Annotated in this window: 58 protein-coding genes and 1 tRNA gene (2 of these 59 cut by a window edge); 13 read left to right on the plus strand and 46 right to left on the minus strand. The window is 69.6% G+C overall.

What is annotated here, in order from left to right; translation table 11 throughout:
• From trpB to B7K24_RS07865, 17 genes are all read right to left on the minus strand, one after another.
• On the minus strand, positions 1–736 hold the 5' portion of the coding sequence (gene trpB, locus B7K24_RS07785) for a tryptophan synthase subunit beta (protein ID WP_084129772.1). Its footprint begins 473 nt before the window's first position; the window shows 736 of its 1,209 coding nt (coding positions 1–736); it begins with the start codon at positions 734–736; the stop codon falls past the left edge of the window.
• Positions 733–1,545 carry an indole-3-glycerol phosphate synthase TrpC gene (gene trpC, locus B7K24_RS07790; RefSeq protein ID WP_084129773.1) on the minus strand — a complete coding sequence of 271 codons (813 nt, stop codon included), beginning with the start codon at positions 1,543–1,545 and terminating at the stop codon, positions 733–735. Before trpC ends, trpB begins: the two co-directional genes overlap by 4 nt.
• Positions 1,546–1,615: 70 nt before the next feature.
• Positions 1,616–2,053: a DUF2752 domain-containing protein gene (locus B7K24_RS07795; RefSeq protein WP_084129774.1), complete on the minus strand. Its 438-nt coding sequence runs from the start codon at positions 2,051–2,053 to the stop codon at positions 1,616–1,618.
• 10 nt (positions 2,054–2,063) lie between these two features.
• Complete coding sequence (locus B7K24_RS07800; RefSeq protein ID WP_084129775.1) at positions 2,064–2,462, minus strand: DUF4190 domain-containing protein; 399 nt, start codon at positions 2,460–2,462, stop codon at positions 2,064–2,066.
• A gap of 42 nt (positions 2,463–2,504) precedes the next feature.
• A complete protein-coding gene (locus tag B7K24_RS07805; protein ID WP_084129776.1) occupies positions 2,505–2,741 on the minus strand; it encodes an HGxxPAAW family protein in 237 nt (78 codons plus the stop codon).
• A gap of 31 nt (positions 2,742–2,772) precedes the next feature.
• Positions 2,773–4,320, minus strand: coding sequence for an anthranilate synthase component I (locus tag B7K24_RS07810; RefSeq protein WP_084129777.1), 1,548 nt, complete (start codon positions 4,318–4,320; stop codon positions 2,773–2,775).
• Entirely contained in the window at positions 4,317–4,679 is a 363-nt protein-coding gene (hisI, locus tag B7K24_RS07815; RefSeq protein ID WP_084129841.1) for a phosphoribosyl-AMP cyclohydrolase, read from the minus strand. The genes B7K24_RS07810 and hisI overlap by 4 nt, the downstream gene beginning before the upstream one ends.
• Before the next feature lie 144 nt (positions 4,680–4,823).
• Positions 4,824–6,587 carry an ABC transporter ATP-binding protein gene (locus B7K24_RS07820; RefSeq protein WP_159449186.1) on the minus strand — a complete coding sequence of 588 codons (1,764 nt, stop codon included), beginning with the start codon at positions 6,585–6,587 and terminating at the stop codon, positions 4,824–4,826.
• Positions 6,588–6,598: 11 nt separating this feature from the next.
• Positions 6,599–8,467 (minus strand): ABC transporter ATP-binding protein, encoded by a 1,869-nt coding sequence (locus B7K24_RS07825; protein WP_084129779.1) that lies wholly within the window; start codon positions 8,465–8,467, stop codon positions 6,599–6,601.
• The gene (hisF, locus tag B7K24_RS07830) at positions 8,464–9,234 is read right to left on the minus strand and encodes an imidazole glycerol phosphate synthase subunit HisF (RefSeq protein ID WP_084129780.1); all 771 of its coding nucleotides are present in this window, start codon (positions 9,232–9,234) and stop codon (positions 8,464–8,466) included. The genes B7K24_RS07825 and hisF overlap by 4 nt, the downstream gene beginning before the upstream one ends.
• Positions 9,234–10,148, minus strand: coding sequence for an FKBP-type peptidyl-prolyl cis-trans isomerase (locus B7K24_RS07835; RefSeq protein WP_084129781.1), 915 nt, complete (start codon positions 10,146–10,148; stop codon positions 9,234–9,236). Before B7K24_RS07835 ends, hisF begins: the two co-directional genes overlap by 1 nt.
• 36 nt (positions 10,149–10,184) lie before the next feature.
• Entirely contained in the window at positions 10,185–11,567 is a 1,383-nt protein-coding gene (pafA, locus tag B7K24_RS07840; protein ID WP_084129782.1) for a Pup--protein ligase, read from the minus strand.
• A 47-nt stretch (positions 11,568–11,614) separates the two neighbouring features.
• Positions 11,615–11,794 carry a ubiquitin-like protein Pup gene (locus tag B7K24_RS07845; RefSeq protein WP_084129783.1) on the minus strand — a complete coding sequence of 60 codons (180 nt, stop codon included), beginning with the start codon at positions 11,792–11,794 and terminating at the stop codon, positions 11,615–11,617.
• Positions 11,795–11,841: 47 nt separating this feature from the next.
• The gene (gene dop / locus B7K24_RS07850) at positions 11,842–13,362 is read right to left on the minus strand and encodes a depupylase/deamidase Dop (RefSeq protein ID WP_159449187.1); all 1,521 of its coding nucleotides are present in this window, start codon (positions 13,360–13,362) and stop codon (positions 11,842–11,844) included.
• Positions 13,363–13,364: 2 nt separating this feature from the next.
• On the minus strand, positions 13,365–14,774 hold the full coding sequence (gene arc / locus B7K24_RS07855; protein ID WP_084129785.1) for a proteasome ATPase: 1,410 nt from the start codon (positions 14,772–14,774) through the stop codon (positions 13,365–13,367).
• The gene (locus B7K24_RS07860) at positions 14,774–15,754 is read right to left on the minus strand and encodes a tRNA (adenine-N1)-methyltransferase (protein ID WP_084129786.1); all 981 of its coding nucleotides are present in this window, start codon (positions 15,752–15,754) and stop codon (positions 14,774–14,776) included. Before B7K24_RS07860 ends, arc begins: the two co-directional genes overlap by 1 nt.
• Positions 15,755–15,775: 21 nt before the next feature.
• Positions 15,776–16,918, minus strand: a complete 1,143-nt coding sequence (locus B7K24_RS07865) for a site-2 protease family protein (RefSeq protein ID WP_084129787.1) — start codon at positions 16,916–16,918, stop codon at positions 15,776–15,778.
• 74 nt (positions 16,919–16,992) lie between these two features.
• Between B7K24_RS07865 and B7K24_RS07870 the strand changes: the two genes are divergently transcribed.
• Both B7K24_RS07870 and B7K24_RS07875 read left to right on the plus strand, forming a co-directional pair.
• A complete protein-coding gene (locus B7K24_RS07870; protein ID WP_084129788.1) occupies positions 16,993–17,826 on the plus strand; it encodes a PD-(D/E)XK nuclease family protein in 834 nt (277 codons plus the stop codon).
• Positions 17,827–17,853: 27 nt separating this feature from the next.
• Positions 17,854–18,948 carry a Gfo/Idh/MocA family protein gene (locus B7K24_RS07875; protein WP_084129789.1) on the plus strand — a complete coding sequence of 365 codons (1,095 nt, stop codon included), beginning with the start codon at positions 17,854–17,856 and terminating at the stop codon, positions 18,946–18,948.
• A 3-nt stretch (positions 18,949–18,951) separates the two neighbouring features.
• On the opposite strand, the gene B7K24_RS07880 is transcribed toward B7K24_RS07875, so the two are convergent.
• The gene (locus B7K24_RS07880) at positions 18,952–19,641 is read right to left on the minus strand and encodes an HAD family phosphatase (RefSeq protein ID WP_234986624.1); all 690 of its coding nucleotides are present in this window, start codon (positions 19,639–19,641) and stop codon (positions 18,952–18,954) included.
• Between the two features lie 24 nt (positions 19,642–19,665).
• On the opposite strand from B7K24_RS07880, the gene B7K24_RS07885 reads away from it, so the two are divergent.
• Complete coding sequence (locus tag B7K24_RS07885; protein WP_084129791.1) at positions 19,666–20,526, plus strand: PAC2 family protein; 861 nt, start codon at positions 19,666–19,668, stop codon at positions 20,524–20,526.
• 52 nt (positions 20,527–20,578) lie between these two features.
• Here B7K24_RS07885 and B7K24_RS07890 read toward each other — a convergent pair whose 3' ends face one another.
• A complete protein-coding gene (locus tag B7K24_RS07890) occupies positions 20,579–21,439 on the minus strand; it encodes an undecaprenyl-diphosphate phosphatase (protein WP_084129792.1) in 861 nt (286 codons plus the stop codon).
• Between the two features lie 67 nt (positions 21,440–21,506).
• Here B7K24_RS07890 and B7K24_RS07895 point away from each other — a divergent pair, with 67 nt between their 5' ends.
• On the plus strand, positions 21,507–22,469 hold the full coding sequence (locus B7K24_RS07895; protein ID WP_084129793.1) for an aldo/keto reductase: 963 nt from the start codon (positions 21,507–21,509) through the stop codon (positions 22,467–22,469).
• Positions 22,470–22,486: 17 nt separating this feature from the next.
• Here the strand turns inward: B7K24_RS07895 and B7K24_RS07900 are convergent, their stop codons facing one another.
• Positions 22,487–22,807: a hypothetical protein gene (locus B7K24_RS07900; RefSeq protein WP_084129794.1), complete on the minus strand. Its 321-nt coding sequence runs from the start codon at positions 22,805–22,807 to the stop codon at positions 22,487–22,489.
• Positions 22,808–22,849: 42 nt separating this feature from the next.
• Here B7K24_RS07900 and B7K24_RS07905 point away from each other — a divergent pair, with 42 nt between their 5' ends.
• Positions 22,850–23,107 carry a DUF5703 family protein gene (locus tag B7K24_RS07905; protein ID WP_307182180.1) on the plus strand — a complete coding sequence of 86 codons (258 nt, stop codon included), beginning with the start codon at positions 22,850–22,852 and terminating at the stop codon, positions 23,105–23,107.
• Positions 23,108–23,242: 135 nt separating this feature from the next.
• On the opposite strand, the gene B7K24_RS07910 is transcribed toward B7K24_RS07905, so the two are convergent.
• From B7K24_RS07910 to glgA, 13 genes are all read right to left on the minus strand, one after another.
• Positions 23,243–24,538: a M20/M25/M40 family metallo-hydrolase gene (locus B7K24_RS07910; protein WP_084129795.1), complete on the minus strand. Its 1,296-nt coding sequence runs from the start codon at positions 24,536–24,538 to the stop codon at positions 23,243–23,245.
• A gap of 113 nt (positions 24,539–24,651) precedes the next feature.
• The gene (locus B7K24_RS13555; protein ID WP_200808308.1) at positions 24,652–24,795 is read right to left on the minus strand and encodes a GPGG-motif small membrane protein; all 144 of its coding nucleotides are present in this window, start codon (positions 24,793–24,795) and stop codon (positions 24,652–24,654) included.
• Positions 24,796–24,946: 151 nt separating this feature from the next.
• A tRNA-Leu gene (locus B7K24_RS07915) sits at positions 24,947–25,035 on the minus strand.
• Between the two features lie 89 nt (positions 25,036–25,124).
• Positions 25,125–28,508 (minus strand): error-prone DNA polymerase, encoded by a 3,384-nt coding sequence (locus B7K24_RS07920; protein ID WP_084129796.1) that lies wholly within the window; start codon positions 28,506–28,508, stop codon positions 25,125–25,127.
• Positions 28,501–30,198 (minus strand): hypothetical protein, encoded by a 1,698-nt coding sequence (locus tag B7K24_RS07925; RefSeq protein WP_084129797.1) that lies wholly within the window; start codon positions 30,196–30,198, stop codon positions 28,501–28,503. Before B7K24_RS07925 ends, B7K24_RS07920 begins: the two co-directional genes overlap by 8 nt.
• Complete coding sequence (locus B7K24_RS07930) at positions 30,195–30,893, minus strand: hypothetical protein (protein WP_084129798.1); 699 nt, start codon at positions 30,891–30,893, stop codon at positions 30,195–30,197. The genes B7K24_RS07925 and B7K24_RS07930 overlap by 4 nt, the downstream gene beginning before the upstream one ends.
• Positions 30,894–31,033: 140 nt before the next feature.
• Entirely contained in the window at positions 31,034–31,804 is a 771-nt protein-coding gene (locus B7K24_RS07935; protein WP_234986625.1) for an RNA methyltransferase, read from the minus strand.
• A 102-nt stretch (positions 31,805–31,906) separates the two neighbouring features.
• Positions 31,907–32,980, minus strand: a complete 1,074-nt coding sequence (locus B7K24_RS07940; RefSeq protein ID WP_084102674.1) for an SPFH domain-containing protein — start codon at positions 32,978–32,980, stop codon at positions 31,907–31,909.
• 1 nt (position 32,981) lies between these two features.
• Positions 32,982–33,410: an NfeD family protein gene (locus B7K24_RS07945; protein WP_084129799.1), complete on the minus strand. Its 429-nt coding sequence runs from the start codon at positions 33,408–33,410 to the stop codon at positions 32,982–32,984.
• A gap of 129 nt (positions 33,411–33,539) precedes the next feature.
• Positions 33,540–34,445, minus strand: coding sequence for a sulfite exporter TauE/SafE family protein (locus B7K24_RS07950; RefSeq protein ID WP_084129800.1), 906 nt, complete (start codon positions 34,443–34,445; stop codon positions 33,540–33,542).
• Between the two features lie 113 nt (positions 34,446–34,558).
• Positions 34,559–35,017 carry an Rrf2 family transcriptional regulator gene (locus B7K24_RS07955; protein ID WP_084129801.1) on the minus strand — a complete coding sequence of 153 codons (459 nt, stop codon included), beginning with the start codon at positions 35,015–35,017 and terminating at the stop codon, positions 34,559–34,561.
• 4 nt (positions 35,018–35,021) lie between these two features.
• Entirely contained in the window at positions 35,022–35,804 is a 783-nt protein-coding gene (locus B7K24_RS07960) for an ABC transporter ATP-binding protein (protein WP_084129802.1), read from the minus strand.
• A gap of 12 nt (positions 35,805–35,816) precedes the next feature.
• Positions 35,817–37,019, minus strand: coding sequence for a glycogen synthase (glgA, locus tag B7K24_RS07965; RefSeq protein ID WP_084129844.1), 1,203 nt, complete (start codon positions 37,017–37,019; stop codon positions 35,817–35,819).
• A gap of 71 nt (positions 37,020–37,090) precedes the next feature.
• On the opposite strand from glgA, the gene glgC reads away from it, so the two are divergent.
• Entirely contained in the window at positions 37,091–38,332 is a 1,242-nt protein-coding gene (glgC, locus tag B7K24_RS07970) for a glucose-1-phosphate adenylyltransferase (protein WP_084129803.1), read from the plus strand.
• A complete protein-coding gene (serB, locus tag B7K24_RS07975) occupies positions 38,329–38,961 on the plus strand; it encodes a phosphoserine phosphatase SerB (protein ID WP_084129804.1) in 633 nt (210 codons plus the stop codon). The genes glgC and serB overlap by 4 nt, the downstream gene beginning before the upstream one ends.
• 68 nt (positions 38,962–39,029) lie before the next feature.
• Here the strand turns inward: serB and B7K24_RS07980 are convergent, their stop codons facing one another.
• Positions 39,030–39,536 (minus strand): histidine phosphatase family protein, encoded by a 507-nt coding sequence (locus tag B7K24_RS07980; protein ID WP_084129805.1) that lies wholly within the window; start codon positions 39,534–39,536, stop codon positions 39,030–39,032.
• Positions 39,537–39,538: 2 nt separating this feature from the next.
• On the minus strand, positions 39,539–40,306 hold the full coding sequence (fabI, locus tag B7K24_RS07985; RefSeq protein WP_084129806.1) for an enoyl-ACP reductase FabI: 768 nt from the start codon (positions 40,304–40,306) through the stop codon (positions 39,539–39,541).
• Between the two features lie 140 nt (positions 40,307–40,446).
• Between fabI and B7K24_RS07990 the strand changes: the two genes are divergently transcribed.
• Positions 40,447–41,748, plus strand: a complete 1,302-nt coding sequence (locus B7K24_RS07990; RefSeq protein ID WP_084129807.1) for a uracil-xanthine permease family protein — start codon at positions 40,447–40,449, stop codon at positions 41,746–41,748.
• A 102-nt stretch (positions 41,749–41,850) separates the two neighbouring features.
• On the opposite strand, the gene fabG is transcribed toward B7K24_RS07990, so the two are convergent.
• A complete protein-coding gene (gene fabG / locus B7K24_RS07995) occupies positions 41,851–42,555 on the minus strand; it encodes a 3-oxoacyl-ACP reductase FabG (RefSeq protein ID WP_084129808.1) in 705 nt (234 codons plus the stop codon).
• Between the two features lie 53 nt (positions 42,556–42,608).
• Between fabG and B7K24_RS08000 the strand changes: the two genes are divergently transcribed.
• Entirely contained in the window at positions 42,609–43,430 is an 822-nt protein-coding gene (locus tag B7K24_RS08000) for an SURF1 family protein (protein ID WP_144268206.1), read from the plus strand.
• Positions 43,431–43,439: 9 nt separating this feature from the next.
• Here B7K24_RS08000 and B7K24_RS08005 read toward each other — a convergent pair whose 3' ends face one another.
• On the minus strand, positions 43,440–45,014 hold the full coding sequence (locus tag B7K24_RS08005) for an ABC-F family ATP-binding cassette domain-containing protein (RefSeq protein WP_373994164.1): 1,575 nt from the start codon (positions 45,012–45,014) through the stop codon (positions 43,440–43,442).
• 166 nt (positions 45,015–45,180) lie between these two features.
• Here B7K24_RS08005 and B7K24_RS08010 point away from each other — a divergent pair, with 166 nt between their 5' ends.
• Genes B7K24_RS08010 through B7K24_RS08025 form a run of 4 tightly spaced genes read left to right on the plus strand, consistent with a single transcriptional unit; the run spans position 45,181 to position 48,667 of the window.
• On the plus strand, positions 45,181–45,795 hold the full coding sequence (locus B7K24_RS08010; protein WP_159449188.1) for a biotin transporter BioY: 615 nt from the start codon (positions 45,181–45,183) through the stop codon (positions 45,793–45,795).
• 10 nt (positions 45,796–45,805) lie between these two features.
• On the plus strand, positions 45,806–46,513 hold the full coding sequence (locus B7K24_RS08015; protein ID WP_084129812.1) for an energy-coupling factor ABC transporter ATP-binding protein: 708 nt from the start codon (positions 45,806–45,808) through the stop codon (positions 46,511–46,513).
• Positions 46,510–47,211: an energy-coupling factor transporter transmembrane protein EcfT gene (locus B7K24_RS08020; RefSeq protein ID WP_084129813.1), complete on the plus strand. Its 702-nt coding sequence runs from the start codon at positions 46,510–46,512 to the stop codon at positions 47,209–47,211. The genes B7K24_RS08015 and B7K24_RS08020 overlap by 4 nt, the downstream gene beginning before the upstream one ends.
• 13 nt (positions 47,212–47,224) lie before the next feature.
• Positions 47,225–48,667: a basic amino acid/polyamine antiporter gene (locus B7K24_RS08025; protein ID WP_084129845.1), complete on the plus strand. Its 1,443-nt coding sequence runs from the start codon at positions 47,225–47,227 to the stop codon at positions 48,665–48,667.
• 54 nt (positions 48,668–48,721) lie between these two features.
• Here the strand turns inward: B7K24_RS08025 and B7K24_RS08030 are convergent, their stop codons facing one another.
• The 9 genes from B7K24_RS08030 to B7K24_RS08070 all read right to left on the minus strand — a co-directional run.
• Positions 48,722–49,906, minus strand: a complete 1,185-nt coding sequence (locus B7K24_RS08030; RefSeq protein WP_373994165.1) for an IS30 family transposase — start codon at positions 49,904–49,906, stop codon at positions 48,722–48,724.
• Positions 49,907–50,113: 207 nt separating this feature from the next.
• Entirely contained in the window at positions 50,114–50,443 is a 330-nt protein-coding gene (locus B7K24_RS08035) for a metal-sulfur cluster assembly factor (RefSeq protein ID WP_084102657.1), read from the minus strand.
• Positions 50,440–50,901 carry a Fe-S cluster assembly sulfur transfer protein SufU gene (gene sufU / locus B7K24_RS08040; protein WP_084129815.1) on the minus strand — a complete coding sequence of 154 codons (462 nt, stop codon included), beginning with the start codon at positions 50,899–50,901 and terminating at the stop codon, positions 50,440–50,442. Before sufU ends, B7K24_RS08035 begins: the two co-directional genes overlap by 4 nt.
• Positions 50,898–52,172, minus strand: coding sequence for an aminotransferase class V-fold PLP-dependent enzyme (locus tag B7K24_RS08045; protein WP_084129816.1), 1,275 nt, complete (start codon positions 52,170–52,172; stop codon positions 50,898–50,900). Before B7K24_RS08045 ends, sufU begins: the two co-directional genes overlap by 4 nt.
• Before the next feature lie 9 nt (positions 52,173–52,181).
• Positions 52,182–52,937 carry a Fe-S cluster assembly ATPase SufC gene (sufC, locus tag B7K24_RS08050; RefSeq protein ID WP_084078517.1) on the minus strand — a complete coding sequence of 252 codons (756 nt, stop codon included), beginning with the start codon at positions 52,935–52,937 and terminating at the stop codon, positions 52,182–52,184.
• A 20-nt stretch (positions 52,938–52,957) separates the two neighbouring features.
• Positions 52,958–53,296 carry a non-heme iron oxygenase ferredoxin subunit gene (locus B7K24_RS08055; RefSeq protein WP_084129817.1) on the minus strand — a complete coding sequence of 113 codons (339 nt, stop codon included), beginning with the start codon at positions 53,294–53,296 and terminating at the stop codon, positions 52,958–52,960.
• Complete coding sequence (gene sufD, locus B7K24_RS08060) at positions 53,293–54,495, minus strand: Fe-S cluster assembly protein SufD (protein WP_234986627.1); 1,203 nt, start codon at positions 54,493–54,495, stop codon at positions 53,293–53,295. The genes B7K24_RS08055 and sufD overlap by 4 nt, the downstream gene beginning before the upstream one ends.
• Positions 54,492–55,928, minus strand: a complete 1,437-nt coding sequence (gene sufB, locus B7K24_RS08065; RefSeq protein WP_084102694.1) for a Fe-S cluster assembly protein SufB — start codon at positions 55,926–55,928, stop codon at positions 54,492–54,494. The genes sufD and sufB overlap by 4 nt, the downstream gene beginning before the upstream one ends.
• Before the next feature lie 2 nt (positions 55,929–55,930).
• Positions 55,931–56,319, minus strand: partial view of a metalloregulator ArsR/SmtB family transcription factor gene (locus B7K24_RS08070; RefSeq protein WP_084129818.1) — the 3' portion only. 262 nt of this gene lie beyond the right edge of the window; 389 of the gene's 651 nt are visible here — the last part of the coding sequence; its start codon lies beyond the right edge, outside the window; the stop codon is at positions 55,931–55,933.

Below are 56,319 nucleotides of genomic sequence, written 5' to 3' on the forward strand. Positions count from 1 at the left end.
CGAAGGACCCGATCGCGTTGGAGCCGCCGCCCACGCAGGCCAGCACCGCATCGGGCAGCCCGCCCAGGGCGAGCATCTGCTCGCGCGACTCGACGGAGATCACGCGCTGGAAGTCGCGCACCATCGCCGGGAACGGGTGCGGGCCCGCGGCCGTGCCGAACACGTAGTTGGTGGTCTCGACGTTGGCGACCCAGTCGCGGAAGGCCTCGTTGATCGCGTCGCGTAGCGTCCGCGTGCCGGTCGCCACGGGGATCACCTCGGCGCCGAGCAGGCGCATGCGGGCGACGTTCAGCGCCTGGCGCTCCGTGTCCTCCTCGCCCATGTAGATGACGCACTCGAGGTCCATCAGGGCGGCGGCCGTCGCGGTGGCGACGCCGTGCTGGCCCGCTCCCGTTTCCGCGATCACTCGCTTCTTGCCGATGCGCTTGGTCAGCAGCGCCTGGCCCAGGACGTTGTTGATCTTGTGCGAGCCGGAGTGGTTGAGGTCCTCGCGCTTGAGGAACACGCGAGCGCCGCCCGCATGGGCCGCGAAGCGCGGCACCTCGGTGATGATCGAGGGACGACCGGTGTAGTCGCGGGCGAGCCGTTCAAGCTCCTCCGAGAACGCCGGGTCGACGCGCGCCTTGTCGTAGGCGTCGGTGAGCTCGTCGAGCGCCGCCATGAGGGCCTCGGGGACGAAGCGTCCGCCGAACTCGCCGAAGAACGGTCCCGGCGCGGACTGCAGGGAGCCCGTCACGGGCGCACCGCACGCAGGGCCGGGTGGGCGCCGGCCGCGACCATGTCGGCCACCGCCTGGCGGGGGTCCTTGTCCTTGACGAGCGCCTCGCCGACGAGCACTGCATCCGCCCCCATGCGGGCGTACTCGACCACGTCGTGGCCGTCGCGGATGCCGGACTCGGCCACCCGCACGACTCCCGCGGGGATCGTGGGAGCCAGTCGCGCGAACGTGTGACGGTCGACCTCAAGGGTCTTGAGGTTGCGGGCATTGACGCCGATGACGCGCGCGCCGGCGTCGACGGCGCGGCTCACCTCCTCGGCGTCGTGGACCTCCACCAGGGCGGTCATGCCGAGCGAGTGGACGCGCTCCACGAGCCCCTCGAGGGCCATCTGATCCAGCGCCGCGACGATGAGAAGGACGACATCCGCGCCGTGGGCGCGTGCCTCCCACACCTGGTACGGCGTGACGATGAAATCCTTGCGGAGGATGGGGATGTCAACTTTCGCGCGCACCGCGTCGAGGTCGTCGAGCGAGCCGCCAAAGCGGCGCTGCTCGGTGAGGACCGAGATGACCGAGGCTCCCCCAGCCTCGTACTCGGTGGCGAGCAAGGCGGGGTCGGAGATCGACGCGAGGTCACCCTTCGAGGGGCTCGAGCGCTTGACTTCAGCGATCACCGAGACCTCGGCGCTCGCCAGCTTGGCGCGCGCATCGATGGCCTCGGGCTGGCGCGCGGCCCGCTCCTTGAGCTGATCCATGGTGGTGGCACTCTCGCGCACCGCCAGATCCTCGCGCACTCCCGCCACGATGCTATCCAGCACAGTCGTCATCGCTCTCCCCTTGCCATGCGGCCCATCGTACCGGCGCTCACCAGGCCGCCTGACCTCGGCCGGCGCCGCTCTAGGGAGCGAGGAAAGGCTCAAGCGCCGGGATGTTGCGCGCGATCCAGAAGGCGCCGAAGACGACGGGAAGAGCGATGGCCACCCACATGGGGATGCGTGGTCCCGAACGCCCCTGCCAGCCCGCCCTGAGCCACGCCACCAGCAGGGCAATGCCGAGCGGGAGGACCACGAGCACCGCCACCGGGTTGAGGGCGAGCGCCGCCCCCACGTCACCGTGAGCAAGCTCATGAACCGCCCGCAGGCCGCCGCAGCCGGGGCACCAATGCCCCGTCAGCGACAGCCACATGCAGGAGGGAAAGAAACCCTCCTGGTACGGGTTGGCGAGCGCCGTGTAAACGGCCGCCGACGTGACGATGGCCGACGCCGCAAGCGGCGCCGCAAGTCGCCTCCCTGGTGAGGGAGGCGACTGGGCGACCACGGCATCGGCCATCGTCATCGCGGTGAGATCAGTACGAGAAGTCGTTCGTAGCGATACCCGCTACGAATAGGATCGCGTAGAGCACGATGCCCACGACCGACAGGGCCACACCCACCCAGCCGAGGATGTAGCCGACCTTGCCGAGCGTGCCGTTGGTCGCGAGGCCCTGGTCGGCGGCCTCCATCGACTTCTTGCCGACGATGATGGCGGCGATGGCGGAGAAGATTCCGCAGCAGACGAACGTCAGGATGCCGAGCACGAGGGCCCAGACTCCCAGGTTGTTCTTCTCCTCGGACGCTCCGCCGAAACCGCCGGGGGGCGGCGGGGCACCGTAGCCGCCGGGGGGCGGAGGCGTCATCCCACCGTAGGGAGGTTGTCCGCCGTTGTACGGGGGCTGACCGCCGGGGGGCGGAGGGACGTCAGTCATGTGATGCTCCTTCGAATCGGGCGGCGTCCGGTGCGGAGGCCGTCAGCTCAGCGGTTGACCGTGGCCCAACGCGCGTAGCGTCGCACCGGTGGCCAGGGAGACGACGGCGATGGCGACGCCGACCCACACCAGCGCCCACACCGGGAAGGCCAGGCCCAGGCCGATGAACAGCGCGGCGATCACGAGACCGATGTTGGTGGTCCATGCCGCCGTGGTCTTACCGTGGTTCGCGTGGGCGACCTCCGGAAGGTCCTCGGGGGCAATCTCGATGCTCGACATGTATCTCTCCTTGACGTCGTCGCGGGCCAGTCTAGCCAGCGGTGATGGTTCTGAGGCGGGCCGCCATGCCGATGGCACGGACCATGGCTGCGGCCTTGTCCTTGGTCTCTTGGTCCTCGGTCGCGGGCACGGAATCGGCGACGATGCCTGCGCCGGCCTGCACATGCGCCGTGCCGTTCTCGATGAGCGCCGTGCGGATGGCGATGGCCATGTCCATGTTGCCCGCGAAGTCGAAATAGCCCACGGCGCCGCCGTACAGAGCGCGGCGGGCCGGCTCGATCTCGTCGATCAGGGCGATCGCACGCGGCTTGGGCGCGCCCGACAGGGTGCCGGCGGGGAACGTCGCGGTCAGGACGTCGACCGGTCCGTACTGGGGCTCGAGTTCGCCGACCACCGTCGAGCAGATGTGCATGATGTGGCTGTAACGGTTGACCTTCATAAACTCGAGCACCTCGACCGACGTCGGCTCGCAGACCTTGACGAGATCGTTGCGCGCGAGGTCGACGAGCATGACGTGTTCGGCGATCTCCTTGGGATCGGCCAGGAGGTCGGCCTCGAGCTTCGCGTCCTCCTCGACGCTCGCGCCGCGCGGTCGCGAGCCGGCGATCGGAAACGTCGACACCCTGCCGTCCTTGACCGCGGCGAGCGACTCGGGGCTGGCGCCCACCACCGCGAACTCGCGACCCTCGTCGTCGGCGAGGTGGAAGCAGTACATGTACGGCGACGGGTTGAGGGTGCGCAGCACGCGGTACACGTCGAGGGGGCTCGCGGGACACTCCACGTCGAAGCGCTGCGACGGCACCATCTGGAAGACCTCGCCGTCGCGAATCGCCTCCTTGGCAAAGCGCACCGCCTCCTCGTACTCCCCCGGTGCGCTGCGCTGCGTAAGCGCGGGCTCGGGGGCGTCGGGATCCAGCCGCGACACCTCGGTGGTGTCGGCGTCCACGAGCGCACGCTCCATGCGGTCCAGGCGCGCGACGGCGTCGGCATGGGCACGCTCGATGCCCTCGGCGCGTGCGTCCGCGTTCACGGCGTTCGCGATCAACCATACGGAGCCGTCGTGATGGTCCATGGCCGCGATGTCCGTCGCGAGCAGCAGGGTCACGTCCGGCACGTCGATCTCCCGCGGTGCCTTGAACGGCAGCGTAGGCTCCCACTGGCGGATGATGTCCCAGCCCAGGGCCCCGACCAGGCCGCCCGTCAGCGGCGGGAGACCCGGGATCGGCTCGGACTGGAGTTCCTTCAGCGCGAGGCGGATGGTCTCGAGGGGCGCACCGTCAGTCAGGCCCACCGGCACGTCGCCCGCCCACCGGGCATCGTCGCCCTGAATGGTGAGCGTCGCCCGCGAGTCGGCGCCCACGAACGAGAAGCGGCCCCGGGTGCCATCGGGCTCGGCCGACTCGAGGATGAAGGTGCCCGGGCGCTCCTGGCCCAGCGCGCGGTACACGGCGACGGGGGTGAGGCCGTCGGCGAGCACGCGGCGCACCACGGGCACCACACGGCGCGTGGCGCCCAGTTCGACAAACCGCTCCAGCGAGGGCCAGGTCTCGCCCCAGGAGGGACGCACAGTCTCGCTCACGCGGAGGCTCCCTCGACGGTGACCGGAAGCTGGCCGCCCTCAATGAAGCAGGTGCGCTCGCCCGTGTGGCATGCGGCACCGTGCTGGGTCACCGTCAGAAGCAGCGCGTCGCCGTCGCAGTCGATCGCGACGGCGTGCACATCCTGGTGGTGGCCGGACGTGTCGCCCTTGCGCCACAGCTCCTGACGTGAACGGCTCCAGTACACCGCGCGCCCCGTCGTGAGGGTCTGGTGCAGGGCCTCGTCATTCATCCACGCGACCATGAGCACGTCGCGGCTATCGCGATCCTGCGCGACAGCGCACACGAGGCCATCGGCGTTGCGCTTGAGGCGGGCGGCGATGCTGGCGTCCAAAGGCATGGGCACATCCTTCCAGATCTCTCGGTCGGCGCCGCTCCCGGTCGTCACCCCTGTGCTTCCTGGTGGCCCGATCTCCGCCATGAAAGTGGTCCTCGTGGCGCACATGCGGCGATTTCCGCCATAGACGGGGGCCGATGCCGTGGCTCAGTCGCGGGTCTGAGCCACCCAGGCGCCATGCAGCGACGCGTAGGTGCCACCCGCGGCCACGAGATCGCGGTGGGGGCCCACCTCGGTGAGCTCGCCGTGCTCCATGACGGCGACGAGGTCGGCGCGTTCCGCCGTGGACAGGCGGTGGGCGATCACCACGGAGGTGCGTCCCTGCATCAGCGACTCGAGCGCACGCGAGATGCGCACCTCGGTAGCGGGGTCGACGGCGCTCGTGGCCTCGTCGAGGATCAGCAGGTCGGGGTCGCGCAGGTAGGCGCGGGCGATCGCCACGAGCTGGCGCTCGCCGGCGCTCAGCAGTTCGCCGCGTGGGCCCACCGGGCAGTCGAGCCCGCCGGGTAGAGCGTCGACCCAGCCCTCGAGGCCGAGCGATTCGAAGGCCGCCAGAGACCGCGCCCGCAGTTCGGCCTCATCGGCCTCCGGGAGCGCGTACGCGAGGTTGGACAACACGGAGCCGTCGAACAGGAAGCCCTCCTGCGGCACCACGGCGATCGAGCGGCGCAGCGAGTCCATCGGGACCTCGCGCACGTCGACGCCGCCGACCTTGACGGTGCCGGAGGTGGGGTCGAAGAAGCGCGACATGAGGCGTGCGAGCGACGTCTTTCCCGAGCCGGTGGTGCCGACTAACGCGATGCGCTTGCCCGCGGGCACCGTCAGGTCGATGCCCTTGAGGACCTCGGGCCCGCCGGGGTACGTCAGCCGGATGCCGGACATCTCGAGCTCGCCGTGGCCATGCGGGATGGGGGTGCCGTCGGCGCCAGGGTCCGCGACGGTGATCTCCTCATCCACGAGTTCGAGCACGCGCTTCCAGCCCACCAGCGCGCGCTGCATCTCGGCGAGCATCTCGATGATCCACATCACCGGACCGGAGAACTGGTGCACGAGGAACGCCATCGCCACCACGGTGCCGACGGACATCATGCCGTTGACGGCCATGACGGTGCCGCCGATGAGGGCGAGGCCGGTCGCGAGCGACTGTCCGATCACGGTCGACGAGAAGTTCACCGACGCGAGGATCGAGGCCTTCTTCTCGGCGGCCAGGATGTCGTCGTTCTCCTCGCGCAGTTGATCGCGCATGCGCTGCTGCACGCCGTACGAGCGGATGGTGGACACTCCGACGATCTGCTCGCTGGTCTTGCCCAGCAGGTCCGCCATCTGCTCGCGCACCCGCTGGAAGGCACGGCTCACGCGCGGCTGAATCCACATCAGCGAGCCGACCATGGGGATGAACGCCACGAGGATGATCAGGGAGAGCTGCCACGAGTACAGCAGCATCACGCCGAAGACGACGACGGACTCGAGCGCGGCGATGATCATGGCCGCGCCGGTCCATTGCATGAGGTCACGCATGGTCTCGACGTCACCCGTGACGCGAGAGACGTAACGCCCGCGCTGCTCCTCGTTCTGGGTGAGGACCGAGAGCTCGTGGACCTTGCGGAACGCGCGGATGCGCAGCGTCGCGAGGCCCGTCTCGGCGGCCGTCACCATGCGCACGCGCACGCGCCACGCGAGGATCGCGGCGATGACGAGCACGACGGCGCCGGCCGCGGCGTACTGCACGACCACGCCGAGGTTGACGCCGCCCGGCGCCATCAGCCCCAGGTCCGTCACGCGCTGCGTGAGGAACGGCACGGCGGCGCGGCCCGTCGCCGCGAAGGCGGCGAGCGTGAGGGTGACGCCGAGACCGACGCGGAACTCGGGACTCACCGCAAAGCCGCGGCGGAACATGGTGCGGGTATCCATGGGCTGGCGCATCAGATTCGTCCCGCCTCTTCTTCCGCCTGACGGCGCGAGTCCTCTTCGTAGGCGAGCACCAGCTCGCGGTAGCCCGCGTCACGCTCCACCAGGTCGGCGTGCACGCCCGCGTCGACGACCCGTCCGCCGTCGACATGGACGATCGCGTCGGCAAGCATGATGGACGCCAGCCGGTAGGCGATGATCAGCACGGTGGGTCCCTGACCGTCTGCCGCGAGGCCATGCAGGATGTCCTGTTCGACGCGCGGGTCGACGGCGCTCGTGGCGTCGTCGAGGACAAGGACGCGGGGCCGGCGCACCAGGGCGCGTGCCAGCGCCAGGCGCTGACGCTGTCCACCCGACAGGTTCATGCCTCGCTCGGCCAACACGCCGTCGAGGCCCGACTGACCGTCGCGCGCCAACTTCTCGATGACGTCGACGACGTTGGCGCGACGTAGCGCATCCCAGACCTGCTCGTCGTCGTAGTCCTCGCCCAGGGTCACGTTGTCACGCACCGTGCCGGCGAACACGAATGCCGTCTGCGGGACCAACGCCACGTGCCCGCCGAGGCCCGCGATGTCCTCCAGGGACACCTCGTCGAGGGTGATCGCGCCGTCGACGGGGCGCGCGAGCCGCGACGCGGCGAGAGCCACCGTGGACTTGCCCGCACCCGTGGCTCCCACCAGGGCCGTCACGGTGCCCGGCTCCAGGCGCAGCGACACGTCGTGCAGGATCATAGCGAGATTGCCATCGCCGTCGTCCGCCCCGATGTCCGCGTGCGAGAACACGAGCTCCCCGGCGCCGTCCTTAGCGACGTGGCGGTGGCCCGGCTCGTCGACTTCGGTGGCCGCCTGGGCGATCTCGCCGATGCGGCGGAAGGCGACGAGTGCCTGCGGCATCTGGCCCAGCACCCAGCCCACACCGCGAATCGGCACGGCCATGAGCGTCACCAAGTAGATCGACGACACCACGTTGCCGACGGACACGAAGCCGGCCTCGGCGCGGATGGCGCCCACGATCATGAGCGCCACGGCGCCGAGCGGCACGATGAGGTCCATGAGCGGCTCGAACCAGGCCGAGGTGCGCCCCACCTTGACGTCCGCGTCCTGGAGCCCGCGGGCCGCCTCGGCAAACCGCGAGGTCTCGCGAGCCTCGGCACCCAGTGCCTTGACCACGGTGCCGCCCTCAAAGCTCTCGTGAGCGATCGTCGAGACCTCCGCGCGGCGCGACTGGCCCAGGTCCCACCGCGGCGTGATGACCTTCTCGTAGGCGTAGTTGATGAGGAAGATGATGGGCACCACGGACAGTCCCGTAACCGCCAGCCACGGATCCATGCGCCACATCGTCCACCCGGCGGCGAACATCATCACGAAGGACCCGATGGTGAACGCGAACGGGTGCAGCGTGTTGGTGGCGCTCTCGGAATCCGAGGACATGGCGGACAGCATGCGTCCCGACGGGTTTGCCCGGTGCCAGCCGAGCGGCAGGCTTGCCAGTGCATCGGCCACCACACGGCGGTGCTCCGCCGCGACGCCCGCCACGGCGATGCCCTGGACGCCGCGGCGCAACCCCACCAGGGCGGCATTGACCACGCCGATGGAAAGGAACACGGCACCGGCGATCCAGATCGCGGTCACGGGGTCCTGCGTGAAGTCTCCCCAGATGCCGCCGATGGGGTCGCCCTCGACTCCTGGGATCACGACCTCGTCGGTAATGTCGCCGACGAGCGTGCCGAACAGCACTGTGAGCAGCGAGAACGCCGCCGCGGAGCCAATGGCGATGGCGAAGCGCTTGGGCTCCGTCTTCACGGCGTGAGAGAGCAGTTGGACGGCCTTGCGGTTGAACGATCCCGTGAGTCGATAGTTCCGCGCCGTGTCGTCGCGGCTCATCGCACCTCAATCCCGGCTGCGCGCATGTGGTCTTTCACCTGCGTGATGGTGAGCACACCGAAGTGGAAGACGCTCGCCGCGAGGACGGCGTCGGCGCCGGCGCGGGCCGCCTCGACGAAGTGCTCGGCGGTCCCCGCGCCGCCCGAGGCGATCAGGGGAATCGTCACCTGCTCACGCACGCGCGCGAGCATGTCGAGGTCGAAGCCGTCGTTGGTGCCGTCGGCGTCCATGGAGTTCAGGAGGATCTCGCCCGCACCGAGTTCCTGGCCGCGGCGCGCCCACTCGACGGCGTCGATGCCCGTGCCGTGGCGCCCGCCGTGCGTGGTCACCTCGAAGCCCGACTCAGTGACGGTATCTCCCGTGCAGCGACGCGCGTCCACCGACAACACCAAGACCTGACTGCCAAAGCGTGCGGCGATCTCGGAGATCAGCTCGGGACGCTGGATCGCGGCGGTGTTCACGCCCACCTTGTCGGCGCCCGCGCGCAGCAGACGGTCGACGTCCTCGGGCGAGCGCACTCCCCCGCCCACGGTCAGCGGCACGAACACCTGGTCCGCGGTGCGGCCCACGACGTCATAGGTCGTGGCGCGGTCGGAGGACGAGGCGGTCACGTCGAGGAACGTCACCTCGTCTGCGCCGGCGGCCCCGTACGCCGCCGCGAGTTCTACGGGGTCGCCCGCGTCGCGCAGCTCAACGAAATTCACACCCTTGACGACGCGCCCAGCGTCGACGTCCAGGCAGGGGATCACCCTGACGGCAGCGCCCACTATTCCTCCGAGTTCCACACGTCGAGGATGTCCACGACGAAAACCATCGTGCCACGCGACGGATAACCGATCGACCCAGGCACGACGATCTCGACGCGAGACCCTTCGGTCTGATCCAAGATGCCTTGCGTGAGTCCCTGCACGGCCTCGCCCGCATCCATGTCGAGCGTCAGGGGCTCCTGGTCGGCACCCCACGACGAGCGGAACAGGTCGCCCGCCTCCCAGGCGCCGTCCTCGTCGTTCTCCCCGTCCGCGTAATAGAAGGCGGCGTAGTTCACGAGCACGCGCGACGTGGTCGTCACCTGCGGGCCCACTCCCCTGATGAGGGTGGCCACATGAAGGTCAGAGACAACGGGGGCGTCCTCGGGGATCTCGACGACGGGTTGCCCGTCGGCCCCCATGCTGACCGCAGGCATACCCGCCGGCGCGTCAGCCTGCTGCCCCACCGCGGTCTCCGCGCGCACGTCCATCAGAATCGTGACGGGCGGCTGGTCCTCGCCGCCGCTGCCCGGCGACACCGTCAGCACACGCGCGCCGACGTTGAGGTCGATGAGCGTCGCGTACAGCGACTCACCGAGCGACTCCTCCGTGAGCACAAACGACTGCGGAAGCCCGTCGAAGGTGTTGACCACCGGGGTCGCATCGTCGAGCGACTCTCCGTAAAGGTCGAGCAGCAGCGGCTGCCCATCCTCGAGAGGCGCGCCCTCCCCGTTCCACAGCAGCAATGACTGTTCCTGCGCGTAGTCGAGGCCTGGCTCGAAGGTCAGCGACGGCGCGAGCGTATCCGACTGTCCCACCACGATGTCGGAGATATCACCCGCCGGGGTCGCGGTCACCGACGGGTCGGGATCGGGGCCCGTGCACGCGGACAGCGCGACGACCACACCGAGGGCGCAGGCGAGCAATCGACGCATGGCGACGTCCTTCCGAGCAGGTGGGGAGACTCGAGTCTAGCCGCGCTCGTCGGCGCTGAGGGACTCCAGGAGCGTGTCGACGCGGGCGTCCTCGTGGCGGAAAGGGTCCTTGAGAAGCACCGTTTTGCTCGCGCCCGTGAGCTTCAGGTGAACCCAGTCGACGGTGTAGTCCTGACCCGACGCGGAGGCGGCCTCGACGAACGCCCCTCGCAGTTTTGCGCGCGTGCTCTGGGGCGCCACTGTGCGGGCACGCTCGATCGCCGCGTCCTCCACCACCGTGCGGACCAGCCCCTGCGACACCAGACGGTGATACAGGCCCCGCTCGGGCGACACATCGTGGAACGCGAGTTCGAGTCGCGCGAGCCGCGGGTCGTCGAGGCGGCAACCCAGGCGGGCCTGGTAGCGCTGGATGAGCCGCCACTTGATGGCCCAGTCGAGTTCGGTGTCGACGAGCGAAGGGTTCTGTTCTCGCACCGCACGAATGCCCCGCTCCCACAGGTCGAGGATGCTTTCCACCTCTGCGGTGGGCTCGATCACGTCACCCACGTGCGCGCGCACCACATCGAGGTACGACTGTTGGATCTCGACCGCCGTGAGGTGGCGGCCGTCGGCGAGCTCGACCGTCGCGGCTCCCGTGATGTCGTGCGCGACCGCGCGGATGGCCTGCATCTCGTTGGCCAGCGTGAGGTCGGGCAGGCGCACGTGCGCCTCCATGAGCCGCAGCATGAGATCGGTCGCGCCGACCTTCAGTAACGTGGTGGGCTCGGCCATCGTCGAGTCGCCGACGATGACGTGCATGCGGCGGTACAGCTCGGCGTTCGCGTGAGGCTCATCGCGCGTGTTGATCATGGGACGCGAGCGGGTGGTCGCGGACGACAGCCCCTCCCACATGTGATCCGCTCGCGGGCTGAACGAATAGTGGGCGCCCTGCGGCGTGCGGGTAATGGTGCCAGCGCCGGTCACAATCTGACGGGTGATGAGGAACGGCAGCAGCGCCGAGGCGAAGGCACGGAAATCCGCACGCCGGCGCACCAGGTAGTTCTCGTGGCAGCCGTAGCTGTTGCCGGCCGAGTCGGTGTTGTTCTTGTACAGGTGGATCGTGCCGTCGACGCCGGCGTCACGCAGGCGCTGCTCTCCCTCGGCGACGAGGTCCTGGACGATGCGCTCGCCGGCCTTGTCGGAGGCGATGAGGTCCGTGAGCGAGTCGCATTCGGCGGTCGCATACTCGGGGTGCGCACCCACGTCGATGTACAGCCGCGACGCGTTGGTGAGGAATACGTTGGACGAGCGGCCCCATCGCACCACGGAGTGGAACAGGTGCCCGGCCACTTCTTCGGGCGTCACGCTGCGGGCGCCGGGCGCGTCGAGGTGCAGGCCGAACTCGGTCTCCAGCCCGAAGATGCGCCGGGCGGCGGGCACCTCGAGCGGCGCGGGGACGTCGGTCGCGAAGCCGGTGGTGGTCGCGGCTACTGCCCGCCCTTCTGCACGAAGGAGCGCACAAACTGCTCGGCGTTGGTCTGCAACGAGTCGTCGATCTCATCCAGCAGCGAGTCGAGTGCGTCGGTGCTCTCCGCCTTGGCGGGAGCGGGCGCCGGCTCGGGCGCGTCGTCTTCGTACGGCTGGCCTGAGGAGAATGTCTGACCCATACCGGGAAGTCTAGACCGGGCGGCCGATGCCGTGGTCGCCCGCCGCGTCACGCTCCCCTGATGAGGCGGTCGAGGACGGGGTGGCTCGCGCGATGCGGGTCGTCGAGGTGGACCACCTCAAGGTGATCGCCGTCGAGGTCAAGCACCACCGAGGACCATCCCGCCGCATCGACGACGTCCGGGCGTGCCGCGACGACGCCGCCACGCAGGCGTGCGCGCGTGTCGGCCGGCGCGTGGGTGACGGCGCGCTCGACCTCGTGGGTATCGACGACAACGCTGACCTGACCGGCGGCCGCGAGCTTGGCGGCCCAGCCGTCGCCCAGGCGGCTCCATTGCACGTCGATCGCGCTCAGCAGCGGCGCATCCCAGGCGAGCGGCGTGGCCACGCCGTCGGAGTCGACGGTCGCATGCTTGTCACGCAGCCGGCCCAGGAGGCGAAGCTTGGCCACCCACTCGACGTCCGCGGCGGCCTCCATGGGGTCGCGCGACAGGGCCTCGAGGACGGCCTCCCAGCGCGCAATGACGAGCGCGTCGTCCGCGTCGCCGGCGTACGAGCGACAAATCTCGAGCAGCGCGCGCTGGATCTCGAGCGCGGTCGCGCTCTCGCCGGAGGCGAGTGGCAAGCCGGATCGCAACGTGAGGTCGCGCGAGACCTGACCGACCGCCGCCACGGGGTCGGCGAGCACCAGCGCGTCGAGCCGCTCGTCGTCGGCTTCGATGGCGCTGAGCACGAGGGCGGTGGTGCCGACCTTGAGGAACACGGGCACCTGGAGGCAGTTCGCGTCGCCGATGATCACGTGCAGCCTGCGCCACTGGGCGCGCGTCGCATGGGGTTCGTCGCGCGTGTTGACGATGGGCCGGCGCAGCGTGGTCTCGAGGCCCAGTTCGGCCTCCATGTAGTCGGCGCGCTGGGAGATCTGGAAACCCGCCTCCTGGCTGCGCTGTCCGAGGCCCACACGGCCGGCGCCCGTGAAGATCTGCCGCGTGACGAGGTGGGCGGTGAGCCGGGACGCGAGGGCCGAGAAGTCGACCGCGCGGTCCACGAGGAAGTTCTCATGCGTGCCGTAGCTCGAGCCCTTGCCGTCGACGTTGTTCTTGTACAGCTCGACGCGGCCGTCTTCGTCCTCGGCGTAGCGCGCTGCGGCCGCGAGCGCGATCCGGTCCCCCGCCGCGTCCCACAGCACGGCGTCGCGGGCCGAGCGCACCTCGGGACCCGAATATTCGGGGTGGGCGTGGTCCACGTAGAAGCGGGCGCCGTTGCTGAGGACGGCGTTGAGGTGCGCGGGGTCCTCCCACGAGCCACGCCGACGGCGCAGCGTGACGGCGCCGTCTTCGGGCCGGTACTCGTGGGCGTCGGTGAGCATGTCGGCCGATGCCGTGGCCCGGTCCCGTCGCTCGCCACGCTGGTCCTGGAGCGGGTCCTCGCCGCCGTAGTCCCAGCGCGTCGTGTGACCGTTCGCGCAGCCCCGGCATGCTTCCACCAGGCGCGAGGACATCAGGATGGGGTTGGCCTGCGGACGGTCGGGGTCCGCGATGCCGTACTCGGTCTCGATGCCGACGACCCGCACGCTCAGCCCTCCCTGAGGGTCGACGCCGCGACGGCGCGGGCCTCGGCCAGTTCCTGCTCGCAGGCGCGCTCGAGGTGCTCGGCGGTGATGCCACGCTCCCCGCCGGTGATGACGGACTTGATGGCGAGCGTCTTGGCACGGTCGACGACGTTGCGTACCAGAGCACCCGACATGTGGGCCTTGTTGGCCGGGTCGGCATACAGGCGGTCCACCGCATGCTCCGCGAGCTCGCGCACTGCGGCCTGGGCGTCGCCGCGACCGCGCTCCATGGCGGACGCGGACAGCGGCAAGTCCGCGGTGAGGTACTTGGAGAAGATGTCGCGGGCGCTCGCCGCGTCTGGACGAGAGATCTCGATCTTCACGTCCAGGCGGCCGGGTCGCAGGATGGCCGGATCGATCATGTCCTCGCGGTTCGACGCACCGATCACGATGACGTTGCCCAGCTGCTCTACGCCGTCGAGCTCGGTGAGCAGCTGCGGGACGATGGTGGTCTCCATGTCGGAGCTCACGCCCGTGCCGCGCGAGCGGAACAGCGCCTCCATCTCGTCGAAGAACACCACGACCGGTGCACCGGAGTGAGCCTTGGCGCGGGCGCGTTCAAAGATGGTGCGGATGTAGCGCTCGGTCTCGCCCACGTATTTATTGAGCAGCTCGGGCCCCTTGACCGACAGGAAGTAGGAGCGGTCGGCGCCCACGGCATCGGCCAACGAGTGTGCGACCGCCTTCGCGATGAGGGTCTTCCCGCAGCCCGGAGGTCCGTACAGCAGGAGGCCGCGCGGCGGGTTGAGGCGGTGTTCCCGGTACAGGTCGGGGTGGCGCAGCGGCAACTCGATGGCGTCGCGGATGCGCTCGATCTGCGCCGTGAGGCCGCCGATGGAATCGAAGTCCACATCCGGCACCTCCTCGAGCAGGAGCGCCTCGACGCCGGTGCGGTCGACGCGTTCGGTGGCAAACCCGGTGCGCGCGTCGATGATGACGGTGTCGCCCTCGGTGAGGCGCTGCCGGGCGTCGCCGCCGGTGAGCATGACGACACGCTCGTCCTCGCCGCGCGCGACCACGAGCACGCGGTCGTCGTCGAGAACCTCGCGGACCAGGGCGCTCTGGCCGACCTTCTCGGCCTCCGCCACGCCGACGACCACGCTCATCGCGTTCATCAGCACCTCGTCGCCGGGCGTGAGATCCCGCGGCACGCCGGGCAGCACGGCGACGCGCAGGCGGCGGCCGCCGCTGATCACGTCGGCATGCTCGCCCGACCATTGGACGAAGGTCGCGAAGGTCTGCGGCGGGGCCGATGCCTCGGCCAGCTTCTCGCGCATCTCACCGAGCGACTGGCGTGCGGTCTCGAGCAGACGCTGTAGCTCGGCGTTGCGGGCCTGCAGGGCGGCGACGCGGTCCTGTCCCTCGGTCACCATCAGTTCTCCCCCTCCTCGGCCATGGGGCGCGTGGCGTCACGACGCACGCGGCGGATCTTCTTGTCGGACACGGCGCGCTCGCCCAGGTCCTCGGGCGACCAGTCTTCCTCGCCATAGGCGCCCTTGGCGGGGCGGCGCTTACGCAGCGGCGCGTCGACGCCGGGCGCCATGCGGCGCGTGGTGAGGAGGAAGCCGGTGTGGCCGATCATGCGGTGGTCGGGGCGCACGGCGAGGCCCTCGAGGTGCCAGGTGCGCACCATCGACTCCCACGCCTGCGGCTCGGTGTAGCCGCCGTGGTCCTTCAGCGCCTCCGCGAGGCGCGACAGCTGGGTGGTGGTCGCGACGTAGGCGAGCAGCACACCGCCGGGTGCCAAGGCATCGGCCGCCGCGTCGAGGTTCTCCCAAGGCGCGAGCATGTCGAGCACGATGCGGTCGACCTCACCCACCTCCGCCACGCGGTCGGCGAAGTCGCCAATCTTCAGATCCCAGGCGGGGTGCGGGCCGCCGAAGTGGAACTCGACGTTGCCACGCGCGATGTCCGCGAAGTCCTCGCGGCGCTCGATCGAGGTGAGCGAACCGCCGTCGCCCACGGCGCGCAGCAGCGACATGGTGAGCGCCCCCGAGCCCACACCCGCCTCGACCACCCGGGCGCCCGGGTAGATGTCGGCCATCTGGATGATCTGGCCGGAATCCTTCGGGTAGATCACGGCCGCGCCGCGCGGCATGGACAGGACGTAGTCGCTCAGCAGCGGGCGCAGCACCAGGTAGTCGAAGCCCGCGGTGTTGGTGACGACCGTGCCCTCTGGCCGGCCGATGATCTCGTCGTGCGTGAACTGGCCGCGGTGCGTGTGGAAGGTCTTGCCGGCCTCGAGAATGATCGTGTGGTGGCGTCCCTTGGCGTCGGTGAGCTGCACGCGGTCGCCCGCACGCAGCGGGCCGCGGCGCTCGGCGGCGCCCGTCGGGAGTAAGGGGGAAGTCATGTCCCCCAGTCTAGGTGCGAGCTATTGCAGGGCCTTCATCGCATCGGCCAGCCTCACAACCCCGACGATCTCGCCGCGGTCCACCGCGACCCACACGTCGGTGCGGCCCCACCACTGCTGCAGGGCGTCGACCAGGGCGTCGCCGCCGGCCCCGGCGTCGATCGCCGCGCCGCGCGGTAGCGGCATCGTGACCGACTGCAGACCCGTCGTCGCGCGGTCGGCCTCCTCGACCGCGTCGGTCAGTGCGGCCGGGAAGTGGCCGGCCGCGGCTCCGTCGACGGCCAGCACCACGACCTCGACGGCGCCTGCGGCCTCGGCCGCGCTGCGCGCCTGGTCCACCGTCACGTGGTGAGGCACCGTGACGGCGGCAACGGTGAGGTCGCGCGCGGTGACGCTGGCACGCTTGCCCAGCGCCTGCGCCACCTTGAGCGCGTTCGACGCCGCGGGCCACAGGATCGCGAACACCAGCATGGCCCACAGCAGGTCGAACAGGTCGGGGCTACGGCCACCCAGCACCGGGATCCCCAGCGCGACGACCACGACGCCGACGGCGATGACCCGGCCGGCCCACGCCGCAGCCTTCATGCCCGTGTACCGGTTGCCGGTGACGGCCCACACGATCGACTCGAGCACGCGCCCGCCGTCCATGGGGATGCCCGGCAGGGCGTTGAAGATCGCCAGCACCAGGTTGGCCCACGCCACCCACTGGACGATGAGGTAGAGCGTGACGTCGCCGAGCACCCAGTCGCGCAACGTGGGCTCAAGTGCGCCCCACGCCAGGGGTATCCAGGCAAGGCCCGCGAGTACCAGGTTCGCGACGGGGCCGGCGGCGGCCGTGACTCCCATCACCGTCGGCGTGAGCGCGCGCGCGTCGTAGCTCGTGTGGCCGCCCCAGAGCGTGAGCACGATCTCGTTCACGTCGCGCTTGAAGGAGCGGGCTGCCGCCGCGTGAGCAACCTCGTGCAGGAACACCGACACAAACAGCAGCACGGCGAGGATGAGGCCGACCGTGAAGGTACGCCTGGTCAGTTCCACCCCGCCGCTGGTCGCAAACAACAGCGCGAGGATCACCAGCATGAGAAGAGTCGAGTACTGAACGACGATGCGAGCGCCGAAGATCCGCCCGAGTGTCAGGCCACGGGTGGGGCGCGGGGACTGCGTCATGGGCTCCACCGTAGACGGTCGCCCGTCCCGTCCCGTGCCGCGGCGATGTCACACGGTGCGCCTACCCTGGTCGCATGGCCCGTCGCTCCCCCGCCCTCTCGCCGTCGCGCGCGGGCGATTTCCGTCAGTGCCCGCACCTGTACCGCCTGAGGGTGGTCGACAAGATCCCCGAGCCGCCGTCGGCCGCGGCGACCCTCGGCACGCTCGTTCACGCCGTGCTCGAGCATCTCTACGACAAGCCCGCGGTGGAGCGCACGGAGGCCACGGCATCGGCCATGCTGGAGCCGCAGTGGCGTGCCATGGTGGAGCGCGACCCCGCCCTCGGCGCGCTCCACGAGGACTCCCACGCCGAGGCGACCTGGCTGGCGGAGGGGCGCGGGCGGCTCGCCACCTACTTCACGATGGAGAACCCGCAGCGCCTGGAGCCCGACGGGCGCGAGGAGTTTGTCGAACTGCAGCTGCCGGACGGCCCGCTGCTGCGCGGGTTCATCGACCGCGTCGACGTCGCCCCCGACGGATCCATCCGCATCATCGACTACAAGACTGGCAAGACGCCGCTGCCGCAGTACGGGCACAAGGAGAAGTTCCAGATGCGCTTCTATGCGCTGCTGGTGGAGCGTCTGCGAGGACGACGGCCCGCGCTGCTGCAACTGCTGTTCCTCAAGGACGGCGGCACGCTGGTGCTGCGCCCCAGCGACGACGACCTCGCGCAGATCGAGTTCGAGGTACGCGAGCTGTGGGATGAGATTCTCGGTGCCGCGCGCACGGGCGCGTTTAGGCCCAAGAAGTCAAAGCTGTGCGGCTGGTGCTCGTTCCAATCGCTGTGCCCCGAGTTCGGCGGCGAGGCCCCTGCACTCGATCCCGACGCGGTGGAGCGTGCGCTCGGCGTGCGTCCCGTGAGCGCGTAACCCGACAGCGATATGAAAGGACGATCAATGACGATCACCACCCCGCCAGTGAGCTTCGCCGTCGTCGGCTACGGCTGGCGCGCGCCCTTCTTCCTGCGCCCCGCCGCAGTACTGCCGGACCAGTTCCGTGTCACGGGCGTGGTCACGCGCCGCGCCGAGGTGGGCGAGCGTGCCATGGCCGAGCGGGGTCTGGCGTCGTGGCGTTCGCTGGCGGACGCCGTGGCCGCGGACCGGCCCGACTTCGTGGTGGTCTCGGTGCCGTGGGAGGCGGCCCCCGAGGTCACCCGCGAGGCGGTAGCCCTCGGACTGCCGGTGTTGTGCGAGACGCCGCCGGCGCCCGACCTCGACGGGCTCCATCGGCTGTGGGCGGACGTCGGCGCCTCTGGCCTGGTGCAGATCGCGGAGCAGTACCCCGGCTATCCGGGTCACGTCGCACGCCGCGCGGTGATCGACCGGGGCCTCATCGGGCGCGTCAACGAGGTCGAGGTGTCCTCCACGCACCTCTATCACGCCATGGGTGTGCTGCGACGGATGCTCGGCGTGGGCGATGAGGGCGCCCAGGTCACCGCGATCGAGTCCAGCCATCCCCTGGTCGACCCGCACACACGCGAGGGGTGGACGGACGACAACACCGAGAGGGACGCCACCACGCTGCGCGCCATCTTCCGGTTCGAGTCCGGACGTGTCGGCACCTACGACTTCACCGATAACCAGTGGTGGAACGCGCTGAGGGCGGACAGGATCGCGGTGCGCGGCTCACGCGGCGAGATCGCGAACGACCGGGTGACCGCGCTCACGGGTCCGCGCACCATCACGACGACACACCTGGAGCGACGGCACACGGGCGTGGAACTCAACCTCGAGGGCAACGACCTCGACCACATCTCGCTCGGCACCGACGTGCTGTACCGCAACCCCTGGGTGGGCACGCGCATGGCCGATGACGAGATCGCCGTCACCGACCTGCTGGCAGGAATGTCCCGGTGGATCCACGCCGACGGCGCACCGCCCTATCCCCTGGCGGACGGCGCGCAGGACTGGGCGCTCGCGATCGCCATGCAACAGGCCGCGTCCAGCGGCCAACGGGTCACGCTCGAGCGTCAGCCCTGGGCGCGCGGGTAAGGCTTAGCGGTCGGCGCCGAGCTCGTCGATGACCTCGCCGCCGGCGACCCGGCTCAGCGAGTCGAGATCCCAGGCGTCGAGGGAGCGTACACGGCTGAGACCCTCGCGCGGCTCGATCGCCACCAGGCGGCGCACCGCGACCGTGCGCGCGCCCGAGGACCAGGCCGATCCCACCCCTGACGGCGAGTCCTCGATCGCCACGCATGCCTCGATGTCCACGCCGAGCTCGCTGGCAGCGCTCAGATACGCCTCCGGGTCGGGCTTACCGCGGCTCACCCGGTCGCCCGTGACGACCACCGAGAAGGCTCCCGGCACCGACTCCAGGAAGGCGTCGGCCAGGCGCGTGTACGACATGGTGACGAGGGCACAGGGAACGCCTGCCTCGACACACGCCTCGAGGAGGAGCCGGGCGTCCTCCTGCCATGGCACGTGCGCGCGCACCTGCTCGCTGACGCGACCCAACAGGAACTCGACGATTTCCTCGTCGGGAAGGTCGACGCCCCGCTCGCGCAGGATCTGCGCCGACAGCGTGAGTGGGTTACCCACCAGTCCGAGTCCGTCGGCGTGCGTCCACGTCACACCGAAACGGGCCGCGAGCTCGGTCTCGGCGGCAATCCAGTACGGCTCGGAATCGATGAGGGTGCCGTCCATGTCCCACAGGACGGCGGCGGGCGAAGATGCGTGCGTAGTCACGGGGCACGAGTCTAGGCTGGGCGGATGGACACGGAGGATCAGGAACCCACGCTCGGCTCGGACGAGACGGTGATGCTCGCGGCGTTCGAGGGATGGAACGATGCCGGCTCCGCCGCGTCCCAGGCGCTGGACCACCTCGCCACGTGGTGGGACGCCCGCGACCACGCGGCCCTCGACCCCGAGGACTATCACGATTTCCAGGTCAGCCGCCCGACGATCACCCGCGGTCCCTCCGGCGACCGGGTCGTCTCGTGGCCCGGCACCGTACTGTCGACGGCCCGCCCCGAGGGTGGTCCCGCCATCGTTCTCGCCCGCGGCATCGAGCCCTCCATGCGCTGGAGGACCTTCTGTGCCGAGTTACTCGACCACGCCGAGGACCTAGGTGTGACCACCATCGTGACGGTGGGCGCCCTGCTCGTCGACGTCCCCCACACCCGCCCCCTGCCCACCTTCGTCACCAGCGAGGACGAGGACGCGCGTGAAAGGTTCGGGCTCGAACGCTCCGACTACGAGGGCCCCACTGGCATCGTCGGCGTCCTCGGGCACGAGGCGCAACTACGCGGCATCACGGTGCTCAGCTTGTGGGTGGGGGTGCCGCACTACATCGCTCACCCGCCGAGCCCCAAGGCGTCCGCCGCCCTGCTTACCCAACTCGAGCGGCTCATCGGCGTGACGATCGACCTCGGCGACCTTCCCGACGAGTCCGAGGCATGGCAGCGCGGCGCCGACGAACTTGCCGAGGATGACGAGGAGATCGCGGATCACGTGCGTCAGCTCGAATCCGTGATGGACGAGACGAGCCTGCCCGAGGCGTCGGGCGACGCCATCGCCGCCGAGTTCGAACAGTTCCTGCGTCGCCGCGGCGACGGCGGCATGTCGAAGTAGCCGGCCGCCCGGGGAGACGGACGCTCAAGCCGACCACGGCATCGGCCCTCCCCTAGATGGCCGGGATCACCCCGGCGCCGAGCAGCGCGACGATCACCGCCGCGAAGCCCAGGCGGTACCACACGAAGGGCCAGAAGGTGTGGTGCGTGATGAGCTTGAGGAACCACACGATGACGGCGTAGCCGACCGCGAACGCGACGACAGTGGCGATGGCGGTGTTGACGAAGCCCGGACCGCCCGCCGCCGTGAGCTCATCGGTGTTCGTCACGAGCTCAAGCCCGGCCGAGCCGATGACGGCGGGGATTGCCAGCAGGAAGGAGTAGCGCGCCGCCGCCTCGCGGGTGAGTCCTAGGAACAGGCCCATCGAGATGGTGCCTCCCGAGCGCGACACCCCCGGGATGAGGGCCATCGCCTGTGCCAGGCCCAGCAGCCAGGCGTCCTTGGCGCGCAGTGACTCGAGTTCGCGCTCGCGCCTACCGACCTTGTCCGCCCACCCCAGCACCAGACCGAAGATCGCGAGGACGGCCGCGGTGATGTAGAGGTTGCGCAGGTGACCCTCGATGTAGTCCTGGAAGATCAGACCCAGCACGACGATGGGGATGGAGCCCAGGATCACCCACCAGCCCATGAGCGCATCGGGGCTGCCCTTGCCGAAGCGGTGGGCACGGTCGGCGCCGTTGCGGCCCGCAAGCGCGGCCAGCCACGCCGCGATGATGCGTGCGATGTCCTTGCGGAAGTACAGCAGCACCGCCGCTTCGGTACCCAGCTGGATGATCGCCGTAAAGGCCGCGCCCGGATCCTCACCGCCGGGCAAGAGCGGCCCGATGACGCGAATGTGCGCGCTCGAGGAGATCGGCAGAAACTCCGTCAGAGCCTGCACCAGTCCGAGGATGACCGCTTCCCACCAACCCATGGCGGCAAGGCTAGCGCCCGCGCGTCGCGACAGGCTCCACCGGGACACGTTCGGTAGGTTCGCGTCCATGGAACGGGCACGCGTCGGCAGCAGCGGTCTCGAGGTGTCGCGCCTCGCGCTTGGCACCATGACGTGGTCGCGTGACACGAACGCCGATGAGGCAGGTCAGCAGATCGACGCGTTCCTCGATGCTGGTGGCACCCTGCTCGACACCGCCGCGACCTACGCTGACGGCGGCTCCGAGACGCTCATCGGCGCCCTGCTCGGCGGGACGATCGCCCGCGACGACGTGCAGATTTGCACCAAGGCGGGCATCAAGCGCACGGACCGCGGCGGCATGATCGACGCCTCGCGCGACACGTTGCTGGGAACCCTCGACGCGTCACTCGCGCGCTTGGGCACGGACCACGTCGACGTGTGGTTGGTGCATGCGTTTGATGCGGTGACCCCCCTCGACGAGACCCTGCATGCCCTCGAGATCGCGGTGAACTCGGGACGCGCCCGATACGTGGGGGTGTCGAACTTCCCCGCATGGGCCATGACGCGCATCGCCACCATGGCGACCGGTCGGCCCGCGATCGCCGTCACCGAGGTCGAGTATTCGCTGCTGCAGCGCGGCATCGAACGCGAGGTACTGCCCGCGGCCGACGCGCTCGGCATGGGGGTCCTCGGCTGGTCGCCCCTCGGCCGCGGCGTCCTCACCGGTAAGTACCGCGACGCCATCCCCGCCGACTCCCGCGCGGCCTCCGAGCACCTCGCGGGCTTCGTCGCGCCCTACATGGGTCAGCGCGCCGGAGCGGTCGTCAGCGCCCTCGAGACCGCCGCTGAGGGCCTGGGCTGGTCGCCTCTGGAAACCGCGCTCGCGTGGGTGCTCGGCAGGCCCGGGCTCACGAGCGCGATCGTGGGCGCCCGCACGGCCGCGCAGTTGCTGCCGGCGCTCGACGCCGCGGATCTCGCACTACCGCCCGCCATCGGCGAGGCGCTCGACGAGGTTTCCGCCCCCGTTCTCGGATATCCCGAGCGGAGGTAGACGATGACGACCGACGCCTACCCGTTCCTCAGGTCGAAGTCGTCCATGTCGTCATCCATGTCCTCTTCGTCCTCCTCGGCGTGGCCGTCGAGGGCATCATCGTCCAGCTCCTCGTCGTCCTCGACCTCGTCCTCGAAGTCCTCGTCGAGCAACACCGGCAGCGTCTCCGCGTACTCGATGTCGAGCGCCTCTTCGTATCGCACGAAGGCCTGGGCGAGCGACTCGTACGCGTCGTCCACCGCGGCATCGTCCTCGCCGCGGCGCGACACCACCGCCTCGAGGTGCTCCTCGAAGGCGGCGGTCAGACGGCGAAGTGCCTCACGGGCTTCAGCGCTCATAGTCATGACGATATCCGCGAATGCAGTTCAATGGGAGGTGTGATGAGCAATCACTCGAACCCGGCCGGAGCCCACGTGGTCCACCCGCGTCGTCACCGCGAGCCCGCCGCGAGCCGCTTTGAGTGGCGCGTGGTCGACATCCCGCGTGACGTCACGCGGTCCGAGGCCCGCTCGTTGCTCACCGAACAGGCTGAATACGGCCGCTGGGAGCTCGCCCGCTCGCAGAAGTTCATCGGCGGCGCGCGCCGAGTGTGGCTGAAGCGCCGCGTGATGCGGGTGGAGCGCACCGACGCGGCGTAGCCCCGTGGTGCGCGAGTGGGTGCACGACGCGCTGCGCCAGGTGGCACCACTTTCGCCCCGAGGCGCCTAGGGCAGGCGTCAGGCACCGCCAGGACGGCCGATGCCGTGGCGGGCTTGCCGTCGCGACGGCGCCGCTTAGCAGCTCGCCAGGAAGCGGCTGAGCACCTTGGTGCCGAAATGCAGCGAATCGACGGGGATGCGCTCGTCAATGCCGTGGAAGAGGCTCGGGAAGTCCAAGTCGGGCGGCAGCTGCAGCGGCGCAAACCCGTAGCCGGCGATGCCTAGCGCGGCGAGATGCTTGTTGTCGGTGCCGCCCATCATGTTGTACGGCAGCACCGTCGCGCCCGGGTCCTCGACCTCCAGCGCGGCCACCATCGTCGAGACCAGCGGTACGTCGAAGGGCGCCTCGAGGCTGCGCTCGGTGATGTAGGGCTCCACCTTGACGTGGGTGCCGGCGAGTTCCTCGATCTGGCGCAGCACCTGCTCCTGCTGCCCTGGCAGGAAGCGGCTGTCGACGTAGCCGATGGCGGTGTCGGGGACGACATTCGTCTTATAGCCGGCGTCCATCATGGTGGGGTTCGCGGTGTTGCGGATCGAGGCGTCGATCATGGGGCCCACCGCACCGAGGCCGTCGATGAGCCGCCCAATCACCTCGGGCGTGGCCTCGTACGCGATGCCTTCGAGGTCGGCGACTCCCCGCAGCAGTGTCTCCACGGTGGGCGTGACGTCGATGTCCCACCCGTGTGAGGCGATCCGGTGCAGAGCTCCCGCGAGGTGAGCGACCGCGTTGTCCGTGTGCACCAGCGAGCCGTGGCCCTGCTTGCCATGCGCGATGAGGCGCAGCCACTGGATGCCCTTCTCGGCCGTCTGCAAGAGGTAGGCGCGCTTGCCGTTGACGTAGGCGGAGAAGCCCCCCACCTCGCTGACGGCCTCGGTGCAGCCGGCAAAGTCCTCGGGGTGGTTCTCGACCATCCATCCGGCTCCCCTGCGCCCACCGTGCTCCTCGTCGGCGAAGAACGCGATCACCACGTCGCGCGGCGGCTGCTGGCCCGAGTCGATCATCTGCGCCACCGACGCGAGGATCATCGCATCCATATTCTTCATGTCCACGGCGCCGCGGCCGTAGAGCATGCCGTCCTTGATCTCAGCGCCGAAGGGGTCGACCGACCAGTCCTGGGCGAAGGCCGGCACCACGTCGAGGTGGCCGTGGAGCACCATGCCGGGGCGCTCACTGTCGGCGCCCTTCCAGCGCGCGGTGAGGCTTGCGCGACCTGGCTCCGACTCGCGGATGACGGGATCGAGGCCCAGGCCGCTGAGGACATCGGCGACGTAGGTGGCGGCCTCGCGCTCACCCGGCCCGGGGTCGTCTCCGTAGTTGGAGGTGTCGATGCGGATGAGGTCCTGGCAGGTGCGGACGACGTCGAGGCTCATGGGCTCAGGCTAACGGGCTGAGCCGGACATGACGACGCCCGCCGGGCCGCCCTCAAGGAGGGAACGGGCGGCCGGGCGGGCGTTCCGTGAAGAGCCGGCGCGGGGCCGGCTTGTCAGGTGAAGATGCTCACGCCTCCAGGGCCGATGAGCAGGCCAACCACAATCAGGATGACGCCCCACAGGACGTCCTTCTGGACGATGCGCACGATGCCGAAGATGACGAGCAGAACGGCGATGATCCACAAAATGGTGGCCATGAGCTTCTCTCCCTTGCCACGTTGAGGTGTACTGCGTCGGACGGCAGGGATAACTTCGGTGAGAGCCCTGCTATTCCCGATGTACGCCGCGAGGTGCTCGTGGAGGAGAAACGACGAAGGGCCGGAGCGTCTGCTCCGGCCCTTCGTCTCGTGGTGTCCGAGGGGGGACTTGAACCCCCACGCCCTAATACGGGCACTAGCACCTCAAGCTAGCGCGTCTGCCATTTCCGCCACCCGGACAGGGTGACTGCTCTGCTCTTGCGAGCGGATCAGCGAGAAGAAACTCTAGCACGGCTCTGGCAGGTGTTTTCACCACGCTGGCGAATCCGTCACCGGAAGTCGCGACTCCTCGACGGCACCTTCAGCGACAGCGCAGACAGGTGCTCGGCGACAAGGTTGGTCGCGCCGTCGGCGCGCTCGATGCGGCCGCGTATGACCAGCGCCGGCGAGCGTCGCGCGACCGCCTGGAAGCGGCGCCACAGCCCGCGCGAGCAGATGACGTTGAGGAAGCCCGTCTCATCCTCCAAGGACAGGAACGTCACTCCCTTCGCGGTGCCCGGGCGCTGGCGATGCGTCACCACGCCGGCCACGCTCACACGCCGCTCCGCCTCGTAACCCAGCACCCCTGCCACGGTGAGGACGCCCTGGGCGTCGAGGCCGTCGCGCACAAAGACCGTCGGGTAGGTGTCGGTCGAGACCCCCGAGGCCCACACGTCGGCGATGGCCTCCTCCACCACGCTCATGCCCGGCAGCATGGGGGCGTCGACGCCAGGCGCGGTGCCGGGAAGCGTGTCGGGCCCCTCGAGCGACAGCGCTCCCGAGGCCCACAGCCCCTCGCGGCGCGTCACCCCGAAGGACTCGAGCGCGCCCGCGGTGGCGAGCGCCTCCCACTGCGCGGTGGTGAGGCCCTTCTCGGGTGCGAGCCCCGCCTGGCCCGAGACGCCGGAGGGCCGCACCCGCACGCGCCTGGCCATGTCGCGCAGGTCGCTGAACGGGCGCTCGGCGCGCGCGTCGACGATGGCCTGGGCGGCGTCGGCCCCGAGCCCGCGCACCGAGGCGAGCCCCATGCGCACCGCGAGCGTGCGGTCAACACGCACGAGTCTGGCCATATCCGCCCGCGTCTCCCCCGGCGCCGCAAACGGCGCGTCGAGCCGCTCGACCGTGGCCAGCGCATCGGACCTCGCCACGCACGGCCGCAACACCACCTGGCCGTGACGTCTGGCATCGGCCGCGAGGGACTGCGGGCTGTAAAAGCCCATGGGCTGCGCCGCGAGCAGGCCCGCATAGAAGGCGGCGGGCCGGTGGACCTTGAGCCAACTCGACGCGTAGACGAGGTAGGCAAACGAATAGGAGTGCGACTCGGGAAAGCCGAAGTCGCTGAAGGCCTTGAGCTTGTCGAAGATCTGCGCGGCGACGTCGGCGGTGATGCCACGCTCATTCGCGCCCACCATGAAGCGTGCCCTGAGCGCCTCCATGCGCTCGGGGCTGCGCTTGGATCCCATGGCGCGGCGCAGCTGGTCGGCAAGCGCGCCGTCGAACCCCGCGCAGTCCATGGCCATCTGCATGAGCTGCTCCTGGAACAGCGGCACGCCCAGGGTCTTGCCCAGCGACTTCTCGAGCAGCGGGTGCAGGTACGTGACCTCCTCTCGCCCGCGGGCGCGGTTGATATACGGATGCACGGATCCACCCTGGATGGGACCGGGACGGATGAGCGCGACCTCGATGACGATGTCGTAGAAGCGCCGCGGACGCAGGCGCGGCAGGGTCGCCATCTGGGCGCGCGACTCGACCTGGAACACGCCCACGGTGTCCGCGGCGCACAGCAGGTCGTACACCTCCGGGTCCTCTTGCGGCAGCGAATGCAGACCCAGGCTCTCCCCCGCGACGTCGCGCATGTAGCCGAAGGCGTACCTCAGCGCCGAGAGCATGCCCAGGCCCAGCAGATCGAACTTCACCAGGCCCGCGTCGGCGCAGTCGTCCTTGTCCCACTGCAACACGGTGCGGCCGGGCATGCGCGCCCACTCCACGGGGCATACGTCGATCACGGGTCTATCGCACAGCACCATGCCGCCGGGGTGAATGCCCAGGTGGCGCGGCAGGCGCATGAAGCGGTCGGCAAGATCCAGGACGGGCTCGGGGATGTGGTCGAGGTCCTGGGAGGGCGGCGGCTCGGGCCACATGGCGTCACGTTGCTTCGCCGCCCACTCCTCTTGTTTCTCCTGCGGGACACGCAGGGACCCCCACCTGTCGATGCTCGTGGACCACGCATCCTGCTGGCCCGCGTCGTATCCGAGCGCCTTGGCGGCGTCGCGCACCGCGGAGCGGGGCCGGTACTGGATGACGTTGGCGACCATGGCGGCGTTGATGCGGCCGAACCGCCGGAAGACGTACTGGATGACCTCCTCGCGACGGTCGGACTCGATGTCCACGTCGATGTCGGGCGGTCCGTCGCGTTCGGGCGCGAGGAAGCGCTCGAACAGCAGCCCATGGGTGACGGCGTCGACGGCGGTGACGCCGAGCGCGAAGCACACCGCCGAGTTGGCTGCCGATCCCCTGCCCTGGCACAGGATGTCGGACTCCCGGCAGAAGTTCACGATGTCGTGGACGATGAGGAAGTAGCCGGGAAAATCGAGCGCCTCGATGACGTTCATCTCGTGTTCGATCTGCGCCCACGCACCGGGCACACGTTCCGCATGCGGCGGCCCGTAGCGCTCGTATGCGCCGCGGCGCACCAGCTCGCGCAGCCATGACGCCTCGGAATGCCCCTCCGGTACGGGGTACGGCGGCAGGTGCGGGGCGACCAACTGGAGGTCGAAGGCGCATTCGTCGGCGAGCGCAGCCGCGGTAGCGACGGCCTGTGGGTGGCGACGGTGACGCACCAGCATCTCGGCCGCCGAGCGCAGGTGTCCGGCGGCCCCCGCGGGCAGCCAGCCGTCCATGTCGTCCAGCGACGAGCGGGCGCGCACGGCCGCGACGGCCGCGGCGAGGTCGGCATCGCGCGGGGACGCGTAGTGCGCATTGGTGGTGGCGACGAGCGGCAGGCGGGCGTCGAAGGCAAGGTCGGCCAGGGCATCGGCGATCTCTGAGTCGAACGGGTCGCCGCTGTCGGTGATCTCGACGGCGACGTTGTCGCGGCCGAACATCCCCACAAGCCGGTCGAGTTCACGGCGCGCCGCGGCATGCCCAGCGCGGGTCACGGCACCGTCGAGCGGGTTGGCACCCGGCACACCCACGCCCGCCAGCGCCCGGCGCACGGTGCCCTTGCGGCAGCCGGTGAGCACCAGGAACTCGCCGTCGCCCGTGGCCGCCAGGTCCTCGAGCGTGTAGCGGGCCAGGCCCTTCTCGCCGGTGGCGAGGTGTGCCATGCCGATGGCGTGCGACACCCTGCCGTAGCCGCTGGCCCCACGCGCGAGCACCAACAAGTGCGAGCCGCGCGGGTCGGGCTTGCCGGTGGGAGGGTCGAGCACGGGCGGGCCGCCAGGGGTCTCGGGGGCGGCGAGGTGAAGTTCCGCGCCGAACACCGTGGGCAGGTCGATGGCGCGCGCGGCATTGGCGAAGCGCACCGCGCCGTACAGGCCATCGTGGTCGGTGATGGCGAGGGCGCTGAGGCCCAGCCTGCCAGCCTCGGCCGCCATCTCCTCAGGGTGGTTCGCACCGTCGAGGAAGCTAAAGGCGCTGTGGGCGTGCAGCTCGGCGTAGCGGGGCTCAGTCATAGATGGCCTCGAGCCACCACTGGCCGCCGGAGAAAGCGGCGAGCAGCGCCGGTCCCCCCTCCGCCCGGCGTAGTGCCACCTGCAGATAGGCGCGCCGCGACGCCTCGGCCGACCACCACCGCTCGGCGATGGGCCACGGCCCAGCCCATGCCTCGATAGGTTCGGCCGCCTCCCAGGTGGGCTCGTCCCCCACATGACCGGCGGCGGGGTGACGCCTGGCCGCGGCGGCGCGTGCCTTGCCAGGATCGGCCTGGAGACGCACCCAGGTGGGCGGGGCTGACAAAGCCAGGCGGCGGTCAACGATGACAGGGCTGCCGCCGGCGTCGAGCACCTGCAGGGGCTCGGGCAGCGGCAGCACGGTCGCGGGCGCGGGGTCGGGTATGCGCCCGGGCCAGGGGTGGTCGACCTTGCGCGCGGGCGTCACCTCCTGCCCCCACGGCGCGGCGAGCACGCGGTCGCGCGGCGAACGTCCGCCCTGCTCGCGCACCGCCAGCACGGCATCGGGCCCCAGCAACGACTGCATGCGCTCCACGGTGCGTTGGGCACGAGAGTCGGCGCCGGAGACCCCTCCCCACAGGAAGGCCTGCTCGTCCCCCAGGGCGATGACGTCCTGCGCGGTGAGGCTGAGACTCGTCAGTGGCGCGGGCTCGGGCCCGTTCGCGGTGCCCGATAGCCATCCCTCGAGCTGCCAGCGCACCCGGTCCGCCATGTGGCGGGAAAAGGCGCCCGCACGCGAGCCCACGTCCGTGCGCCACACCCTCTCGAGGGTGTCGCCGCGCTCGGTGCGCGCCGCGATCCTCACGCGCGAGCAACGCACACCGGCCGCGAGCAGCGCCTCGTCGAGCCGACGCGAAGACTCGGCGGCCACCAGGGTCAGCTGCTCGATGCGCTCGGCGGGCTCCTCGAACTCGTAGGCCACCTCGATATCGTCTTCGGAGCGGCGCAGGACGGGCGGGCGCACGTCCTCGCCGCGGCCGATGCGGTGGGCCCACCTCCCCACCGGGCCAAACCGGGCGAGCACATCGCCCGCGGGCAGCGCCGTGAACTGGGCCAGGGTGGTGATGCCCAGGCGCGTCAGCACACTCACGAGGTCCTCGACGCCCTCCCGCTGGCGCCGCTCCATGGCGGCGAGGCTCAGCGCCTCAACAGGGGCGTCCGCAAGAAACTCCGCGGAGCGTCCCGCGGGCACCAGCACCGAGGAACGGGCGGCCATGATCGCGGCCAGCAACCCGTCCGCAGCTCCCACGGCACACTCGTGCCCCGAGACCTCCGCCACCGCGCCCACCAGGGCCTCGGCGAGCGCCTCCTCGGAACCATGAAACCGGGCCGCCCCCTCGGCGGGGACCATCAGCAGACCCGGACGGGAAATCTCGACGCCCGCGACCACCTCCTCGGCGGCCGCCGCGACCGCCTCGAACTCGCGCGCGTCACGCCCCTCGTCGTAGGGCAGGATCACCAGCTCGGGGCACGCGCGTTGCGCCTGACGTTTACCGTGCCCGCGCCGCACGCCGGCCGCACGGGCCGCCGCCGAGACCGCGACCATGCCGCGGCCATGGAGCACCGCCGCGGGGGCATCGGCCCCCATCCCGGCGGCGCGGGCCGCGGCCGCGACGGGCCAGTCGGGCACCCACAACACCGCGCGCCGGGTCGCCGTGGCGGGGCCGCCGCGGGCGTGCGCCGGGGCGCTCATGCGACCTCCTCCGTGACGCGCGTCGCGGCGGCACGCATCCCCGTCAGGTCGGCATCAAGGGTGAGCCGCATGCGCCTGACGGCGCCCGAGCGGCGCCCCGCCACAGCGACGGACAGGTCACGCTCGCGAAGCCGCCCCTCTCCCGCCCCCAGCCCGCGCCAGGCGGAGCGCTCGACGGTCATGGTCGTGTGCGCTCCCGCCCACGGCCCTGCCGCAAGGATGACGGAGCCGCGCTCGCGTGCGCGGGACGCCAGGCGGCGCCTGTCAGCCTCCGACAGCGCCGTGCGCGCCCCCACGAGGGTGATGTCCATGCCGTCGACCGCGGCGCCCGCCGCCTCCACGATCTGGGTGCCGGGATGGGGCACCAGGACCAGCCGTGCCAGGTCGAGACCGCGCCGCGCAGCCGCGACCACCCCCACCGCAGGCATGCCCAGGACCGCGGTCCATGATCCCTCCCGTGACGCCGTGGCCGCGAGCGCGAGCATGAGCGAGGTCGAGCCGTCCACGGAGATCACCGAGCCGCGCGTGAGCCCCTCGGGCAGGAGCCCAGACAGCAGGTCGTCGAGGGGAAGGCGGGGACGCTCACCCGCCTGACGGGTGGTTCCCACCCGGGCCTCGACGGAGCTCAGGGCGGCGCGCGCGGCCGCCAGGCGCTCGGCGCGCGAGCCGAGCACACTCCCCTGGCCCTGCAGCATGCGACCCTCCTGACCTGCCTGCGCTGGGGTCCCGCCCCAGACGCGTTCGAACATATGTTCGATTATCGCAGGGGGCGCCGACATCGTCCATCGGCGCCCCCACAGAGGGCGCCTGCCAGGGCGGACGGCGGGTCAGGCGGTCAGCGCAGCGCCCACAAAGCGACGGCCGACGCCGCGGCGACGTTCAGCGAGTCCACTCCCCCGGCCATGGGGATGGTGACGACGGCATCGGCCGCCCGCTGGGCCGCCCGGGTGAGGCCGTCACCCTCGGCGCCCATCACCACCGCCACGCGCTCGTGACCGCCGGCCGCGAAGTCGTCGAGCGACACCGCATCGTCCGCAAGAGCGAGGGCCGCGACGACGAAGCCGGCCTCCTTGAGCTCGTCGAGGGCGCCGGGCCACTCGTCGGCGCGCGTCCACGGCACCTGGAAGACGGTACCCATGGACACCTTGACGCTGCGCCGGTACAGCGGGTCGGCGCAGGTGGGGGCGCAGATGATCGCGTCCGCGCCGATGCCCGCCGCGGAGCGGAAGATCGCACCCACGTTGGTGTGGTCGACGATTCCCTCGAGCACCACCACCCGCCGCGCACCGCGCACCAGGTCGGCGACCGACGGCAGCGCGGGGCGTTCCATTGCCGCAAGCGCGCCGCGATGCACCTGGAACCCGGTGACCGCCTCGAGTTCCTCCTCGGAGCGCACCAGCACAGGAGCGTCGACGCCCGCGGCCGCGAGGGCCGCGCGGGCGCTGCCCTCCCAGCGCGGGCTTACCAGGATGGATCGGGGCCGGTGCCCGGCGGCCAGGGCCCGCTCGATGACCTTGGCCCCCTCGGCCATGTAGAGGCCGCGCTCGGGCTCGAGCCTGCGGCGCAGCGCCACGTCGGTGAGGTCGCGATAGTCGTCGAGAAGCACAGACCTAGTGTGACAGCAACGCTGAGCGCCCCATGGGACTCACGGAATCGCTGAGAGCGACGGTGAGCGTCCCATGGGGCGCTGCGGCGATACGGAGCTGGGCTACTGGCCGCGTTCGGCGTCCGGGTCGAACGGGCGGCCCGAGCGGGTGCCTGAGTCGGTCGCGTCGGAGGTAGCGTCCTCGACCTCCTGCTTGGCCAGACGCAATGCCTCGGCGGGATCGGTGAGGGCCGAGGTGATGCGCGACTTGCGCTCCTTGCCACGCTCGGGGTCGCGGCCCAGCGGCTCGAGCTCCTCTTCCTGGCCGAAGGCCGCGGAGATGGACTTGAGCGCGCCCGTGAACTCGGTGGGAACGAACCAGATCTTGTTCGACTCGGTCTTCGCGATCTCGGGCAGCACCTGCAGGTACTGGTAGGCGAGCAGCTTGGAGTCGGCGTCGCCCTCGTGGATGGCGTCGAACACCTGCAGGATCGCGCGCGCCTCACCCTCGGCGGTGAGGATCGCGGCCTGCGCGTCACCCTCGGCCTTGAGGATCGCCGACTGCTTCTGACCCTCGGCCTCGAGGATCTGTGACTGCTTCACACCCTCGGCGGTGAGGATCGCGGCGCGGCGGTCACGCTCGGCGCGCATCTGCTTCTCCATCGAGTCCTTCACGGACAGCGGCGGGTCGATCGCCTTGAGCTCGACGCGGCCCACGCGGATGCCCCACTTGCCGGTCGCCTCGTCGAGCACCGAGCGCAGTTGACCGTTGATCTGGTCGCGGCTGGTGAGCGTCTGCTCGAGGTCCATGGTGCCGATGACGTTACGGATCGTCGTGACAGTGAGCTGCTGCATACCGACGATGTAGTTGGCGATCTCATAGACGGCGGCGCGGGCGTCGGTGACCTGGAAGTAGATCACCGTGTCGATTTCGACGACGAGGTTGTCCGAGGTGATCACGGACTGCGGCGGGAAGGACACGACCTGCTCACGCATGTCGACCTTCTGGCGCACCTTGTCGATGAACGGGACCAGCAGGTGCATGCCGGCCTGCATGGTGCGGCTGTAGCGGCCCAGGCGCTCGACCACGCGGGTCTCCGCCTGCGGCACGATCTGGATAGCGCGCGCGATCGCCACGATGACGAACAGCGCGAAGGCAATCGCGAGCACGATCGCAATGACTTGGGTGACGGTCACGTCACTCCCCCTTTTCCGGAGCGACGATCGCCGTCGCTCCCCTAATGGCCACGATGGTGACCTCTGTTCCCTCGAGGATCTCGGGCGCGTCGTCCTCAGTGCGCGCGCTCCAGACCTCGCCGGACACCTTGATGCGGCCGCTGGTCTCGGTGACGATGTCGAGGGCGCGTGCGGCCGCGCCGACCAGCGCCGCCGTGTTGGTCTCGACCAACTCACCCTTGCGGCGTAGCGACTTCAACAGATAGGGCCGCAGCGCAAAGAGCAGCAGCACCGCGACCACGCAGGCAATGATGATGCACAGCCATAGCGGGGCACCCAGGAGCGCCGCGGTGCCGCCCGCGATGGCTCCTCCAGCCAGCATCGCAAACGTGAGGTCGAGGGTGAAGACCTCGACGATACCGAGGGCCATTGCCCCGATGAACCACCACATGGAATCCACGCGGACCACCTCCTGCTTCGAAACCTAGCAGGGGCGACGCGCCAGCGGCATCGGCCGTGGGGACGAGGACGGGCATCGGCCGTAAGGTCGGCGGCCGACGCCCGGGTCGGGGTGGCGGCGTCAGTCGGACGTGAGGGCGGGGGCCTGCGCGCGTGCGGCAATAGCGTCGCGCCGGTGAGCCCTCCAGGACCACGCGACCGCGCCGACCCACAGGGCGACGATCGCCGCATAGACGGCCGTCTGGGCCACACCCGCGACCGGAATGATTTCCGCGCGAATGAGCGTGCGGGTGTTGGTGAGGATGATGAGCCCTCCCACGGCCGCACCCAGGAGGCGGGGCGGGATGATGCGCACCAGCCAGGCGGCGATCGGCGCGGCGAGCAGACCGCCCGCCAGGAGCGAGAGGACCCAGCCCGCGTCGATCCCCGCGGTGCCGATGCCGAGAAGGAAGCCCAGGGAGGCCGCCAGCGCCACTAGAAACTCGCTGGTGTCGATCGAGCCAATCACCTTGCGCGGCTCCATGCGCCCCGACGCCAGCAGCGCAGGAGTGCCGACCGGCCCCCACCCGCCACCACCGGTGGCGTCCACGAAACCGGCGACGAGGCCGAGGGGCGCCAGGAACCGCTTGCCGAGCGGGCGACGGTCGGGGGCGACGCGCACGCCCCACAGCGTGAAGCGCAGCAGGACGTACACACCGAGGGCGAGAAGCACGATGGCCATCACCGGGGCAGCCACCTCGGTCGACAGATTCGACAACACCGTGGCACCGAGGAAGGCACCCGCGGCGCCGGGAATCCCGACACGTCGCACGACCCGCCAGTCCACGTTGCCGAGCTTCCAGTGAGCCGCGCCACTGGCGAGGGTTGTCCCCACCTCGGCGAGATGGACGGTCGCCGATGCCGCGGCCGGGCTGATCCCGGCCGCCAGCAACAGGGTGGTCGATGTGACGCCGTAGGCCATGCCCAGCGAGCCGTCGACGAGTTGAGCTCCAAAACCGATGAGGGCGAGGACAACGAGGGAGCGCACGGCCACCTCCCGGGGACAGCGGCGCGGCGGCGCCGGAGGCGATCCTCATCGCCTCACGCCGCACATTACCTAGTTTCCTAGTAGGAAACAATACCTACTTCAAGAGTAGGAATTTAGGGGTTGGTCCAGGCCCCCTCATCGGCGAGGAGGGCACGCACGTCGCGAGGGAGGCTGCCCGACGCAAGGTCCGCGAGCGTGACGGCCTCGAGTACCGCGCGAACGTTCGCCCGCAGCGCCACCCACACGTCGATCAGCGGTGCGGCGGGGCCTTGATAGTCGAGCTCCGAGGGACGCTCCCCGCGCACGAACACGAGCGGACCGTCGACGGCACGCACCACATCGGCCACGGAGATCTGGGCGGCGTCCCGGGCGAGCCGATAGCCGCCACCGAGGCCTCGCTGGCTGACGACCAGGCCCTCCGCTCTCAGCGCCGTGAGGATCGCCTCGAGGAACTTCCGGGGAATCTGCTGCGTGGCCGCGAGGTCCTCGGCGGTGCGGGGCGCGCCGTCCAATGAGGCTGCAAGCTCCGCCGCCGCCCTCACCGCGTAATCGGCCTTCGCGGAGATCCTCATCAGCTCAGGCGCGGCGGGCGGCCCAGCGGCCGGCCACCTCGGTGAGCGTCACGGGCATGCCGTACGTCGCGGTGAGGTTCTCCGAGGTGATGGTCTCGTGCAGTGCTCCGGCGGCAACGATCCGTCCCTCACGCAGCAGCATCGCGTGGGTGAAGTCGACCGGAATCTCCTCGACGTGGTGCGTGACCAGCACCATCGCGGGCGAGCGGTAGTCGCCGGCGAGTTCGGTGAGGGCGCCGAGGAGCTCCTCACGTCCTCCCAGGTCGAGGCCCGCAGCGGGCTCGTCGAGCAACAGCAGTTCGGGGTCCGCCATGAGGGCGCGGCCGATCTGGACCCGCTTGCGTTCGCCCTCCGACAGCGTCCAGAACCGACGTGCGGCGAAACCCTGCATGCCGAAGGCGGCGAGCAGCGCCTCCGCGCGCTCGACGTCGACGTCCTCGTACTCCTCACGCCAGCGTCCGGTCACACCGTGCGCGGCGGTCATCACCACATCGAGCACAGTCTCGTCGGCGGGAATGCGGTCCGCGAGCGCCGCCGAGGTCAGGCCCACCCGAATCCGCAGGTCCTGCACATCGGCACGGCCCAGCGTCGCGTCAAGGATCGTGGCCTCGCCCGAGCTGGGGTGCATACGCGCCGACGCGATCGAGATCAGCGACGTCTTGCCCGCGCCGTTGGGGCCCAGGATGACCCAGCGATCGGCGGAGTCCACGCTCCAGTTGATGTCGGACAGGATGGCGTTGTCGGAGCGACGCAGCCCCACGCCCTGGAACCTCAGCACCTCGGTCATGATGCGTTCAGCCTAGTCCGTGAGTTCCTGGTAGAGCGCCAGCGTGCGCTCCCCGATCGTGTGCCACGAGAAGTGCTCGGTGGCACGTGCGCGACCGACCGCTCCCCACTCGCGGGCGCGGTCCAGGTCGGACACGGCATCGGCGAGCGCGGCTCCCAGGTCGGCCACGAACGCGTCCGCGTCCTTGGGGGTACCAGTGCCGTCGTCCACCTGGTCGATCGGCACGAGGATGCCCGTCTCGCCGTCCACCACGACCTCGGGGATGCCGCCGGTTGCGGTGGCGACGACGGGCAGGCCCACCGCCATCGCCTCGAGGTTCACGATGCCCAGCGGCTCGTACACGCTGGGGCACACGAACGCGGTGCACGCGTCCAGCACGGCGACCAGCTCAGGGCGCGGCAGGTGCTTGTCGATCCAGATCACGCCGTCGCGCTTGGCACGCAGCTCTTCGACCAGACCGGTGACCTCCGCCATGATCTCCTTCGTGTCGGGCGCGCCGGCGCACAGCACGATCTGCACCTCGGGCGGCAGCGACTCGACAGCGCGAAGGAAGTACGGAAGGCCCTTCTGGCGCGTGATGCGGCCCACGAACACCAACGCCGGGCGCGACGGGTCGATGCCCCAGTCGGCGACCACGGCATCGGCCGCCTGCCGTTCCTCGTCGGTGGACGGCGCCGCCCACGCGTCGACATCGATGCCGTTGTGAATCACGTGCACCTTGTCGGGGTCAACGTTCGGGTACGAGCGCAGCACGTCACGGCGCATGCCGCCGGATACGGCGATGATGGCATCGGCATTCTCATAGGCCGTGCGTTCGATCCACGACGACACCTGATAGCCGCCGCCGAGCTGCTCGGCCTTCCACGGTCGCAGCGGCTCGAGCGAGTGCGCAGAAATGACGTGGGGGATGCCGTGGAGCTTGGCCGCGAGATGGCCAGCCATGTTCGCGTACCACGTGTGCGAGTGGACCAGGTCGGCGCCTTCGCAGTCCTTCGCCATGGGTAGGTTGTGCGCGAGCACGTCGAGTGAGGCATCGCCGACTCCGCCTCCGAGCGGGTCGTATCCGACCACACCGTCTTCCTCGCGGGGGCCGTCGAAGGCCCGCACGGTGACATCGATGTGGTCGCGCAGCACGGCAGCCAATTCGGTGACGTGGACGCCTGCGCCTCCGTAGACGTGGGGCGGGTACTCGCGGGTAAGGATGTCTGCACGCATGTGGCCCACGCTAGCCGCGTCCTGGGCGTGTGACCTGTTCACTCGCCGGGCATGGCGCCTATGCTGGGCATATGCCAGCGCCGAAAGTTCTCGCCATCGTCCTTGCCGGAGGTGAGGGCAAGCGCCTGATGCCCCTCACCGCGGCCCGAGCCAAGCCCGCGGTACCGTTCGGCGGCACCTACCGACTGGTGGACTTCGCCCTGTCCAACCTGGTGAACTCGCGCTATCTGCATGTCGTCGTGCTGACCCAGTACAAGTCGCACTCGATGGACCGTCACATCGCCCGCACGTGGCGCATGTCGCCGCTTCTAGGCAACTATGTGGCCCCGGTGCCCGCGCAGCAGCGTCGCGGCAAGCACTGGTACCTCGGCTCCGCCGATGCGATCTATCAGACCGTCAACATCATCGAGGACGAGAGCCCCGACTATGTGGTCATCGTGGGTGCCGACCACGTGTACCGCATGGACTTCTCGCAGATGGTCGACAAGCACATCGAGACCGGCGCGGACTTCTCCGTCGCGGGCATCCGTCAACCGATTGAGCTGGCCGACCAGTTCGGCGTCATCGACGTCGACAAGGATCGCCCAGGCTTCATCAAGGCCTTCCTCGAGAAGCCCACCGAGCCCGAAGGTCTGCCCGACTCGCCTCAAGAGGTGCTCGCGTCGATGGGCAACTACGTCGCCACCGTGGGTCCGCTGCTTGAGGCCTTGAAGGCCGATGCCGAGTCCGCGACCTCCAAGCACGACATGGGAGGCGACATCGTCCCTCACTTCGTCGACAAGGGCACGTGCGGGTTCTACGACTTCGTCGACAACGACGTCCCCGGCTCGACCGACCGCGACCGCAACTACTGGCGCGACGTCGGGACGCTCGACTCGTACTACGACGCTCACATGGACCTCATCGCGGTCATGCCGATCTTCAACGTGTACAACCACGAGTGGCCGCTGCACCAGGGACTCATCACCGAGCCGCCGGCGAAGTTCATTCACTCCGAGGAGGGCCGCCTGGGCCACGCCGCGGACTCGATCGTCTCCCCCGGAGTGATCGTCTCCGGCGCGACGGTGACGGGCTCCGTCCTGTCCCCCGGCGTGCGCCTGCACTCCTGGTCCACCGTGTCCGACTCGGTGTTGCTCGACCACGTCATCGTCAACCGTCACGCCCAGGTGCACCGCGCCATCCTCGACAAGAACGTCATCATCGAAGAGGGTGCCCGCGTCGGCATCGACCGTCAGTCCGACCTGGAGCGCGGCTTCACCGTCACCGAATCCGGCATCACGGTGGTGCCCAAGGGCACGGTCGTCACCGCATGACTGGACGCCTCATCGTCCTCGACGTGGATTCCACCCTCATCACGTCCGAGGTCATCGAGTTGATTGCTGCCCGCGCGGGGACCCAGGACGAGGTGGCGGCGGTCACCGAGGCGGCCATGCGCGGCGAGATCGACTTCGCCGAGTCGCTGCGTCAGCGCGTAGCGACCCTCGCGGGTGTGCCGGACACGGTGTTTGCCGATGTGCTCCACGAGGTGCGCTTCACGCCTGGCGCCGAAGAACTGGTGGCGACGCTGCAGGACGAGGGGTGGACGGCGGCGCTCGTCTCGGGCGGTTTCATCGAGGTCGTCGAGCCGCTGGCCGCACGCATCGGCATCACGCATTTTCGCGCCAACCGGCTCGAGGTGGTCGACGGCCAGCTCACGGGCCGTACCGTCGGCCCCGTGATCGACCGGGCCGCGAAGGCTCAGGCGCTACGCGAGTACGCGGCCCAGTTGGGCCTGTCCCCCGCCGACTGCGTGGCCGTGGGCGACGGCGCCAATGATCTGGATATGATGGCCGTCGCCGGCCTTGGCGTCGCCTTTAACGCCAAGCCGGTGGTGCAACATCAGGCGGACGTCGCGGTCAATGCGCCGACGCTGGCGGCCGTGCTCGACGTCATCGAGCGCTAACTTCTCCCCCCACACAAGCGAGGGCCGATGCCGTGGTCACCCACGGCATCGGCCCTCGCTTGTGTGCCTTAAACGTCGCGGCCGGAGATGACCTTCACGAGCCGCGCCGAACCGGAGCCGAGCTCGGCCCACGCACCGTCGTACTCGAGAATCGCGGCGCAACCGGTGTTGAGGCCGAGCGCAATGTTCTTGAGCGCGGCGGTCTCGGAACCGTCGCCGGCGAGATAGGCGGTGGTGCGCGACGACGTGGGCTCGTGGCCCACCATCACGACCACGTCGGCGTCACCGGCGGTGCGGGCCACGTCGAGCAGGCCCTCGACATCGGTCTCGTAGAGGTCGTCGACCACGCGTGTGTCGACCTCACCGAAGGCGTTGGCCATGAGCTTCCACGTCTGTTGCGTGCGCAGCGACGGGGACACGAACGCGACGGTGGGCGCGTAGCCCGCGGCCGCGAGCTCCTGGCCCAACTTGGTGGAGGCCTGACGCCCGATGAGTTCGAGCGGGCGGTCCATGTCGTTGCCATAGTCGGCAGGGCTCTCCGCCTTGGCGTGGCGGGCGATGATAAGGGTCGGCATAGTCACTGTCCCATCGCGTGGACGCCACCATCCACGTGGATCATCTCTCCCGTGGTGGCCGGGAACCAGTCGGACAACAGGGCGGTAACGGTGCGGGCGGTGGGCTCCGTGGCCGAGGAGTCCCAGCCCAGCGGCGCGCGCTTGGACCAGTTTCCCTCCATCTGCTCGAAGCCGGGGATGTGCTTCGCAGCGGTGGTCTTGATCGGGCCCGCCGAGACCAGGTTGGCACGGATGCCGTGCTCGCCGAGATCGCGGGCGAGGTAGCGGTTGACCGCCTCCATCGCGGCCTTGGCCACACCCATCCAGTCGTAGACGGGCCACGCGAAACGGCCGTCAAAGGTGAGGCCCACGATCGAGGAGCCCGGCACCATCAGCGGCAGCGCCGCCTGCGCGAGCGCCTTCAGCGAGTACGACGAGATCTGCACGGCGGTCGAGACGTCGTCCCACTCGCCCGACATGAAGTTGCCGCCCATCACGGACTGCGGGGCGAAACCGATCGAGTGCACCACGCCGTCCAGATGCGGCACGTGCTCGCGCACCTTGTCCGCGAGCGCGGCGAGGTGCTCGGGGTCCGTCACGTCGAGTTCAACGACGGGGGCCTCGACGGGGAGGCGCCGTCCCATCGCCTGCGTGATCTTGAGCGAGCGGCCCACACCCGTGAGAACCACGGTCGCACCCTGCTCCTGGCACAGGCGCGCGACCTCGAAGGCGATCGAGCCCTCGGTCAGCACGCCGGTCACCAGGATGTTCTTGCCATCAAGCATTCCCATGAAGTCTCTCCTTATCCGTGATGAGCCTAGCGCCGACGACACGTCCCGGCCCGCGCCGCCGCGGCGCGCCTCGCGGAGCCAGTAGATTGTGCGCCGGGAGCGCGGCGCGCGCGGGGAGATACCGACTCAAGGAGACACGCATGGCACTCATGCCCTGGACACTTCACGGCGATGGCCGTTCGATTGCGGCCGATGCCGTGGTGAGACCCAAGGAGCGGCTCACCTGGCCGCGCACCATCGGGCTGGGCGCGCAGCACGTGCTGGCCATGTTCGGCTCCACGTTCGTGGTGCCGCTGCTCACGGGCTTCCCGCCCAGCACCACCATCTTCTTTTCCGCCGTCGGCACCATCCTGTTCCTGATCATCACCGGCAACCGTCTGCCGTCCTATGTGGGCTCGTCGTTCGCGTTCATCGCGCCCATCACGGCTGCGGTGGCCTCGGGCGGCGAGAGTGCGGCGCTGGGTGGCCTCGTCGCGACCGGCCTGTTGCTTGCCGTCGTGGGCGTCATCGTCCATGTGGCCGGGACGCGCTGGATCGAGGTGACGATGCCTCCTGTCGTCACCGGTGCGATCGTCATGCTTATCGGCCTCAACCTCGCCCCCGCAGCGTGGGGCATGGTCCAGGCCTCGCTCGGCACGGCGCTCGTGTCCGCGCTTGCCGTCATCCTCATCACGGTGCTGTTCCGCGGCATCCTGGGTCGCCTGTCGATCCTGCTGGGCACCGTCGTGGGCTGCGTCGTCGCCGCCTTTAACGGCGAGTACGACCTCAGCGGCGTCAGGGACGCCGCTTGGTTCGGGCTGCCCGACTTTGCGACCCCGACGTTCGACCCCTCGGTCATGCTCATGTTCCTGCCGGTGGTGTTCGTGCTCATCGCGGAAAACATCGGCCACGTGAAGTCGGTGTCCGCCATGACGGGCGAGGACCTCGACCCCATCACGGGCCGGGCGCTGCTGGCCGACGGTGTCGCCACCACCGTGGCGGGCCTCGGCGGAGGCTCGGGCACGACCACGTACGCCGAGAACATCGGCGTCATGGCCGCGACTCGCGTGTACTCGACGGCCGCCTATTGGTGCGCCGGCGGCTTCGCGCTGCTGCTGAGCCTGTCACCCAAGGTGGGCGCACTCATCGCCGCCACCCCGCCGGGTGTGTTGGGCGGCCTGTCCACCGTGCTGTTCGGCATGATCGCCGTGCTCGGCGCCCGCATCTGGGGCCAAGGCAAGGTCGACTTCGGCAACCCCGTCAACCTCATCCCCGCGGGCGTCGCGCTGATCATCGGCGCCGCCAACTACACCTGGCAGGTGGGCGAGTTGAAGTTCGAGGGCATCATCCTCGGCACCGCCGCCGCCCTCATCGCATACCACCTGATGGCGGTGATCACGCGCTGGCGCGACGCCTCGAACCCTGTGGCATCGCCCGCCTACGTCGAGGGCGACGACCACTAGCCGACGCTCCCGTAGGGCGAGGGCCCCGCAACCATCGGTTGCGGGGCCCTCGCTGTGAGCGGAACCTCCCAAGTACTGCGGGCGCCACGGCATCGGCCGCTGTTAGTGACCCATCCCCAGGCCGCCGTCGACGGGCAGCACCGCGCCGGAGACGTACCCGGCTGCGTCAGACGCGAGGTAGACGGCCGCGGCCGCGACCTCGTCGGCGGCGCCGAAGCGCTTGGCGGGGATCGACGCCTCGTACTGCTTCTTCGTGTCCTCGGGCAGCTCGTCGGTCATGTCGGTGGTGATGAAGCCCGGCGCGATGACGTTCGCGGTGATGCCGCGTCCACCCACCTCCCGCGTGATCGAGCGCGCCATGCCCACCAGCGCAGACTTGGACGCCGAGTAGTTGACCTGGCCGGGGTTACCCATGAGACCCACCACGGAGCCCACCAGGATGATGCGGCCAAAGCGTTGGCGCAGCATCGAGTTGGTCGCGCGGCGCACACACCGGAAGGTGCCGGCGAGGTTGACGTCGAGGACTGTCTCGAAGTCCTCGTCGGACATACGCATCAACAAGCCGTCCTTGGTGATGCCGGCGTTGGCGACGAGGATCTCGACGCGGCCGTGCTCGGCCTCGAGCGCGTCGAACGCGGCGTTGACGGCCGCGGTGTCGGTGATGTCCGCGATGGCGCCATGGACTCCCGCGGGCAGCTCGCCGCTGCGGTGGATCGAGCTGACGGTATAGCCGGCCTCCACGAAGGCGGCGGCGATCGAGCGGCCGATGCCGCGGTTGGCTCCTGTGACGAGGACGTGACGTGTCATGGGTGCCACGGTAGTGGACCGGCGGCGTGTGGCCGCGCGACTACCATCGGGGGGTGCCCCGCCGCCCCTCGCTCGCCCGCATCGCGCTGACCATGCTGATCGCGCTCGCGGTCAGCGCCGTCGCGATCATGCTGGGCTTCTGGCAGCTGCACCGCCACCAGGACAAGGCCGCGGCGGTCGCCGCACACGATGCGGCCGAGGGTGCCCCCGTGGCACCGCTTGACGAGGTGATCCCCGCCGGATCGAGCACCCTGCCCGATGACGCCGAATGGCGCTCCGGCACCGTGACCGGCACATTTGAACGTGAGACGTCCACGTATCTGCGCGGGCGCCCCGTCGACTCGACGGCGGCGTGGCAGTTCCTCGCCTGGCTGGATACCGACGACGGCCGTTCGGTCCTGGTCCAGACGGGGTGGATCCCGCAGCCGGGCGAGGCCGAGGACCCGCAGATGCCCGAGTACCCGGACTCCCCCGTCACCGTCACGGGAATCGTGCGCGCGTGGGAGGAGGACGACGGCAAGGAGGCCACCGACTCCGTCACGCGCATCACTCCGGCGCAGTTGGCGTCGCCCGCGGGTGAGGAGGTCCCGGGTTACCTCATGATCCGCGAGTACTGCGACGCCGGCGCCTGCTCCCCCACGGTCGTCGGCGCGCAGGTGCCGCTGCCGGACGTGTCGACCGGCCCACACCTGTCCTACGCCGTGCAGTGGTGGATCTTCGCCGCGCTCGCGCCCATCGGCGCGGTGCTGCTGCTGCGCCGCGATGCGCAGATGGAGGGCGACGCCCCCCAGCCGGCCACGGCATCGGCCGTCCGAGAGCCGCGCCGCGCGCGACGCGCGAAGCTCAGCGACGAGGAGATCGAGGACGCGCTCTGACGCGCGACCCTACGCCAGCGAGATGAGGTCGCGGTACGAGTCGTTCCAGAGGTCCTCGTCCGCGTCCGGCAGCAGCAGGACGCGCTCAGGCTCGAGGGCGTCGACGGCGCCCTCGTCGTGCGTGACGAGCACCACGGCACCCTCGTAGGTCTTCAGGGCGTTGAGGATCTCGGCGCGCGAGGCGGGGTCGAGGTTGTTGGTCGGCTCGTCAAGCAGCAGCACGTTGGCCTGGCTCACCACCAGCGTCGCGAGCGCCAGGCGCGTCTTCTCGCCGCCCGACAGCACCCGCGTGGGCTTGTCGGCGTCGTCGCCCGAGAACAGGAACGAACCCAAGACCTTGCGCACCTCGGTGTCGCCCAAGTCAGGAGCGGAGTGGCGCATGTTCTCCGCCACCGTCGCATCCATGTCGAGCGTGTCGTGCTCCTGCGCGTAGTAGCCGAGCTTCAGCCCGTGACCGGCCTCGACCACGCCCGTGTCCGGCTTCTCGACGCCGCCGAGCAGCTTCAGCAGCGTCGTCTTGCCCGCGCCGTTGAAGCCCAGGATGACCACGCGCGAGCCGCGGTCGATCGCGAGGTCCACGTCCATGAAGACCTCGAGCGAGCCGTAACTCTTCGACAGCCCGAAGCCCCGCAGCGGCGTCTTGCCGCACGGCGCTGGCGTGGGGAAGCGCAGCGAGGCGACCTTGTCGCTGACGCGCTCCGTCTCGGTGCCCTCGAGCAGCTTCTCCGCACGCTTGAGCATCTGCTGTGCCGCGACGGCCTTGGACGCCTTGGCACGCATCTTCTCGGCCTGCGCGACCAGTGCGCCGGCCTTCTTCTCGGCGATGCGGCGCTCGGTGTGACGGCGCTTCTCGTCGTCCTCGCGCTGGCGCAAATACAGGTCCCAGCCCATCGCGTACTGGTCGAGCGCGCCACGGTTGGCGTCGAGGTAAAAAACCTTGGTGACGACGGTACGCACCAGGTCCACGTCGTGGGAGATCACGATGAGGCCGCCCGAGTACTGGCGCAGGAAGTCGCGCAGCCACACGATCGAGTCGGCGTCGAGGTGGTTGGTGGGCTCGTCGAGCAGCAGCGTCTCGGCGTCCGAAAAGAGGATGCGGGCGAGCTCCACGCGGCGACGCTGACCACCGGACAGCGTGTGCAGCGGCTGGCCCAGGATGCGGTCGTCGAGACCCAGGTTGGAGGCGATGCGGTGCGCCTCGGACTCAGCGGCATAGCCACCGGCCGCCCGGAAGCGCTCCTCGAGCGCCGGGTAGCGGTCCATGGCCTTCGCGGCGGCCTTCTCGTCCGCGCCGCCCATCGCCTCCTCGGCCTCACGCATCTTGGCCATCAGCCCGGCGAGGTCGCGCGCCCCCAGGATGCGATCCATGGCGATCTGGTTGAGGTCGCCCGAGCGCGGATCCTGCGGCAGGTAGCCCACGGTGCCCTTGTGCGTCACAGAGCCGCCCGAGGGCTGCCCCTCCCCCGCCAGGATGCGCGTCATGGTGGTCTTACCGGCGCCGTTGCGACCCACCAGGCCGATACGGTCGCCGGCGTTGACGTGGAACGACGTCGGGTGCAGCAACACGCGAGCGCCGATGCGCATCTCGAGATTCTGTGCGGAGATCACGAAGGACCGGGCCTCCAAGTAGGAAAAACAGTGGGATCTATACAACAAAGCGCGCCCGGACCGTCGAGGCGGCCGATGCCACGGCCGGCCTGGGTAGGTTGGGCGCCCACCCATTATCCAGCACAATCCCCCAAGGAGAACCGTGTCCCCTCGCGAGGCCCTGTCCGGCGCCAACATCGCCCTGATCGCCGTCTTCGCGGCCTTCATCGCGGCGTCGACCCTGGTGCCGGAGATCACCCTCGCCTTCGGCGTGCCGTTCTCCCTCCAAACCCTCGCGGTGGTGCTCGCAGGCCTGTGCCTCGGGCCCTGGCGCGGTATAGCCGCGGTGGTGCTGTACATCCTCGTCGGCTTCGCGGGCGCCCCGGTGTTCGCGAACATGGCCGCCGGCCTGGGGGTCCTCGCGGGTCCCACAGGCGGGTTCCTGCTGGGATTCATCCCGGCCGCCGGGCTCGTCGGCGCGCTCACGATGGCGGCGCGCCGGCGGGGCCGGCTCGGCTACCCGACGCTGCTGCTTGCCGGGCTCGCGTCCATCCCCGTGACGTACGCGGTCGGTATCCCCTGGCTGTCCGTGCGTACCGGCTTGAGCCTGGCCGATGCGACGGTCGCCATGGCGCCGTTCATGGTCGGCGACGTGATCAAGGTCGCGATCGCCGCCGGCGTCGCCGCGGTGATCCACCGCGCCTACCCCCGCCTGCTGCCGCCGGCCCGGCCCGCGGCATCGGCCGTCGATTCCCGGAAGGCGCGCGCCACCGCATAGCCTTGACCCCATGATCGAGTTCAAGGACGCGGGCGTCACCGCGCCCGACACGGGTGTGACGATCCTGAAGCCCACCTCGCTGACGCTGACCGAGCGCCGCATTTCCGTGATCGGCGCGAACGGTGGCGGCAAGTCGACGCTGGTGAGGATGATCAACGGGCTCATCCCCGCGACCACGGGATCGGTCGAGGTCGACGGCCTCGACGTGGCCCGCAAGGGTCCCCAGGTGCGGCGCAAGGTGGGCTTCCTTTTCACCGACCCGTCCGCTCAGCTGATCATGCCGACGGGCGTCGAGGACGTGATGCTGTCGCTGAGGCGCACCATCAAGGACAAAGACGAGCGCACCCGCGCGGCGCTCGACGCGCTCGACGAGATGGGCCTGGGTGACCGCGCCGACGTCGCCGTGGGCTCCCTCTCGGGTGGCCAGCGCCAGCTGCTCGCCCTCGCGGGAGTCCTCGCGGTCACGCCGTCGATCCTCGTCGCCGACGAGCCCACGACCCTGCTGGACCTTCGCTGGCGCGCCCACGTGGGTGCCTTGCTGCGTTCGCTTCCCGTGCAACTCATCGAGGTCACCCACGACCTCGACTCGGCCGCGCGCGCGGAGCGCACCATCGTCATCGACGACGGCTCGGTGGCCTTCGACGGCGACCCCACCGAGGCCGTGCGCTTCTACCGCGACCTGATGTTCGGCCGCACCACCAGGACTCCCTCGCCGTGATCACCCCCACCGGCCTGTACCGGGCACGCGACACGCCCCTCCATCACGCTCCCGCGTGGGTCAAGGTGCTGCTCCTGCTCGCGGCCACGGTCGCCGTCATCATGCTCGACGACCCCGTCAGTTCGCTGGGCATCATGGCGGCGTGCCTGCTGCTGCTCCTGTCGACCCAGCCGCCCGCGCGCACCACCGCCGTGGCGATGGCGGGCACGCTCGTCGTCGCGGCTCTGTCCGCATCCATCCACCTGTGGCGCGGCGACTGGTGGCGCGCGGTCGACGTCACGGCCGATCTCGTGGCGGTCGTCGCGTTGGCTCTGGCGGTTGCGGCGTCGACCTCGATGACCGCCATGCTCGACTTCGTGTCGCTGATGGCGCGGCCGCTGCGCGCGATCTTGCCGCCCGAAACGCTCGGCCTCATGTTCGCCATGATGCTGCGCGCGCTGCCGGAGGTCGCCGAGATCTACCTCGAGTCGCGCCAGGCCGCCCGCGCGCGCGGGTTTGATCGCAACATCCGCGCCATCGTGTACCCCACCACCACGCGCACCGTGGGCTTTGCGCTCGACCTCGGCCAGGCGATTCACGCCCGCGGGATCGGCGAGGAGGGCGACCAGGTCGACTCCGACGCTGGCGGCTCGCGTGTCTCGCGCCGCGCCCGTCGCTCCCGCCGCTCCGGCAACGCTCACGATGTCGCCGCGGCATGACAGGGGCCCCGGCATGAGCGAGTCGGCGGCCGGCGCCGTCGCTGCCGCGGCGGGCCGCACCCGCCTGCTGTCGCTACCCATGCTGGTGGCGATGGTCGTCGGCTCCATGGTCGGCGCCGGAGTGTTCTCCCTGCCGTCCACCTTTGCCGAGGCCACGGGCGTTTACGGCGCGCTCATCGCCTGGGCCATCGCTGGCGGAGGCATGCTGCTCATGGCGCTCATCTTCGAGCGGCTGTCCAAGGCGCGCCCCGATCTCGACTCGGGCATCTTCGCGTATGCCAAGGCGGGGTTCGGCCCGTATGTGGGCTTCTTTTCCGCGTTCGGCTATTGGGCCGGTGCCTGCGTCGCGAACGTCACCTACTGGGTGCTGATTTCGTCGACGCTCGGTGCGGTCGTCCCCGCCCTCGGCGAGGGCGACACGTTCGTCGCGCTCGCGCTCGGCTCGGCCGGCATCTGGATCTTTCACGTGGTGATCGCGCGCGGCATCGACACCGCCGCGGCGATCAACACCATCACCACCATCGCGAAACTGGTGCCCCTGGGACTGTTCCTCCTCGTGATCGCGTTCGCGGGCTTCTCGTGGGAAACGTTCACCGACAACCTGTGGGCGTCACCCACGCATTCGGTGGGTGAGCTCGCGGACGAGGTACGCGCGACCATGCTCGTCACCGTGTTCGTGTTCCTCGGTGTCGAGGGCGCGAGCGTGTTCTCCCGCTATGCGCGACGCCGCGAGGACGTGGGGAGGGCCACGGTCACAGGGTTCCTCGGCGTCCTCGCGCTCTTTGTCGCGGTCACGATGCTGTCCTACGGAGTGCTGCCGCGCGAGGAGCTCGCCAGCCTCCGACAGCCCTCGGCGGCGGGCGTCATCGAGGCGGCCGTCGGGCCCTGGGGCGGGTGGATGGTCGGCATTGGCCTGCTCATCTCTGTGCTCGGCGCCTACCTCGCCTGGACACTCCTCGGAGCCGAGGTGCTCTTTGCGGCCGCGACGGGCGACGATGCGCCCCGCGCCCTCACGCGCGTCAACCGCGCCGGCGTGCCCATCACCGCGCTCACCGCCACGTCCGGTCTCACGCAGGTGTTCCTGGTGCTCGCGTTCTTCTCCGAGGACGCGTTCGACTTCTCGCTCGAGCTCACCAGCGCGATCACGATCCTTCCGTACCTGCTCACGGCGGCCTTCGCGATGAAGCTCGCGTTCGGGGGCGGCCGTCGCGCCGGCGCACTAGCGCTCGCGGCGGGCGCCTTCGTCTACACCTGCTACCTGGTGTACGCGATGGGCCTGCAGTACGTCCTCATCGCGCTCATCGTCTACGCGCCCGCCACCCTCATGTATCTCCGGGCGCGGCGTGAACGGGGTCTTACCGTCTTCACGCGCCTCGAGGCGGTGCTGTGCATCGCCGTGACGGTCGGCGCCGCCATCGGCATCTGGGCTCTCGCGACGGGACGCCTGGGTTTCTAGGCACCCGTCTCTCCGTCCTGGTGGGGATTTTTGCGGCGTGTCGGGCGGGCGGATTCAGTTTGCTAGTGCAACACCGTGTGGGTTGGTCGGGTCTGACAGTAGTTCCCGTAGTCGTTCTTTGGGGGTCTTCCAGCCCAGGCGTTTGCGAGGTCGGTCATTGAGTTGGTTTGCGACGTATTCGAGGTAGTCGGGGTGGTAGCCCGATAGGTCGGTGCCTTTGGGGAAGTACTGGCGTAGCAGTCCGTTGGTGTTCTCGTTGGAGCCTCGCTGCCACGGTGAGGCGGGGTCGCAAAAGTAGATCGGCACGTCGGTGGCGAGCGTGATGGCGGCGTGGCCTGCCATCTCGATGCCTTGGTCCCAGGTGACGGTCTTGCGTAGCTGGTGGGGCAGGCTCATCATCGCGTCGATCATGGCGTCTTGAACGGCCAGGGCACCGTGGTCGTCGGGCAGGTGTAGCAGCATCACGAACCCGGTCGAGCGTTCCACGAGGGTGCCGATCGCGGACTGGTTGGCTTTGCCGGTGATGAGGTCACCTTCCCAGTGGCCTGGCACGGCTCGGTCCTCGACCTCGGCTGGACGCTCGCTGATGAGCACCATGTCCTTGATGCGGCCTTGACGCTTGGGACCACTGCGATGGGGCTTACGCAACGCTCGACCGGTGCGTAGACACGCCGCCAGTTCACGACGCAGTTCGCCTCGTCCCTGGACGTAGATCGCTTGATAGATGGTCTCGTGTGACACCCACATCTCCGGATCGTTGGGGAAGTCTTCACGCAGCCTGTCACTGATCTGCTCGGGGCTGTGCTTGAGGAACAGTCTGGCTTGGACCTCGTCACGCAGACACTCATTGGCAACCAGCTTGGGTATGCGACAGCGTCTGGCCGCACGCTTATCGGCACGGATCTGAGCGCGATGCGGAGAGTAGTTCCATGGCGTTGTGCGTGCCTTGCCACGCGTCTTTCGTGGCCGATAGCGCTGATGTTTGAGGTTAGCGCGGATCTCACGCAACACCGTCGAGGGCGAGCGGCCTATCGCGCGCGCGATCTGTCTGATCGACTCGCCACGCTCCATCCCTGCATGAATACGTTCACGCTCGGCGATGCTGAGACGACGATAGCGGCAAGGTTTGTTCGAGACTGAAGGCTTCACGCCGCCACAGTCTCGCCACCATTTCTCGACCGTCTTGAACGGCACGCCGACCTCGACGGCCACATCACGGACACGACGCCCTGCACCCATCAGCACCAGAGCTTGAACACGAACAGCACGCGGATACGTCATCCGCCACCTCCGAAAACAGAGGTGTTGCGCTAGAAACTAGAACCCAAGGCACTCTGGAGCCGCAAATGCGGCCATGTGCGACAGGGTGGGGAGGGCGGGGAAACGACAAGGCGAGGGCCGATGCCGTGGTCACCCACGGCATCGGCCCTCGCCTGTCACGCGTCTCTAGACGTTGAACCCGAGCGCGCGGAGCTGCTCGCGGCCGTCGTCCGTGATCTTGTCCGGGCCCCACGGCGGCATCCACACCCAGTTGATGCGGAAGCCGTCGACGATCCCGTCGAGGACCTGGCCGGCCTGATCCTCGATGACGTCCGTCAGCGGGCAGGCCGCCGAGGTGAGGGTCATGTCGATGACGGCGTGCTGGTTCTCGTCCAGGGCGACGCCGTAGACGAGGCCCAGGTCGACGACGTTGATCCCGAGCTCGGGATCGATGACGTCACGCAGCGCCTCCTCGACATCCGCGGCGTTCGCGGGGGTCGTTGTTTCGGTGGTCATGCCTGATCCTTTCCTGCACGGATGACGGCGTCCTTGAACGCCGACCATCCCAGCATGGCGCACTTGATGCGCGCCGGGTACTTTCCCACTCCGACGAAGGCGGTCGCGTCGCCCAACAAATCCTCGCGATCGTCGTCGAGCGGCTCGCCCTTGGACTGCATCAGCTCGCGGAAGGCCTCCATCGTCTCCTCGGCCGTCGCGAGCGACTCGCCCTCGACCAGCTCACTGAGGACGGACACGGAGGCCTGGGAAATGGAGCAGCCCTGGCCCTCCCACGACACCGAGGACACGGTGTCGCCGTCGAGCCCCACCCGCAGGCGAATCTCGTCGCCGCACGTGGTGTTGACCTGGTGCGACTCGCCCACGTGGATGAGCCCGGGGTCCTTGAGCCCGCGGCCGTGACCGGCGCGGGCGTGGTCCATGATGACCTGCTGGTACATCTGTTCGAGGCTGCTCATACGCTCACTCCAAAGAACGCGGGAACTTCCGCCAGTGCCGAGAGGAAGGCCTCGGCGTCGGCGGGGGTCGTATAGACATGGGCGCTGGCCCTGGTCGAACCGGTCACTCCGAAGCGCCGATGCAGGGGCTGGGCACAGTGGTGGCCCACCCTGACGGCGACTCCCCTGTCGTCGAGCAACTGCCCGACATCGTGGGGGTGGACGCCGTCGACGACGAAGGCCGCGAGGCCGATGACGTCGCGCTCGTCGGCGCTACCGACGGGCCCGAGCAGGCGCACGCCAGGGATCTCGGCGACGCCCTGACGCAGCAGGTGGCCGATCTCCCGCTCATGCGCCTCGACCGACTCCATGCCGAGTTCCATCAGGTACTCGGCCGCCGCGCCCATGCCCACGGCTTGGGCGACAGGCTGGGTGCCGGCCTCGAAGCGCGTGGGCGCCTCGTGCCAGGCCGTGGAGTCCATCGACACGACGGTCACCGCTCCCCCGCCGAAGATCGACGGCGGCAGCGCATCCAACAGGTCCTTGCGCCCGTACAGGGCGCCGATGCCGGTGGGACCGAGCATCTTGTGGCCACTGAACGCGGCGAAGTCGACGTCGAGGTCCTTGACGTCGACGGGCAGGTGCGGGACGGACTGGCACGCGTCCAGCACGGTGAGCGCGCCCACCGCCTTCGCACGCGCCACGAGGGTCGCCACGGGCGAGATCACGCCGGTGACGTTCGACACATGCGTGAAGGCGAGCACCTTGGTGCGCTCCGTCACGAGCGTGTCGAGGTCGTCCAGGATCAGGCGGCCCAGGTCGTCGACCGGGATCCACCTCAAGGTCGCGCCCGTGCGGATCGCGAGCTGCTGCCACGGCACCAGGTTCGCGTGGTGCTCGGTTTCGGTGACGCAGATCTCGTCGCCGGGGCCGATGCGGAAGAGTGCCGCCTCCTCGCCGCCGATACCGGCCGATGCGTTCCCGATGCCGGACGCCACGAGGTTGATCGCCGCTGTGGCGTTCTCGGTCCATACGATCTCGTCGAACGAGGCGCCCACGAGCGTGGCCACGGAGGAGCGAGCGGCCTCGAACAAGCCGGTCGCCTCCTCCGCGAGCAGGTGGGCGCCGCGTGCGACAGCACCGTTGTGGCGCTCCTCGAAGTCCCTCACCGCGTCGAGCACCGCCTGCGGCCTCTGCGAGGTCGCGCCGGAATCGAGGTACACGAGGTCCTTCCCGTTCCTGACCGTGCGGGTCAGGAGCGGGAAGTCCGCGCGCAGATCGGGGAGGTGCATGACGATTCCTTAGGCCGAGGCCAGGAAGCGGTCGTAGCCCTCGGCCTCGAGGCGGTCGGCGAGCTCGCGGCCGCCCTGCTCGGCGATCTGGCCGTTGACGAACACGTGCACGAAGTCGGGCTGGATGTACTTGAGGATGCGCGTGTAGTGGGTGATGAGCATGATGCCCAGGCCGGTGTTGTCCTTCACGCGGTTGACACCCTCGGAGACGATGCGCAGCGCGTCGACATCGAGGCCGGAGTCTGTCTCGTCGAGCACGGCGATCTTCGGCGCGAGCAGCTCCATCTGGAGGATCTCGTGGCGCTTCTTCTCACCACCGGAGAAGCCCTCGTTGACGTTGCGCTCGGCGAACGACGAGTCCATGCGCAGGTCGTCCATCGACTTCTTCACGTCCTTGACCCACGTGCGCAGCTTGGGGGCCTCGCCGTCGATCGCGGTCTTGGCGGTGCGCAGGAAGTTCGACACCGACACGCCGGGGACCTCGACGGGGTACTGCATGGCGAGGAACATGCCCGCCTTGGCACGCTCGTCGACGCTCATCGCGAGGACGTCCTCGCCGTCGAGCGTGACCGAACCCTCGGTGATCTCGTACTTAGGGTGGCCCGCAAGCGAGTAGGCCAGGGTCGACTTGCCCGAGCCGTTGGGGCCCATGATGGCGTGGGTCTCGCCCGAGTTGATGGTCAGGTCGACGCCCTTGAGGATCTGCTTCGTGCCCTCAGGGGTCTCCACGGAGGCGTGGAGGTTCTTGATTTCCAGGGTGCTCATGATGCTCCTTGATTCACTTCTTAAGACGTGGGGTGGTCGACGTCAACGAACACACGCTCGCCGTCGATACGAACGGGATAGGTGGCCACGGGCGTGACCGCGGGCAGCTCGTCGGGCACGCCGGTGCGCACGTCGAAACGGGACCCGTGGGCCCAGCATTCGACGAAGCAGCCCTCGACGTCCCCCTCGCCCAGCGGCACCTCGCCGTGGGTGCACATGCCGCCGATGGCGTAGAAATCGCCATCGTCGGTGCGCACCACGGCGACCGGAGTGTCCGCGCCGGAGGCGAGGGTGAGGTCGACGTCCATCGCGCTACCGGGCGCGAGGTCCGTCACCATGCACGCGAGCTGCTCACTCACGCGTGCTCCTCCGCGAGCTCCTCGTTGACGTGCTCGAGCTCGAGGTCGATCGCCTTCATGAGCGATTCCTCGACCGTGGGCACGCCGATCTCCTGAATGAGGTCGGCGAAGAAGCCGCGCACCACCAACTTGCGGGCCTCCTCCTCGGAGATGCCGCGCGAGCGCAGGTAGAACATCTGCTCGTCATCGAAGCGACCCGTGGCGGACGCGTGACCGGCGCCGGCGATCTCGCCGGTCTCGATCTCGAGGTTCGGCACCGAGTCCGCGCGCGCGCCGTCCGTGAGGACCAGGTTGCGGTTGAGCTCGTAGGTGTCGGTCTCCTCGGCCTCCTTGCGGATCAGCACGTCGCCGATCCACACGGTGCGGGCGGTCGCGCCGGCGAGCGCACCCTTGTAGGTCACGCGCGAGGTGCAGCGCGGCACCGCGTGGTCCACGAAGAGCTGGTGCTCCTGGTGCTGGCCCGAGTCGGCGAAGTACAGGCCGAACAGGTCGACGGAGGCACCCTCGCCCGCGAATGCGGCGGAGGTGTTGAGGCGCACGGCCTTGCCGCCGAGAGTGACGACGGAGCCGCGCAGGCGCGAGTCGCGGCCCAGGCGGGCGACGACCTCACCGGCGTGGACGGCGTCCTCGTCCCACAGCTGCAGCAGCACGAGGTTGAGGCCCGCGTTGTCGGCGAGGTCCACCGAGACGAACTCGGAGTACGTCGCCGTGCCGCGGCGTTCGATGATGACGGTCGCCTCGGACGAGGCACCCGCCTCGACGAGCAGGTGGCCGCGCACGTCCTCGCCGCGGCCGGTGACCGTGATCTGGATGGGCTCGTCGACCACGGTGTTCGGGGCGATGGTCAGGGCCATCGCGCCGCTCGCGTGAGCCGCGGCGACGGCCGAGGCACGGTCGCCGGGGGCACGCACGGAACGCTCGCGGGCATCGGCCGGCGACACCTCGGTCAGCGTGACGCCCGCGGGAAGCGCGGGCACGTCCCACTCAAGGTGACCGTCGGCGGCCTGGTCGGCCAGCATCGGCTTGATGTCCTTGAGCGGCGAGAAGCGCCACTCCTCCTCGCGACCCGTGGGCACGGCGAACGCGTCGACATCGAAGGACGTGGGGCGGTCGGCGCGCGAGGCGTCGGGGGTGGGGGTGCCCAGGCCGTGCGTGTGCGCGGCGTCGGCGGTGGCTCGGGAGTGGTCAGTGACGGTCAACCGACGGATCCTTCCATCTGCAGTTCGATGAGGCGGTTCAGCTCGAGCGCGTACTCCATGGGCAGCTCTCGCGCGATCGGCTCGACGAAGCCGCGCACGATCATCGCCATGGCCTCCGTCTCGTCCATGCCTCGGGACATCAGGTAGAACAGCTGGTCCTCGGACACCTTTGAGACCGAGGCCTCGTGACCCATGTGGACGTCGTCCTCGCGGACGTCGACGTACGGGTAGGTGTCGGACCGGCTGATCTGGTCGACGAGCAGCGCGTCGCACAGCACGTTCGACTTGGAGTTCTTGGCACCCTCGAGGACCTGAACCAGGCCGCGGTACGAGGTGCGGCCGCCACCACGGGCGACGGACTTCGACACGATCGAGCTCGAGGTGTTCGGGGCGGCGTGCACCATCTTGGCGCCGGCATCCTGGTGCTGACCCTCGCCCGCGAAGGCGATGGACAGGGTCTCGCCACGGGCGTGCTCCCCGAGCATGTAGATCGCCGGGTACTTCATGGTGACCTTGGAGCCGATGTTTCCGTCGACCCACTCCATGGTCGCACCCTCGGCGGCCGTGGCGCGCTTGGTGACCAGGTTGTACACGTTGTTCGACCAGTTCTGGATGGTCGTGTAGCGCACGCGGGCGTTCTTCTTCACGACGATCTCGACGACCGCGGAGTGCAGCGAGTCCGACGAGTAGATCGGCGCGGTGCAGCCCTCGACGTAGTGCACGTAAGAGCCCTCGTCCGCGATGATCAGGGTGCGCTCGAACTGGCCCATGTTCTCCGTGTTGATACGGAAGTAGGCCTGCAGCGGGATCTCGACGTGGACGCCCGGCGGAACGTAGACGAACGAGCCGCCCGACCACACCGAGGTGTTCAGCGCGGCGAACTTGTTGTCGCCCACGGGGATGACGGTGCCGAAGTACTGCTCGAACAGCTCCGGGTGCTCCTTGAGCGCCGTGTCGGTGTCCATGAAGATGACGCCCTGCTCCTCCAGGTCCTCGCGGATCTGGTGGTAGACGACCTCGGACTCGTACTGCGCGGCGACGCCGGCGACGAGGCGCTGCTTCTCGGCCTCCGGGATGCCCAGCTTGTCGTAGGTGGCCTTGATGTCCTCGGGCAGGTCCTCCCAGCTGGTGGCCTGCTTCTCGGTCGAGCGCACAAAGTACTTGATGTTGTCGAAGTCGATGCCGGAGAGGTCGGAGCCCCAGTGCGGCATCGGCTTCTTCTCAAACATCTTCAGGCCCTTGAGACGCAGGTTCAGCATCCACTCGGGCTCGTTCTTCAGGGCCGAGATGTTGCGCACGACGTCCTCGTCGAGGCCGCGGCGCGCGAGGGCGCCGGCGGCATCGGAGTCGTGCCATCCGTACTCGTAGCCGCCGATCGACGCGATGATCTCCTCATCGGTCGCCTGGGGGGCATTGTCGGTAGGGGTGCTCATGGTCATCCTTCCTTGGGTGCCGCAAGTGCGACGGGGATGGTCGTGGTGCACACGTGTGCTCCGCCTGCCAGGGTCGACAGGCGCTGGACGTGGACGTCGAGGACGCGGGAGAAGACGCGAGTTTCGGCCTCGCACCACTCGGGCGCCGACTCGGCGATGGATTGGACCGGGCAGTGGCCCTGGCACAGCTGAACGGTGTAGCCGCCGGGTCCGGGGCGCACCGAGGTGGCGTAGCCCTGATCGGCAAGCGCCGAGGCGAGGGCCTCCACACGCTCACCCATGGGCGCCTCAGACGGCACGGCATCCTTCACCGAGTTCTCCAGCTCGGCCAACTTGGCCTCGACGAACTCGTCGAGCTGGCCGTGCTCGCGCATGAAGGAGACGGCGTCCA

The sequence above is a fragment of the Demequina sp. NBRC 110055 genome, assembly GCF_002090135.1.
Taxonomy (GTDB): Bacteria; Actinomycetota; Actinomycetes; order Actinomycetales; family Demequinaceae; genus Demequina.

Coding starts and splice junctions, on each gene's coding strand:
- B7K24_RS13555 (WP_200808308.1), bottom strand. CDS start 24,795: ATGGCCACCATTTTGTGGATCATCGCCGTTCTGCTCGTCATCTTCGGC.
- B7K24_RS07805 (WP_084129776.1), bottom strand. CDS start 2,741: ATGTCGAGCATCGAGATTGCCCCCGAGGACCTTCCGGAGGTCGCCCAC.
- B7K24_RS07920 (WP_084129796.1), bottom strand. CDS start 28,508: ATGACTGAGCCCCGCTACGCCGAGCTGCACGCCCACAGCGCCTTTAGC.
- glgA (WP_084129844.1), bottom strand. CDS start 37,019: ATGCGTGCAGACATCCTTACCCGCGAGTACCCGCCCCACGTCTACGGA.
- glgC (WP_084129803.1), top strand. CDS start 37,091: ATGCCAGCGCCGAAAGTTCTCGCCATCGTCCTTGCCGGAGGTGAGGGC.
- B7K24_RS07895 (WP_084129793.1), top strand. CDS start 21,507: ATGGAACGGGCACGCGTCGGCAGCAGCGGTCTCGAGGTGTCGCGCCTC.
- B7K24_RS07875 (WP_084129789.1), top strand. CDS start 17,854: ATGACGATCACCACCCCGCCAGTGAGCTTCGCCGTCGTCGGCTACGGC.
- B7K24_RS08045 (WP_084129816.1), bottom strand. CDS start 52,172: ATGCACCTCCCCGATCTGCGCGCGGACTTCCCGCTCCTGACCCGCACG.
- B7K24_RS07885 (WP_084129791.1), top strand. CDS start 19,666: ATGGACACGGAGGATCAGGAACCCACGCTCGGCTCGGACGAGACGGTG.
- B7K24_RS07960 (WP_084129802.1), bottom strand. CDS start 35,804: ATGACCGAGGTGCTGAGGTTCCAGGGCGTGGGGCTGCGTCGCTCCGAC.
- B7K24_RS08035 (WP_084102657.1), bottom strand. CDS start 50,443: ATGACCACCGAAACAACGACCCCCGCGAACGCCGCGGATGTCGAGGAG.
- B7K24_RS07900 (WP_084129794.1), bottom strand. CDS start 22,807: ATGAGCGCTGAAGCCCGTGAGGCACTTCGCCGTCTGACCGCCGCCTTC.
- B7K24_RS07845 (WP_084129783.1), bottom strand. CDS start 11,794: ATGGGTCAGACATTCTCCTCAGGCCAGCCGTACGAAGACGACGCGCCC.
- B7K24_RS07905 (WP_307182180.1), top strand. CDS start 22,850: ATGAGCAATCACTCGAACCCGGCCGGAGCCCACGTGGTCCACCCGCGT.
- B7K24_RS07870 (WP_084129788.1), top strand. CDS start 16,993: ATGGCCCGTCGCTCCCCCGCCCTCTCGCCGTCGCGCGCGGGCGATTTC.
- hisI (WP_084129841.1), bottom strand. CDS start 4,679: ATGCCTTTGGACGCCAGCATCGCCGCCCGCCTCAAGCGCAACGCCGAT.
- B7K24_RS07945 (WP_084129799.1), bottom strand. CDS start 33,410: ATGTGGTGGTTCATCGGGGCAATGGCCCTCGGTATCGTCGAGGTCTTC.
- B7K24_RS07795 (WP_084129774.1), bottom strand. CDS start 2,053: ATGACGATGGCCGATGCCGTGGTCGCCCAGTCGCCTCCCTCACCAGGG.
- B7K24_RS07925 (WP_084129797.1), bottom strand. CDS start 30,198: ATGAGCGCCCCGGCGCACGCCCGCGGCGGCCCCGCCACGGCGACCCGG.
- B7K24_RS08030 (WP_373994165.1), bottom strand. CDS start 49,906: ATGGGTGCAGGGCGTCGTGTCCGTGATGTGGCCGTCGAGGTCGGCGTG.
- B7K24_RS07860 (WP_084129786.1), bottom strand. CDS start 15,754: ATGACTTCCCCCTTACTCCCGACGGGCGCCGCCGAGCGCCGCGGCCCG.
- fabI (WP_084129806.1), bottom strand. CDS start 40,306: ATGGGAATGCTTGATGGCAAGAACATCCTGGTGACCGGCGTGCTGACC.
- B7K24_RS08025 (WP_084129845.1), top strand. CDS start 47,225: ATGAGCGAGTCGGCGGCCGGCGCCGTCGCTGCCGCGGCGGGCCGCACC.
- B7K24_RS08005 (WP_373994164.1), bottom strand. CDS start 45,014: ATGCGCATCGGCGCTCGCGTGTTGCTGCACCCGACGTCGTTCCACGTC.
- B7K24_RS07820 (WP_159449186.1), bottom strand. CDS start 6,587: ATGGATACCCGCACCATGTTCCGCCGCGGCTTTGCGGTGAGTCCCGAG.
- trpC (WP_084129773.1), bottom strand. CDS start 1,545: ATGACGACTGTGCTGGATAGCATCGTGGCGGGAGTGCGCGAGGATCTG.
- serB (WP_084129804.1), top strand. CDS start 38,329: ATGACTGGACGCCTCATCGTCCTCGACGTGGATTCCACCCTCATCACG.
- sufU (WP_084129815.1), bottom strand. CDS start 50,901: ATGAGCAGCCTCGAACAGATGTACCAGCAGGTCATCATGGACCACGCC.
- B7K24_RS07890 (WP_084129792.1), bottom strand. CDS start 21,439: ATGGGTTGGTGGGAAGCGGTCATCCTCGGACTGGTGCAGGCTCTGACG.
- B7K24_RS07835 (WP_084129781.1), bottom strand. CDS start 10,148: ATGCGTCGATTGCTCGCCTGCGCCCTCGGTGTGGTCGTCGCGCTGTCC.
- B7K24_RS07980 (WP_084129805.1), bottom strand. CDS start 39,536: ATGCCGACCCTTATCATCGCCCGCCACGCCAAGGCGGAGAGCCCTGCC.
- B7K24_RS07800 (WP_084129775.1), bottom strand. CDS start 2,462: ATGACTGACGTCCCTCCGCCCCCCGGCGGTCAGCCCCCGTACAACGGC.
- sufC (WP_084078517.1), bottom strand. CDS start 52,937: ATGAGCACCCTGGAAATCAAGAACCTCCACGCCTCCGTGGAGACCCCT.
- B7K24_RS07865 (WP_084129787.1), bottom strand. CDS start 16,918: ATGACGCAGTCCCCGCGCCCCACCCGTGGCCTGACACTCGGGCGGATC.
- B7K24_RS07910 (WP_084129795.1), bottom strand. CDS start 24,538: ATGAGCCTCGACGTCGTCCGCACCTGCCAGGACCTCATCCGCATCGAC.
- B7K24_RS08015 (WP_084129812.1), top strand. CDS start 45,806: ATGATCGAGTTCAAGGACGCGGGCGTCACCGCGCCCGACACGGGTGTG.
- B7K24_RS07930 (WP_084129798.1), bottom strand. CDS start 30,893: ATGCTGCAGGGCCAGGGGAGTGTGCTCGGCTCGCGCGCCGAGCGCCTG.
- B7K24_RS07825 (WP_084129779.1), bottom strand. CDS start 8,467: ATGAGCCGCGACGACACGGCGCGGAACTATCGACTCACGGGATCGTTC.
- arc (WP_084129785.1), bottom strand. CDS start 14,774: ATGGTGACCGAGGGACAGGACCGCGTCGCCGCCCTGCAGGCCCGCAAC.
- fabG (WP_084129808.1), bottom strand. CDS start 42,555: ATGACACGTCACGTCCTCGTCACAGGAGCCAACCGCGGCATCGGCCGC.
- B7K24_RS07955 (WP_084129801.1), bottom strand. CDS start 35,017: ATGAGGATCTCCGCGAAGGCCGATTACGCGGTGAGGGCGGCGGCGGAG.
- B7K24_RS07990 (WP_084129807.1), top strand. CDS start 40,447: ATGGCACTCATGCCCTGGACACTTCACGGCGATGGCCGTTCGATTGCG.
- sufB (WP_084102694.1), bottom strand. CDS start 55,928: ATGAGCACCCCTACCGACAATGCCCCCCAGGCGACCGATGAGGAGATC.